The sequence below is a fragment of the Sphingomonas sp. Leaf23 genome (assembly GCF_001421585.1).
GTDB lineage: Bacteria > Pseudomonadota > Alphaproteobacteria > Sphingomonadales > Sphingomonadaceae > Sphingomonas.
Genome location: NZ_LMKR01000006.1, coordinates 57,672 through 113,955, shown reverse-complemented (window position 1 = coordinate 113,955; position 56,284 = coordinate 57,672). Strand labels below are relative to the sequence as shown.

The following is a 56,284-nucleotide window of genomic DNA, read 5'->3' as shown; positions in this document are numbered from 1 at the left end:
CCGGAACGCCGTTGTCCGACCCCGCCGCACCTTCCCACCACATGTACCCAATTAAGAATGGTTAAGTTTACCCCCTAACGATTGAGCAGTCGTTCGAATCTATCGAGCGGGCATCCTTGTTCACCCTCCTGCGCTGGGTCGCGCATCTCGCCGCCTTTGGGCGCATGTCGGACGTGATCGACCGGGTGGAGGACGCGGCATGTTCCGCGATGCGCACCTTCGCCAAGGACCCTCACAGCGGGGAACGACCGCCGGTGCCGCTTCCCGCCGGTGCGCGGCCGGTGCTGCCGGACGGAATTGGATACGTGACGTACATCGATTTCGATCGCCTCGTCGCACAGGCCCGGCAGCGCGACATCACCGTGCACGTCGCGGCGATCCCCGGCACGATGGTGCACAAGGGTCGGCCGCTGTTCCACGTCGTGGGTGGCGATGACCTTGAACGGGACAGCGATCTTGTAAAAGCCTTCACGATCGAGCGGCATCGCGATTTCGACCATGACCCCCGGCTCGGCCTGATCGCGCTGGGCGAGATCGCGGGGCGGGCGCTCGCCCCTGCCACCAACGATCCCGGCACAGCGGTGGAGGTGTTGAACGCCCTCTTTCGCACCCTGACCCAACTGCCCGCGCATGGCGCGGTGCCGGACGGTGATCTGCCGCCCATTCATATGGTGCGCCCCTCCATTGAGGAAATGGTTCGCGCCGGCTTCGCGCCGATCGTCCGGGAGGGTGCCGGTGAGGAGGAAGTGGCGATACGCGCGTTCAAGATATTGTTCGCGCTAGGGGAAACGCTGCCCCACGCCGGGGAGGTCACACGAGCGCTCACCGATGAATTGGCGGAGAATGTCGCGCGGGTGATGCTCGATACAGCGGCCGCGGCCAAGACGTTGGCCGTTCGTGGAGATAACTTTTAGCGGTCGTGCCGAAATATTATCCCGAAGGGAACGCCAAGACCGTCCCGCGCGCCGTTCGTTTGCGGGAAAGCGACGGTATTTAAAGGTTGGAGCATAAGAACCAAAACCCGGCCAGACCCGTTCATCCGGGATGACCATCTCAACAGAGCCCTACGCCCTGATCGTGGATGACGACCCGATCATCCTTATGGACCTTGATGGCATCCTCGCAGACGCAGGGTTCCGTTGTTACGAGGCCGATAACGGCGATGCCGCGATCGTGATGCTGCCCGAGTATGCGGCGAACATCACGCTACTGTTTTCCGATGTCGAAATGCCGGGCGATGCGAACGGCTTCGCACTTGCCCGTCATGTCGCGAAAAACTACCCGTGGATTGAAATCGTAATCGCGAGCGGTCGGATCAAGCCGGAGGGCGGAGATATGCCCGATCGCGCTACGTTTCTGAGCAAACCGTTCAGTGCGCAGATGGTGCATAACCACCTCCGCAATACGCTACCTGACGGGAAAAAGCCCGAGCCGCTTAAGCACAAGGTTTAAGCGGGCAATCGATGCTTCCGGTACCGTGAACGTTTACGGATGCTGGCTCATATGACCGGACACGCCCGCCTGAGCATTTCACATTTCGTTTTCATTCCACTACATCGAAGGTCCAGCCTGCCGGGGGCAGGGTTTGTCGAACATCGAAGTCGAGGAAGCGGCGGCTGGAATGGCCATGGGAGCAGATACTGATGCGGCCGGGAGCGTTCGCGACGCGGCACGCATGATCGACCTGATTGCTGCTTTCGATTGGAAGGCGACGCCGTTGGGTGCGAGAGCGGCCTGGCCGGCGACGCTCCGCATCACTGTCGACACGATGCTTGCTTCACTGCACCCCATGTGTGTGATCTGGGGACCGGAGCGCATCCTCCTCTACAATGACGGCTACGCGCCGATCCTAGGCGGGCGCCATCCTGACGCATTAGGGCGTCCCACGGCCGGTGTATGGCCCGAACTGTGGAGCGATCTCGGACCGCTGATCGATCGCGTGTTTGCCGGCGAGAGCGTGGCCTTCCGCAATCAGCCGTTTGCGATGACGCGCAACGGTTACATCGAAGACACGTGGTACGACTTCGCTTACTCGCCCGTGCGGGACGAAGCTGGCGAGATAGCAGGCCTGCTGAACGTCACCTCGGATTCAACGTCGCGGGTAATGGCAAAGCGCGACCGTGACGCTGCGACCGTGAAGCTGTCAGACAATGAGGCCAAGTGGCGAGGCTTGTTTGAAACGCTGGAAGAGGGCTTCATCCTCGGCGAAGTCGTGCGCGACGAGGGCGGTCGCATCATCGACTGGCGCTACGATGAGGTGAATAACGCCTGGTATGATCTGGTGGACGTCGAGCGCGGCTGTGCGATCGGGCGGACCATTCGCGAGGTGTTCCCCGGTATCGAGGACGAATGGGTGATGGAGTTCGCCCGTGTCGTCGAGACGGGCAAGGCTGTTCGATTCACCCGGCAGGTGGGCAACCTTCAGCGCTGGTATGACGGTGTGTGCCAACCGGCGGGCGGTGATCGGTTCACCGTTCTTTTCCTGGAGGTAACCGACCGCATCAAATCGGACGAACGACGCGAGGCGTTGGCCGAGCTCGGGCGCGCCTTGACGGCACTGACTGATACGGATGCGATGGCGCGGGCATCAATGGCGATCATCGGGCGAACCCTCGATGTATGTCGTGTCGGTTACGGAACGATTGCGGGCGACGGTGAGACGCTGGCCGTTGCCGAGGATTGGACAGCGAAGGGCTATGACAGCCTTGCCGGGTCGCACTGCCTCAAGGATTTCGGCGGCTACGCAGACGACCTTCGCGAAGGCCGCACCGTTGTCATTCCCGATGTGCGCCTTGATCCGCGCACGTCCGCTAATCCAGCACCGCTTGAAAGCGTGGCGGTGCGGAGTCTGGTCAACCGCCCGATGGTTGAAAAAGGTCGGACGGTCGCGGTCCTCTACGTCAACGACGACGAGCCGCGAGAATGGACTCCGGAAGAGCTGGCGTTCATCGCCGATGCCGGTAACCGCACGCGCACCGCCCTTGAACGACGCAGGGCCGAGGAGCAGGCGAAGGAAACCGCCAGCTTCCTGCAAAGCGTGCTGGCCGCATCGACTGATTGCATCAAGGTGCTCGAACTCGACGGCACCCTGTCCTTCATGAGCGAGGGGGGCATGAAGGTGATGGAAATCAGCGACTTCAACGCCGTGCGGGGCTGCCCATGGCCGAGTTTCCTGCGGGAGGATGGCTCGCAATATGCTAAAGATGCCATCGAGGCGGCGAAGCGAGGGGAAACGACCCATTTCGAGGTGCCCGCCGATACCTATCTGGGGACCGCCAAATATTGGTCGGTGTCGGTATCGCCGATTCCCGGCCCGGATGGCGAGGTTGCCCGCATCCTCTCGGTGTCGCGTGACCACACCGAACTACACAAGGGGCAAGAGCAGCAGCGGCTGCTCAACGAAGAGCTGGCGCATCGCATCAAGAACACCATGAGCGTCGTGCAGGCGATTGCACACCAGACGCTGAACAAGGTTGGGGACCAAGAGGCGGTTAGCTCGTTCGGCAAGCGATTGGCCGCGCTTGCCTCGGCGCATGATGTGCTGACCAGGGACCAATGGTCTACCGCGCGGTTGGGTGACGTTGCCAAGGGAGCGTTGGCGACCTTCGGCGAGGATCGGTTCCTGCTGTCCGGTTCTGACGTGACGATCGGGCCGCGGGCAACGCTGTCGCTGACCCTCATGCTGCATGAGCTGGCGACAAACGCCGCCAAATACGGGGCGCTGACAGTGCCCGGCGGCAAGGTGTCGGTGACCTGGGCTGTTCGCCGCAACGGCGACGAGGACATGCTTGATCTGAGCTGGACGGAGCGTGGCGGACCGCCAGCGACAGAGCCAACCCGCAAGGGTTTCGGATCGCGGCTTATTCGTATGGGTCTGAACGGCTCCGGGGGCGTTACGCTTCGGTATGAGCCAGAGGGCCTTACGGTGGAGGCCACTGCACCATTGTATCAGGGTCAAGAGGCGTAGCGCGTAAGTACATCACATGGGACAGTCTCAACCCCTTACACGATGGCCGGTGCTCGTAGTCGAGGACGAGCCGATCTTGCGGCTCGACGCGATCAGCATGATCGAGAACGCCGGCTTCGAAGCAGTTGAAGCCTTGAGCAGCGCCGACGCCATCCGGTTGCTCGAGGAGCGCCTCGACATTCGTCTGGTCTACATGGACCTCGACATGCCGCGCAGCCGCAAGGGCATCGAGATCGCAGCCGCAATCCGTAAGCGCTGGCCTCCGATCGAGATCATCCTGACCGCCGCCTATCTCACGCGAGAAAGTGTTCAGCTTCCTGACCGGGCCGAGTTCTTTCCCAAGCCAGTCGATCGCGACGAGATCGTGGGTGCGATGCGTCGTTTGATGGAACACCAGAGTCCGGCAGCAGGTGCCGAACCTGCTTAAATCACAAATTGTCGTAAACAATTTTGAAATTGGAGCAGTGTTGGCTGTCCCAAACAATGACCATAAACTCGATGCGTAGACCGCTAGCCGTCGAATGGTGGCGATATGATCGGCAAACCCTACGTGCGAAGGCAAAGCCGCTAACTAGCCTGCTGATGCAGGAACTTGTCGGCACCTATGACGATGGCGGCAGGACGGTCATGTTGACCTCGGAGGGCGGCATTGAAGGGCGGCATCCTGACATATCGGCGTGACTGTTGGTTGCTCCTCGTCGCTTCAGATCATACGCTGCGGCCCTTTTCAGCTACACACCCGACGACCTACGCTATTTCACACCGCTTCGCGATACTGCAGGCTGAGTGACTCGGTTCGAGTTTCGCGCTAGCGGCGAGGGGCAGGGGAAGCGCACCCCGGCCGCTTCGGATCCTGATCTTGTTCGCGGTGTAAGCAGTCCGCAACACGATCAAGACGACCCGCCCGCCGCAGCGTACGGTCGACGAACCGTTCGCCTTCCGATCCAATTTGAACTGCGAACGCATCGATCCCAGCTGGCACCATCAGATGACACGCGCCGGTCGTGATAAGCTGGACCTGCCGCGACAGGCGGTTGTCGTCGATCAAGAAGTAGTGTGCCTGTCCGATGGCGTTCCTTTTTGCAGCAACGCAGTGTCGACTGCTTCGACGGGGACCATCGCTCCGGGACCGATCAACAGCGTCGAGCCGTCGAACTCGTCGCGGAAGTCAGCAGGGAGCATAGCTGCTATCCGGGTCAATGCGCCCCCGCCTTGTGAGCTTTTTAAAAGGTCCTGATCCCAAGTGCGTGCGTTGCCATTCCAATCAGCCGGGTGCGACGCCAAAGCTCTCACATGCGCTAACCGGGTTACTGTTTGTCGGAACCCGGCTCCGCCATTTTCCGATGCCGTTCGGCAAGCACCGATCCGGGTACGACGTTGGCGAGCACGCCTTGGATCTTGGTAGTCCAGCCTGAGAAGACGGACGGTTTCCCGCGCATCATCGCTTTCCAGCCATCGCTCGCCACGTCTTCGGCGGAACGCTTGTTCGGATCGCTGCCGACCTGCGTGTCGAGCAGGTCGCCCCGCGCAAAGAATTCGGTATCGACCGGGCCCGGCATGAGCGTGCTGATCGTGACCCCGTCCGCTTCCTTGAGTTCGTTGCGGAGCGCCTCGGTAAAACTGTCGATGAACGCCTTGGTGCCGTTATAGACGGCCTGGAACGCGCCAGGAATGTAGCCCGCGACCGAGCCCACGACGAGTATCTTGCCGTCGTTGCGCGCAACCATGTCAGGCAGCGCGCGCTGTAGCAGGTAGATCGTGCCGGTGATGTTGGTCTCCACCACGTGTCGCCAGTCCTCGACCTTCTGGTCGAGGAAGCCATGGCCGAGCCCGCGGCCTGCGTTGGCGCACAACACGTCGACGCGGCGGCCGTTTGTGGCGGCCAATACCGTGTTGACGCCTTCGATCGTGGCCAAGTCCGCCTGGATCGCCTGCACGCTGGTGCCGAACTGCTGAAAATCGCGCGCGGCGTCGTGGATCAGCGGCTCGTCCGCGACGACGAGAATGTCGTAGCCGTCCTTTGCGGCGAGCGTCGCGAGTTCGAATCCAATGCCGGTCGATGCACCGGTGATGATGGCAAACCTGTCAGCCATGGCGTCTCTCCTGTTCAGCCGTTCAGGCCGGGCTTCAACACGATCTTGGTGTAGTCGTTCTGTTCGTCATGGAACTTCTGATAGCCGAGCGGGGCATCTTCGAGGTCCATGCGGTGCGAAATCAGGAAGATCGTGTCGATCTTCTCCTCGAGGATCGCCTGCAGCAGGCCGGGCAGGTAATGCTGGACGTGGGTCTGTCCGGTCCTGAGCGTCAGGCCCTTCTCCATGAACGCGCCGAGCGGCCATTTGTCGACGAACCCACCATAGACGGCGGGCATCGAGACGCGCCCGCCCTTGCGACATGCGATGATCGCCTGGCGGTTGGCATGGGCGCGGTCGGTGCCGAGGAAGGTCGACACCTTCAACTGGTCGATAACGTTGTCGACATACAGGCCGTGCGATTCCAGACCGACCGAATCGATCACCGCATCGGGACCGATCCCACCGGTCATCAGCATCAACGCGTCGTATATATCCGTCTGCTCAAAGTTCAGCGTCTCGGCACCAAATCGGCGCGCCAGTTCCAGTCGGCGTGGAAAGTGATCGATCGCGATCACGCGCTCGGCTCCCATGAGGAACGCAGATTGTACGGCGAACAGCCCGACGGGACCGCAACCCCAGACAGCTACCGTGTCGCCGGGCTCGATGTCGGCATTCTCCGCTGCCATCCAACCGGTCGGCAGGATGTCGGACAGAAACAGCACCTTGTCGTCCTCGATACCATCGGGGATGACGATCGGGCCGACGTCGCTGAAGGGGACACGGACATATTCCGCCTGGCCGCCCGCATAGCCACCAGTCATGTGGCTATAGCCGAACAGGCCGGCCATCGGGTGGCCGTAGAGCTCCTGCGCAATGTCCTGATTGTCGGCCGGCAGCCCGTTGTCGCACGCGGAATACTGGTGCTTGCCGCAATGGTAGCAGGAGCCGCACGCGATGGTGAACGGTACGACGACCCGTTGCCCCTTCTTCAACGTGGACTTCGCACCGACCTCGACCACTTCCCCCATGAACTCATGGCCCAGGATGTCGCCCGCCTTCATCGTCGGGATGTAGCCGTCATAGAGGTGCAGGTCGGATCCGCAGATCGCGGTCGACGTCACCTTGATGATGCAGTCGCGGGGGTTGACGATGCCGGGATCGTCGACGGTATCGACCCGCACGTCATGCTTGCCGTGCCACGCCAATGCTCTCACAATCCCATCTCCTCGAACTGCTTGCGGTTCATCGCGGGGGTCGCAATCTCGCCCGCTTCCATCAACTGCTTGAAACGGCGCAGGTCGCGACGCGCCTGGATCGCGGGTTCGCGTTGGAACATCTTGGCGATTAGTTTTCCGACCACGCCGGCGGGCGGATCGTAGAGAATGGTGGCAGTAACGATGGTGCCGCGCGCGCCGGCATCGCGGAACTCCACCCTCCCTGAGTTCGGCACGTCGGCGCCTTCCTCGCTCGCCCAGGCGATGAGCGCATTCGGCTCATCCGCAGTCAGGCGCGCGGTCCATTCGACCGTCGTGCCGCCGGGCGCCTTCACTTCCCAATGGGAAGTCGTGTCGTCGGACACGCGCACACGGACGACATTCTCCATGAACGAGGGCAGGTTCGAAAAATCGCGGAAATAGGCGTATATCTCCGCCACCGGCCGGTTGATCGTGACGGCGCGGGCGAGCGCGCTGCTCCCGACGGCGTCGGGAATGGTCGCCCTGGTCATCGCGTCGGCGTTCTTCTTTGCGGCCACTACAGGCCCATCGTCGCGGCTATCGGTCACACCGGCCTCCGTGTTGAACGAGTTCGACCAAGCGCGCGGGCTTTGCGATCGTTCCGAGGGGGCGGCGATTGCTGATCTATATCAATATGTTAGTTGTTGCCGGTCCATTCTTCGGCTGCCCTCGGCAACTATAGCTGACGGCACGCCAGCACGATCCAGCGGCCGGTTCGGCGGACCACCCGGACCTGCCAGCGCCGTTTCGTCGCGCGCAGAAAGGCGCGCTGCACCTGCCCGGCGTGCTGCGCAAAATCCGGATAGTCGACCCGGTGATGCGCAAGAACCAGCATGGCCCCGGGACGCAGCGCGCCGGCAAGGACGCGGGCGGTACGCGCCATGTCGTTGGCACTCAGATAGTAGAGCATTTCCGCCACGACCGCGACGTCGTAGCCTTTCCGTGGCAAGCGATTGGGAACGACCAGCTTGATGGCACGGGCCCGGTTTCTACCGGACAGGGCATTGCCGACCAGCATGGTGCCGCTGTCCGTCGCCTCGGTCGCATCGAGGCGCAGCGCACGGGGCGCGATCGCCACCGAGTTCGACCCGTTGCCGGCTGCAATCTCCAACACGCGCCCGCACGGCCCCGGTCCCATGGCGTGCAAGATGGCACGACGCTTCACCGCCTCATCCCGGTTGGAGAAGGTCGACCATGGGTCGGCATCGCCAGCAAACCGGCGGTCGAACTCGGCCAGCGTGATCGGCTTCATCGCGGCAACTCGACGAACATTTCGCGCGGGCGGGTGAAGGCCGCGATCTGCTGCCGGGTCATCGCAAAGCCATCGGGATCGTCGGTGATCTGTCCCGTCTGCGTACGATAGCCGCGCACCGCATGGCGCTTGGCCAACCGCTCCTGCGCTGTCAGCGACAATTTTCTCGCCCCAATAGGGCGCTGTCCGGTGGGCCAGACTGGATAGGCGATCTTGCGCAGTCCGGGACGGCGCAGGGCCGCCACGCAAGCGGCGACCGTGCGATGATCCGGGTGATCGTCCCCCTCAAACGGAACCGCTATCAGCGTCATATGGACGTGGCCGATCGCACGCGAAAGCCCCCGCCGCGCGGCGGCTGCGCGGGTATGCAGGTTCCCGTCCGGCAGGCCGAGAAACGCCACCGCAGCCGCCGCCACCCCAATCCGGTGCAGCGCGCGCCGGCTCTCGCACCGCCGTTCTGCGACCAGCCTTCCGCGTGGCCACCGCAGGCTGGACGGGTGCGACGCCGCGCCATCGGTCACCACAACCACCCGTACCGCTACGCCGCGGCGTCGCAGCCGGCGGATCAGCGTATAGGCACCGATCACTTCGTCATCGGAGTGCGGCGCGACGACCAGCAGGCGCTTCGGGGACCCCACACGCAACATCACAGGCGGACGTTCAGCAACCCGCCCGCCACCGCTGCGCCCACGCGCATGCGCTGCGCATCGGGCGCGGGCTGCCGCAGGTACATGGACAGATCGGTGATCGCGGCGGCCAGCGGGTGCGCGTCGAACAACGATGCGACGCCCACCGCCTGTTGCGCGAGTTCGATCGCCCGCCCCCCGGCGGCATAGACCGCGACCCGTGCCGCCGCGACCAGCGGCAGGCGGGCGTCGTCGTTCGCGAACCAACCGGCCGCTGCCGTGCGGACCGCGCCGGCAGCGGTTTCGACAAGGCAATATAATTCCGCGAGGCGACCCGCCTGATGCGGATCGTCGGCGCGCCCGGCCGCGACGAGGTGCGCGGTGGTGTGGTTCAGCACCGCTGCGATCCCGCCGGCCTGCACCGCGGCAAACCGCAGCGCGCCACCGCTGAACCACGGTTCGCGCACATAATCCCCGGGCACGCCGATCAGGTCGTCGGCCGCAATCGGCGCGTCCCGCCACCGCACGACATGGCTGTCCGATCGCTGCATCCCGGCCACCTGCCAGACCGATCGGTCGATCGCCGGCGGGGTGCGGGCCAGATCGAGCAGCAGCAACTGACGCCCGCCCGGCACATCGACGCCGACCAGCGCGTGGCTGAGCAGCCCGGCACCGCTCGCAAAGCTCTTGCCGCCGTGCAGGCGCAGGTCGCTAAGGCGAAGCGGTTCGCCGGTCAGGTCGGCATTCCACACTCCGAATGCCGCACCATGCGCCACCGCCGCGACGACCCGTGCGGCCTGATCCGCCGCCCCGTAGCGCAGTACGATCTGGATCGCATCGACATGCCCCTCGAACAGCCGGCCGAGCGGCAAGTCGCTCCGCCCGGTTTCATACAGCAGCCGCAGCAGCCGCAGCAGCGCATCGTGATCAGCCGGATCGCCGAGCGCAGGCAACAGAGTCGATCGCGCCGCGATGGCGCGCCGCAGGTCGGTCATGCCGCACGCCGCGCGGCAGACAGGGCGGATAATGCCGCTTCTGCAACGGTCAGGTCGACCTGCCGCATCCCGGCCGGCGGCACCGGAACGATCCGCATCGCAAAGGCTTCGGCATTCGGACAATCGCGCGCGACACCGATCACATGGTCGGTCGTCAGCCCGATCGTTGCCGCGAACGGCCCCAGGTTGCCGGCGGCAAAGGCGCTGCGCGCGGCGGCGTGGCGGTGATATTGCCAAGCCATGTCAGCGGGATGGGCGACTTCGACGGCCGTGCCCGTCCGATCGAGGGCTCTAAGGCTTCCAGCCAGCCCGTCTGTGACCCGTCCCGACCGACGATCGGAGGTATGGACGATCCCGGCCGCGTCGCGCCGCACCCGCATTCCCGCCCGCGCGGCATCGTCGACCAGGCGCGCGTCCTCCCCGGCCGGCAGCGGACGAAAGCCGCCGAGCCGGGCATATTCGTCCACCGACAGCGCAAGATTGGCCCCGCTGGTAAACGGATGGGTCGCCGCGGCTTCCCAAGCCACCGGATCGACCATCCGCCGCATGGCGTGCAGCCGGTCGTAATACGCCTCGATCCGGTCCTGCAGCGCGTGCGGCCGGATGACGGTCCGCACGACCTTGCCCGCCACGACCTCGGCATTGCGGCAACCGGCGACCATTGCCTGCACCCATTGCGGGTCGGGCACGCTGTCGGCATCGGTGCTGAGCAGCAGTCCCGCCCCGTCCAGTGCGACCATGCCTAGCAGCATCGCGGCGTGGCGCGCGCGCCCGGCATTCGCGTCGGATTGCTCCATCCGCTCGATCGCCACCGGCACCGAAGCGCGACGGGCATGGTCGTGCGCCACCGCGGCGCTCGTGTCGTGACAGCTGTCGAGCAGCAGGCACAACCGCAGGTCGACGTCCGTTCGGTCGAGGCGCTCCATCGCGGCAAACAGCTCGGGCAGCGACGACGCCTCGTTCCGGGCGGGCACGCAGATCGCGATGCGCGTCGGGCTGGCCTGTGACATCAACGCGATCCTCTATGCATCGCGCAATACTAGTCGGATCGATGGGCAGCGCCATTGATGCAGATCAATTAAATGTCCCGCAGCAGAAAGACAGGAAGATATTCTACCAATATTAATCGGGATCTGTGGCAAACAAATTAATCGTATACCTACGTGCCGTGTTCGCAAATCGGATGTTTCAGGACATTGACAGAACGATTATTTTCAATTTCGATTGGTAATATCTTCAATTTGCTGGAAAATCGTGTTGATCCAGATCATGTCCGTACCCGAAGTCTGATCGGAGACGTTCGCTCCTTCGAATCTCTAGGAGTTACCATGACTAAACCCTTCGCACGCAACGCCGGCAATGGCGGCGAGACGCATCAGGTGACCGACACCGATCATCCGGTGCTGACCACTAACCACGGCACGCCGATCAGCGACAACCAGAACCAACTAAAGGCTGGTGCGCGCGGGCCCGTGCTGATTGAGGACGAAGTCTTCCGCGAGAAGATGAACCATTTCGACCATGAGCGCATCCCGGAGCGGATCGTCCATGCGCGCGGCAGCGCGGCGCACGGCTATTTCGAATGCACCGATAGCCTAGCCGACATCACCGTCGCCGACCTGTTCCAGAAAAAGGGACAGCGGACTGAGGTGTTCACCCGCTTCTCGACGGTCGCCGGCGGCTCGGGATCGGTCGATACCCCGCGCGACGTGCGCGGCTTCGCCGTCAAATTCTACACCCGCGAGGGCAATTGGGATTTGGTCGGTAACAATATCCCGGTCTTCTTCATCCAGGACGCGATCAAGTTCCCCGACCTGATCCACGCTGCCAAGATGGAGGCCGATCGCGGCTATCCGCAGGCGGCGACTGCGCACGATACCTTCTGGGACTTCATCTCGTTGATGCCGGAATCGACGCACATGGTGATGTGGGCGATGTCGGACCGCACCCTGCCGCGCACCTTCGCCAACATGGAGGGGTTCGGGGTCCATACCTTCCGCTTCATCAATGCCGAGGGCAAGTCGACCTTCGTCAAGTTCCACTGGAAGCCCAAGGCGGGCCTTGCCTCGACCGTCTGGGACGAGACGGTGAAGATCGCCGGTGCCGACCCCGATTTTCAGCGCCGCGACCTGTTCGAACGGATCGACCGCGGCGATTTCCCGGAATGGGAACTGGGCGTGCAGCTGTTCGACGAGGATTTCGCGAACTCGTTGCCGTACGACGTGCTCGACGCGACCAAGATCATCCCGGAGGAAGTGTTGCCGGTGCGCATCGTCGGGCGGATGGTGCTCGACCGCTACCCAGACAATTTCTTCGCCGAAACCGAACAGGCGGCCTTCGTGCCAAGCCATGTCGTACCCGGCATCGGTTTCTCGAACGACCCGCTGCTGCAGGGCCGGCTGTTCAGCTATACCGACACCCAGCTGTCGCGTCTCGGCTCGGTCAATTTCCACCAGCTGCCGATCAACGCGGCGAAGGGCCGCGCCGAAGCCGCCGGGTGTCCATTCCTGAACCAACAGCGCGACGGCCACATGCAAATGGCAGTACCCAAGGGCCGCGCCAATTACGAGCCCAACAGCTTGGCAAAGGTTGGCGAAGAGGCTGGCGCGCGCGAGGATCCGGACAAGGGCTACAAGACCTACCCCTCGGAGGAGCAGGGCCAGAAGCTGCGCATCCGCCCGGAAAGCTTCGCCGACCATTACAGCCAGGCACGGCTGTTCTTCCGTTCGATGGACCCGGCGGAACAGGCGCATATCGCCTCGGCTTTGGTGTTCGAGCTGTCGAAGGTCAGCCTCGAGCATATCCGCATCGCGATGCTCGCCAATCTGCGCAACGTCGACGAGGAGCTCGCCACCCGCGTCGCCGACGGCCTTGCCATGGACTTGCCCGACGCGTCGCCGACCGCCGCGCCGGTGCAGGACATGGACGTGTCGCCCGCGCTGCGCATCATCCGGGGACCGCGCGAACTGCACACGCTGGAGGGGCGCAATGTCGGCATTCTGATCGCCGATGGCAGCGATGCGGGTGACCTCAAGTCGCTAAAGGACGCGATCAAGGCGGCGGGCGGCAATGCGATGACCATCGCGCCCAAGGTCGGCAAGGTCCCGCTGTCCGACGGATCGACAATCGCCGCCGATGCGCAGCTGTTCGGCCAGCCCTCGGTCACGGTCGATGCCTGCGTGGTACTCTTGTCTGCGGACGCCGCCAAGAAGCTCACCAGGGAAGGCGCCGCCGTCCAGTGGGTGATGGACGCGTTCGGGCACCTGAAGGCGATCGGCCACAATGCAGAGGCCAAGCCGCTGCTCGACAAGGCCGGCGTCGAGGCGGATGAGGGCGTCACCGACCTCACCAGCTTCGTCGAGGCCGCCAAGCAGCGCTACTGGGACCGCGAACCCAACGTTCGTACGCTGGCGTAATGCCTAGGGCGGTTGCCTGAGTGGACACAAGCAGGCAGCCGTGGCCTCGGCTGGGAGGACTGGGGCTCCGCGTTCAGCGCCACGAAAGTGCTGGACGCGAAAGGTCGTGAAGGAAGTGGCGACGAACCTGACCGGCTGCAACCGGCCAGGTGTTGGTCAAAATTCGTCGTCGGTGCGATCACTCGGGAATGTCCGACCTTGACGAAGGTCGCCGTTCGAGGCGGCCATCTGGAATGGCCGGTAAGTCCCAAAACTCGCCTTTCTTGGTATCATTCCGTCACATGAATGAACGGCCGAAACCGGGTAGCCGACAATACCAGCCAGCGTCCACTTGTGGGTCTATCACCCAGCGCCGAGTCCTCGGACGATCACCTGCGCCAGATTTTCTAGATATCGGCGATCTGCTTGCTGCCCAAGCACCGCGATCCGCCAGTATAGCGGGGCCGCCAGCAGGTCGGCGGCGAGCGACTGGTCGACCGTGTCAGGAAGATCGCCGCGCGCGACCGCGCGGGCAACAATGCCGTACGCATGTATCCGGCGTGCCTCCTGGAACGGTCGTACCGCTGCGGAGAGCGCGACGTTACGCTCAAGCTCAGCATGAATGTCCGAGACGATGCGGCGAATGTTCGGGTGGCGCAACACTCGACGAATGGCGAACAATAGTGCCAGCACGTCCGCCTCGAACGAGTCTTGGTCCTCGATCTCAGTGATCCTAAGGCCTACCTGCGGCAACAGGTCTGCCGCCATCGCCGCCTTGTCCGGCCAGCGCCGATACAGCGCCGCCTTGCCCGACCCGGCCACGCGCGCGACCCGCTCAAGGCTGAGATCGGCATAGCCGACCCGCGCCCATTCCGCGAAGAACGCTCGCGTTAACGCATCGGTGACGTCGGCCCGCTGCACGGCTGCCCCCGAAAGCTGCCGCGGCCCTAAGTCGACGGAACGCTTGCGTTCCAACCGTGATCTCCTACATCGATGAGACGACAGCGTCTCGACGCACAGGAGATACGGGATGACGGACAGGGTGCAAGACTTTTCGGCGATGCTGCGTGATGCGCTTGGCGACAGCCTGGCCACCGATACGACGAGCTTCGTCGACATGCTGGCCAAGGACGCGTTGATGGAGTTTCCGTTTGCGCCGCCCGGCTTGCCGCGCCGGATCGAGGGGCGGGGCGCAGTCGCCGACCACCTGGCCAAGCTCGCCCGCCTCATCGCATTCGATCGGATCGGCCCTGCGCAGGTGATCGCGCGAGACGGCGAGACAACCGTGCTGGCGTTCGAGGCCACGGGGACCGGGGTCGAGACGGGAGCTCCATATGATCAGCGCTACCTATCGGTCATTACGACCGTCGGCGGACAGATTGTACGCTATCTCGACTATTGGGATCCTTTGGTGGTCGCGCGTGCGCTTTTGGGGGATGATGCAGCGAACGCGATCACGATGGATGGAGTGTATGGTGGTTGAGCGCGTCCTGGTCACCGGCTCGACTGGCACCACTGGCAGGCTGCTTGCGAACCTTCTGCGCGGTAGGGGCGCTGAGGTCGCTGCAGCGACGAGGCGGGTAGAGCAGGCGGGGCAGGTGCGGTTCGACTGGTCCGACCCTGCCAGCTTCACACCGGCGTTGGACGGGGTGGACGCCGCCTATGTGGTTGCGCCGACCGACCGCGTCGGTCAGCTGCCTGTCATGCGTCCGTTTTTTGAACTCGCTGCCGAGCGGCTACCAGGCGCGATCGTGCTGCTTTCCGCCGCGTCGCTGCCGCCGGGCGGACCGATGATGGGGGCGGCACACGCTTGGCTGCGCGATCATGCGCCACGCTGGGCCGTGCTCCGGCCAAGCTGGTTCATGCAGAACTTCACTGGGCAGTATCTGCCGTCGATTATCGGTGAGGGGCGCCTTTATTCCGCGACCGGCGATGGCCGCGTGCCGTTCATTGACGCCGCCGACATCGCGGCGGTCGCAGCGGCGGCGTTGCTGACGCCGGAAGCCTTATCGGGGGAGCTGGTGCTGACCGGCCCCGAGGCATTGACCTATGATCAGGCGGCGTCGGCCATCGCCAAGGCGATCGGCCGGCCGGTACAGCACTACCGGCTCAGCGTCGAGGCGCTGGCCCAACGCTATCGTTCGTTCGGCTTACCCGCGGACTATGCCGACCTGCTCGCCGGGATGGACGGGGCGATCGCAAAAGGCTCGGAGGACCGGATCACAACCACTGTCGACGATGTCACCGGCCGATCGCCGACCTCATTGGGGGCGTTCCTTGCCGAAAACCGGAAAAGCTTTATAAGCAAAACAAGCTAAACGGATGTTCAGGTCTAAGTAACCGGGCGGTAGCGGCGAACGTCTGGTTCTGGGTCGACTTACTGAATTCAACAGCCAGCCACTCGCTCTCAGGCAGATGCCGCGTCGAGGCGGAAGTCATTGAGCATAATCATGCCCAATGCTGTCTCAAGCTCGTCAGTCGATGCACAATTTCCTCTATCTCGTTAGGGTTTAGAGGGACGGTATCGATTGAATTGTGAATGCCGATCCCCTCAACCAGCGCGTCCAACGCGCGGGCGGTCAGGGGATCGAAAAAGCGTTCGAGCGCATTGCGGCTGTTCTGCATCCATCGTTGCATGACGACCGCGACCGGGGGATTGCGGGCTGCGTAAGCATATAGCTCGTAGCTGAGCAGTAGGGTGGCGGGCGTCGCCCATATGGATTCAGCAATGATCGATACGACAGCTGCCTTGGCGGTTTCGCGATCCTTAGCTCGTGCCAAACGATCTCCAAAGGCAGCCGACGATTGCTCCGCCAACTGCAGGAACGCCGTCCGGATCAAGGTGTCCAGCGTATCGAAATAGTAGGTGACGGATCCCAGCGGAACCGCTGCGGCAGTGGCGATGCGACGGTGGGTGGTTCCGGCTACCCCCTGTTGGGCGATCACTACCAGTGTCGCATCGACGATCCGCTGTCGTCGATCCGTTTCGTTCCGCCCCTTTCCAATGCCAGTCACGTCGACCCCTTTGCAGAGCATGTGTACGTTTGTACATATCCGCGTATCGTAGCCTAGATGAGGGGAGAAGGTCATGCGGGATGCAAGGATTTCACGCCGAGCCGTCATCGGCGGCGCGGTGGCCTTCACCCTGGCGCCGAACACCGTCGCGAATGCGGAGACCAGGATGGAGATGTTCGGACATAATGACGGTCGTTGGCTGAACCCGCCGCGGGTGTGGGAGTGGGAGGGTAATGGCGATCTGACGATGGTCACTGATCGCGCTACCGATTTCTGGCGCGAGACTCATTATGGTTTCACGCGCGATTCGGGGCATTTCCTGGGTTTCGCGACGCCGGATGCCTTTACGGCACAATTGCGAGTTCGTGGTGCGTACGAGAAGTTGTACGATCAGGCCGGCATCATGGTGCGGATCGACGAGCGTCGCTGGATCAAGGCGGGCATCGAATTGTCCGATGGGCGCGCGATGCTCAGCAGCGTGCTTACCGATGAGCGTTCGGACTGGGCGACCAGTCCTTATGCCGACGACCCGAAAGACTTCTGGATGCGGGTTACCGTCGCCAAAGGCGTATTGCGACTGCAGGTTTCGACTGACGGAGAAACGTGGCCGCTGGTACGTCTTGCGCCGTTTCCCGTGGCTTCATCCTATCTGGTGGGACCAATGGCGTGCACGCCGGAGCGCGAAGGTTTGCGTGTCCGCTTCTCCGACCTGCGGATCACGGCCCCGCTGGGCAAAGACCTGCACGATCTGACGTGACGATGCCTCCGCAGAGCGGGCCGCGCATCGCGTCGGACGGGACAAAGGCACATTTTCAGGTTCTCGACGGGCTGCGGGGTATCGCAGCCCTGCTCGTCGTCGCGTTTCATATCCAGGGCATTACTGTACTGTTCGATTCCCAGCGTCTGTTGTTGCCGCACGCCTATCTGGCAGTCGACTTCTTCTTCGCGCTGTCGGGTTTCGTGGTCGGCTATGCCTATGACGATCGCTGGTCCACGATGACGACCCGGCAGTTTCTGACGCGTCGGCTGATCCGGCTGCATCCGCTGGTACTGCTCGGCGCGGTGCTCGGACTGCTGAGCTATATCGGCGATCCGTTTGCTGGCAATCGGCAGGACGCGCCGGCGATGCTGATCTTCGCAGCGTTTGCCGCAGCGTTACTGGCACTACCCTCCGCGCCGTTGCCCAACCGGCTGGGGGACAGTCATCCGCTCAACGCTCCCGCCTGGACGCTGCTGCAGGAGTATATCGCTAACTTGGCCTACGCACTGGTGTTGCGACGGCTCAAAACCCCGTGGTTGGCGGGTGCGACAATTGTGGCTGGGCTGGCCTCGGTGGCCACTGCCATGTCTCTCGGATCATACGATACCGGGTGGGGGCTACATAATTTTTGGGGAGCGCCGGTACGGCTTGCGTATCCGTTCTTGGCCGGTCTGTTATTGTTTCGTCTGCACCACCGTCTGCCGCGCTGGCGTGTCGGGTTCCTGCCTTTGAGTGTCATCTTGCTGCTAACCTTTGCAGCCCCCGCAATGCCAACCGACGGCGTAATCAAGCTGAACGGGCTGTATCAGGCGTTCTGCGTCATCATCCTGTTTCCGGCGATCATCGTGGCAGGCCGACATTCGCGGGGTGGACCGACCATGACGCACCTGTGCCGGACTGCCGGACAGATTTCCTATCCGCTCTACATCACGCATTATCCGTTCGTGTATCCGTACATGAACTGGATGGCGACCGGCGATGGGCCGGGTGCCGTTACAGGCCCCGTCGCGATCGGGTTGTATGTCTTCACGATCGTATTAGCCGTGGCTGCCTATCGCATCTGGGACCGCCCGTTGCGGTTCGCGCTACGGCGGTGGATCAAACCGGCAGAAGCAGCCGACCACAGCTGAACGAATGGCAAGTTGAAGGAACCGCTGAACAAACACTCAATGACTGCTTATGTGAAGGAAATCAGGCACCGGCAGGTGTATGATATCCTCCAAAGCAGGAAGCCGCGGGCCACGGGCGCTGGTCTATGGGGAAAGCGGTTTTCCGGTGGCTGGCCGGTCGGTGTGATGTCGGGCGGGATTAACGGTGTGAGGCCGCGACGCGGCACTCGGCAAGAGCGTGCGGCATGGATGTCGGCCAGGACAGGCGGTCGGGGCAAGCGTCGATGTGACTGGCGGTTTCGCCGGCGCGAGTGGGATGAACGCCGTAAGCGCGGGAGCCGCGTGGCGGGATGAAGGCAGGCCGTGCCGGGTCATGGCGTCGTGGTCCCGGTCGCGCTGGTGTCATGCGGCGGTGCGCGGGGTTGTCGCCAGCGCTCGAAGGTTTCGATGACCAGCATGCGCCCGCCGCAGCACGGGCATGGCGGACGGACGTCGTCGGGTTCGACCGTCGACGTGGCATCGATTGGTGGTGGCGCAACACCGAGCAGTTCGCGGGCCCGTTCGAGATGTGCCTTGCGAGTGGCGCCGGCGAGCAGGCCATAGTGGCGAATACGATGGAAGCCCTTGGGCAGGACGTGGAGCAGGAAGCGGCGGATGAACTCGTCGGGGCTGAGCGTCATGACCTGCTGGCGGTCAGCACCACCCCGGCGGTAATCCTTGTAGCGGAAGGTGACGCCGGTCTGGTCGAAGCGCAGGAGCCGGCTGTTCGAGATGGCGACGCGGTGAGTGTAGCGCGAGAGATAGGCGAGCACCGTCTCGGGGCCGGCGAACGGCGGCTTGGCATAGACCACCCAGCGCTTCTTTCTGACCGGGGCCAGGTGCCGCAGGAACGTCCGCCGGTCGGCAAGATGCGCGAGGCTGCCGTGGAAGCCGAGCCGCCCGGCGTCGTACAGCGCCATCAGCCGGGTCAGGAACAGGCGGCGGAACAGCTTGCCGAGGACGCGCACCGGCAGCAGGAACGCCGGCCGTGACGAGATCCAGCGACGGCCGTCCCGCGACAACCCGCCGCCTGGGACAATCATATGGATGTGCGGGTGGTGGGTCATCGCCGAGCCCCAGGTGTGAAGCACTGCGGTCATGCCGATGCGTGCGCCGAGATGCTTCGGGTCGGTGGCGATGGTCGTCATCGTCTCGCACGCCGCCTGGAACAGCAGCCCGTAGACCGCCGCCTTGTTCTGCCACGCTACATCGGCAACCTCGGCGGGCAGCGTGAAGACGACGTGGAAATAGCCGACCGGCAGCAGGTCGGCCTCGCGTTCGGCGAGCCAGGTGCGTGCGGCCGCCCCCTGGCAGCGCGGGCAATGCCGGTTGCGACAGCTGTTATACGCAACCCGCCAATGCCCGCAGTCGGTGCAGGCCTCGACGTGTCCGCCCATGACGGCGGTTCGGCAGGTCTCTATCGCCGACATGACCTTCAACTGGTCGAGGCTGAGGTGCCCGGCGCGGGTCATCCGGTATGCAGGACCGGCAGCGCGGAAGATGTCGGCCACCTCGAGCGAGGCGCGCACTCGGGCGTCACCCGGCGGGCGTCCTGCCCTCCATCAGCGCCATCAACTGGTCGAGCGGGCCGGTGACGGCGCGGATCGTACGGGTCGCGACCTTGGTGTAGAGCGCAGTCGTCTCAAGCTTGCTGTGCCCGAGCAGGACCTGGATGACGCGGATATCGACGTCCTGCTCCAGTAGGTGGGTGGCGAAGCTGTGCCGCAGCGTATGCGGGCTGACCCGCTTGCGGATGCCCGCCGCCTCGGCCGCCTCGTGGACCGCACGGTGTAGTTGCCGTGTCGAGATCGGGTCGGTGTAGCTGCGGCCTGGGAACAGCCACCCGTGCGGCAAGAGGACGCTGCGCCGCTTGCCCTCGCGCCACCAGATCCTGAGGAGCTCGAGCAACTGCGGCGACAGCATCGCGTTGCGGTCCTTGCGGCCTTTCCCCTCCTCGATGCGGATGAGCATGCGCTTGCTGTCGATGTCGTCGGCCTTGAGATGCGCAACCTCGGACACGCGCAGGCCGGCGCCGTACGCCACGCCGAGTGCCGCGCGGTACTTGATGCCCGGTGCCGCCTCGAGCAGCCGCGCGACCTCATCGACGCTCAGCACGTCGGGCAGCTTCCGGGGCCGCGGCGCCAGCACCAGCTTGCGCGACAGGTCCGGCCGGTCGAGCGTCACACCGAACAGGAAGCGCAACGCCGATACCGTGGCGCCGATGACGGACTCGCTGACGCCGTGCTCGCGTTGATGGACCTGGAAGCGACGCACGTCCTCGGCCGTCGCGGTGTCCGGCGAGCGCTTGATGAACGCCGCGAAGGCTCGGACGTGGCGGACATAGTCGTGCTGCGTCCGAGCCCGCATCGAACGCATCGCCATGTCGTCGAGCATCCGCTGACGCAGTGGGGTAACGCTCGGTTCGACAAGTGCAGTAGCCATGATGGAGTTCCTCTTGTTGAAGGATCTCCATCGTCTGCCCCCGCTGCCGCAGGGCCAAACCTCAGTGCTGACGCGCTACTTCACCGCGAACAACACTGCCGCGCAGCGGCTTCGTGCTATGGGAAGCGCGCACGGTGGCCTGAGTGTTGCCGCATGGGTCACCTGCGTCAGTAGGGCGGGGCTACCCGGACGCGTTGCTCACGGGCCGCCTCGGTCCACCACGCCAGATCATCGGCGAATCGGGGGAAAGCCTTGGTAAGAGCCGTACCGCCATCACCGGACGGGCTTCCCGTGACGTCGAGTGTGCTACCGATCGCGCCGACTGTCAGAGTGATCGAGATCACGACCATCCCCATCTCCGTGAGCGTGCCGTGCCAAGCGCCCGGCGGAATAGCTGGCGATCGCAGCGGGGCGCCAAAACCATTCCTCAAGGAAATGATCGGTCAGCTTCTTGAGGCCGGGCTGCGGGCCCCAATTATACTTCCCGGTCACGAAGACTAAGGCGTCGTTGCCGGTGCGCTTCGGATGTCGCGAAACGGTCATAGTTCCCGAGCAGGGGTCGATCCGAAGCGAGCCGGCGCGCAGAACGCGGATCGGCCGCCAGGGGGATATGTTTACCATGAATTACCGCAAACTTGCAGCGTTGCTGCTGGTTGGTACCGCAACCGTTTCCAGCGTTCCGTTTGCCAAGGCCCAGACCGCGCCAGCGACGGCGGTCGCGGATACGGGCGATGCGGGCGATGAGATAATCGTGACCGCGAACCGGCGATCTGAGAACGCCGTCGATGTACCGGTCGCGGTGTCGGTCATCAGACCCGAGGCGCTCCGCGATTATCAGGCGGCCGGGGCCGATACGCTGCTGTCGCTATCCGGCCGCGTGCCCGGCTTGTACGTGGAATCGACCACGGGGCGCATCTTTCCGCGTTTCTACATCCGCGGGCTCGGCAATATCGACTTCTATCTCGGCGCGTCGCAGCCCGTGTCGATCATCCAGGACGACGTCGTGAAGGAGCATGTCGTCCTGAAGTCGAATCCGGCGTTCGACGTCGCCCAGGTCGAGGTGCTGAAGGGTCCGCAAGGGTCGCTGTTCGGCCGCAACACCACCGCCGGTATCATCAAGTTCGACAGCGTGCAGCCGACCGAGACGTGGCAGGGCCGCGGTTCGCTGAGCTATGGCACGTTCAACAGCATCAACGCCGATATGGGTGTCGGCGGTCCGTTGACGCGCGACGGCAGCGTCAGCATCCGCGTGTCGGGCCTGTACCAGCATCGCGCCGACTGGATCAGCAACACCTATACCGGCCCGTCCGACGACGGCACCGTCCCTGGTCGGAACGTGATGGGCGGATTCGACGAGAAGGACGTGCGCGTTCAGATCCTCGCCCGGCCCAGCGACCGGGCCAGCCTGCGCCTGTCGGGGCATATCCGCGACTATGACGGCACGGCCTCGATCTTCTATCGCGGGTCGATCAGGGTGGGTACGAACGCCGTTCCCGCCAGCTTCGATCGCCGCGTCGTGGCCTATGACGAGGCGCGCAACAATCCGCAGGCGTACAAGAACGAGGGCCTGTCGCTGAAGGCCGATTACGACTTCGGCGGCGCTACGCTGACGTCCATCACTGCCTGGGAACACGCGGCGGGGTTCAGCCGCGGCGATACCGATGGCGGTGCGGCGGCGAATTTCGGCGGCGTCGCGCCCAACATCTGCGCGGCAGGCTGCGGCCAGTCGCGGGGCCGGCTGCGCGGACTGGACCAGTGGACGCAGGAAGTGCGCCTCGCCAGCCCGGATACCGGGCGTTTCAAGTGGCAGGTCGGCGGCATCTATTTTGATGCGCGCGACCGGACCGAATTCGCCCAGCGCTCCTTCTTCCTGACCAGCAACGCGCTGGGCACGACGCCGAACCCGCGCAATTATATCCTGCTGCGCAACGTCAACACCAGCTGGGCCGCGTTCGGCCAGGCTAGTTATGCGTTGACCGACGCGTTGACGCTGACCGGCGGCGTGCGGATCACCAACGACATCCGCACCACCAATCTGCTGCTCAACCCGAATTTCACGACGCTGACCGTTCCGGCGACCGCGCCCACCGCGTCCTATGCCTGCGGCGCGGCGACGCGTTGCCGTCTCTCCGACACCCAGCCCAGCTGGGATGTCAGCCTGCTCTATAAGCTGGCGCCTGACGTCAGCGTCTATGCGCGCCATGCCCGGGGGTTCCGCGGCCCCACGGTGCAGGGCCGGTCGGCCGTCTTCGCTTCGGCCTATTCTACCGCCGGGTCGGAAAAGAACACCAGCTACGAAGGCGGCATCAAAGCCGTGTTCGCCGATGGCCGGATCAACGTGAACGTCGCCGGCTTCTACTACGAGGTCGACAACATCCAGCTGAACGGCAACGACAGCAACGGCAATGGCGTGCTGTTCAACGGCGGCAAGGGCAAGGGTTACGGTAGCGAGTTCGAAATCGACGCGCGGCCGATCGACAATTTGCGCATCGGGGCCGGGCTCAGCCTCCTCCATACCGCGATCAACGCCCCCAACGTGTTCGCCCAAGCCGGTGCCGCCGGCGGCGTGTTGTCGGAAACCGTGCTGAATCCTACGGTGCGGATCGGCAACAATTATTACGCCAACATCAACGGCAATCCCTTTCCCAATGCGCCGGACTATAATGTCAACATCAACGCGCGGTATGACCTGCCGATCGCTGGCGACAGCAAGCTGTTCATCGCGAGCGATTTCACGATGCAGGGCAAGACGAACTTCGTCCTCTATCGCTCGGTCGAATACAACGCCGATGGCAACTTCGAGCTGGGTGGCCGGATCGGCTATGCTTTCGGCGCGTACGAAATCGCCGGTTTCGTCCGCAACCTGACGAACCGCACCAATCTGATCGGCGTGATCGACACGTCGAATTATCGTGCGGGAATCTATAACGACCCACGCGTCTTCGGTATCATGTTGAGCGGTTCGTTCCGCTGAAATAGTGGCTGGAGACGACATCTCCGATCGTCTTCAGCCTCTCCGTATTGGACCGCGCCACGCTTTTATCGGACGATCGTAAAGCCTTACGTCTGCCAAGGTGAACGAACGGCCTGTTTCAGTCGGCGGCTCGAGCGGGATAGACGACGGGTTCTGGGTCGGCTCAGACCTCAGTGCGTTCGGCCAGTTCTAGAGCGTCCTCCACGTCGACGCCCACGTAGCGGAGCGTGCGGTCGATCTTGGCAATGCGATTGGCGCCTGGGCGGGCGGCATCGAGTGCTGCCGGCCGCTCCTGCGAGGGTTGAGGGTTCAAATTCGAAGCGCGGCGATCAATGCATCGCGGGCGAGTGCAACGCGGGGGTGCCGCAGCGATGATCGTGCCCAGACGAGGTAGAAGGTGTTGCACGGCACCCTGATCGGGGCAGGTATCTCGACGAGCGTGCAAGCGGCACGCTCGGCGTGGGTAAGGTAACCGGGCAGGACCGTCCAGCCAAGGCCGGCGCACAACCCGGATCGCAATACGCGCAAGTCAGGTGCGGTCAGGGCAGGCTGACGGGCGAGTTCGATGCGGTTGGCTTCCAGCCAAGCGCGCAGCAGCGGGCGATCGAGGTCGTACGCCAAATGCGGTATGCGGTCGAGGGCTGCGGAAAGGGGTTGGCCTGCCATCCGCTCGGCCACCGCCGGCGCGGCGACGGCGCGCAGATCCTCCTCGCCCAGTTCTTGAAAGGCAAGCCGGGGCTCGTCCGGTTGCGACGCCGTCACGGCCAGATGTACCTTGTCTTCCAGCAGCAGGCGATAGAGCGCGTCGCGCCCACCGATGTGGAGACGCAGATCCAGGCCCATGTCCAGCAACGGTGCCAGCCTGGGCGTGATCATCTCGCCCAGGAGATCCGATGGCGCCGCGATATGCACCGTGCCGGACATCCGCGAGGATCGCGCCCGCGCCGTGGCAAGGGCCGCTTCCGCGGTGTCGAGGCTGCTGCCGATCGATGCGGCAAGGTCGTCGGCGATCGCCGTCGCCCGCACGCCGCGGGAATGACGATCGAACAGGGGGTGGCCGAGCTGTGCCTCGAGCGAGGCGATGTGCTGTGATGCGGCGGGCTGGGTGATGCCGATCGCGCGGGCGGCCTCGCTCAACGACCGGCGCCGATAGACTTCGACAAAGGTGCGCAACTGCGACAGCGACATTTGGTTTCCATAACCTGTTTTATGGCCGATCGCCATTCCGCTTGGATTTGCTGATGCCCGCAAGGGCCTATCTGATGTGGCGTACGGACTTGACGGGTGCCTGGTCGCCGCCACCGGATCGCCCCACCGCGACCGGCGCGATGCCCACGATGACCGGTGCCCGCGTTCGCGATGTTTACGAAACAGGAGATTTGACGATGACCGGTATTCTCATGGTGATCACGTCCGCCGACCGCATGACCCCGGGGACCGAACCGACCGGTGTTTGGCTGGAAGAGCTGACCACCCCCTATTACGTCTTCCGCGATGGCGGGGCCGACGTAACACTGGCCTCGATCAAGGGCGGTGCGGTGCCGGTCGACCAGCGCAGCGTCAATGCGGACGGCGAGAACGACGCCTCCGTCGAACGCTATCTGAAGGACGAGGCGCTGAAGGCCGCGGTCGCGGATACGCCGGTATTCACCGACATCGATCCCAACGGCTATGACGCGCTGTTCCTGCCTGGCGGCCACGGCACCATGTTCGATTATCCCGGAAGCGCAGAATTGGCGCGGCTGGTGGAGCGGTTCGACCGCGCGGGCAAGATCGTTGCCGCCGTCTGCCATGGCCCGGCGGGTCTTGTGTCGGCCAGGAAGGCGGACGGCACGCCCTTCGTCGCCGGCCGGCGTGTCGCCGGCTTCACCGACAGCGAGGAACGCGCGGTCGGACTGGACCAGGCCGTACCCTTCCTGCTCGAAACCCGCCTCAAGGAACTCGGCGGCCAGCATGAGGCAGGCCCGGACTTCGCCCCCTTCGCCCTGCGCGACGGCAATCTCGTGACCGGCCAGAACCCGGCGAGCGCGACCCGTACGGCGGAACTCGTGATGGACGCCCTCAAGGAAAAGGCGGCGTGATCGTGCGGAATTTTCAAACCTTGCTGTGTGTCGCTCATTCTGCGGCGGCGCTGCCCACCATGGGAGACGCGTGATGGCCCTGCTGTTCGAACCACTGACGGTCGGCGGGCTGAGCCTCGCCAACCGCATCGTCATCGCGCCGATGTGCCAATATTCTGCCAAAGACGGTGCGATGACCGACTGGCACCAGATGCATCTGGGCCAGCTGGCCATGGCGGGGGCAGGCGCCCTGACGATCGAAGCCTCCGCGGTCAGCCCGGAAGGGCGGATCACGTACGGCGACGTCGGTCTGTACGACGACCGTACCGAAGAGGCGATGCGGCTCGTGATCGACAGCGTGCGCCGCTGGTCGGACATGCCGCTCGTCGTCCAGCTGGCGCACGCTGGCCGGAAGGCAAGCTGCGCCAAGCCGTGGCACGGGGGTGCGCAGATCGCGCCGGATGCCGAGAATGGCTGGCAAACGGTTGCGCCGAGCGGGATGCCCTATGCCGCGACCGATCACGCGCCCGTCGCCCTGGACGAAGCGGGACTGGCGCGGATTCGCGATGCCTTCGCCGACGCTGCCCGCCGGGCAGCGCGGCTTGGGCTCGACGCGATCCAAATCCATGCCGCGCACGGCTATCTGCTCCACGAATTCCTCTCGCCGCTCTCCAATCATCGTGATGACGCCTATGGCGGCAGCCTTGCCAACCGTATGCGGTTCCCGCTCGAGGTCTTCGATGCCGTGCGCGAAGCGTTTCCCGCCGACCGGCCTGTCACTGTCCGCGTGTCGGGGACGGATTGGGTCGAGGGCGGTTGGACGGCGGAGGAAACTGCGCAGTTCGCCGAAGCGCTGGAACGGCGCGGCTGTGCCGCCATCCATGTGTCGAGCGGCGGTCTCGATCCGCGCCAGCAGATTCCGATCGGTCCCGGCTATCAGGTGCCGCTGGCACGGACGGTCAAGGACGCGGTCACGATGCCCGTCATCGCGGTCGGCCTGATCACCGATCCGCAGCAGGCCGAACAGATTTTGCAGGGCGGGCATGCGGACGCCATCGCCATCGCGCGCACTGCCTTGTGGGATCCGCGTTGGCCCTGGCACGCTGCCGCCGCGCTTGGCGCTTCGGTCAAGGCGCCGCCGCAATATCTCCGGTCCGAGCCGCATGAGGCGGGCCGTGTCCTCAAGGAGATGACGCGATGAAACGCATCGCCACACTGCTCCTCGCCGCCGCTGCCGTCGCCTCGATCACGGTCAGCGCGACCGCCCGCGACACCGCGCGACCAACCCGGATCGAGCGCGTCGCTGCGTTCGATGGCGCGATGCCGACCGGCGTGACCGTCGCGCCCAACGGCCGTATCTTCGTCAACTTTCCGCAATGGGGCGATCAGTCGCCTTTCACGGTTGCCGAGCTGGTCGATGGCAAGGCGGTGCCCTATCCCGACGCCGCGACCAATCGGCCCGATCCGGCCGATCCGGCCGGCCACTTCATCTCGGTGCAGAGCGTCGTCGCCGACGGCGCCAACCGCCTGTGGGTGCTCGACACGGCCGCACCGAACTTCGCGCCGCCCCAGGCCGGGGGTGCAAAGCTTGTAGCCATCGACCTCGCGACCAATCGGGTGGTCAAGACGATCGTCCTGCCGTCCAGCGTCGTGCTGCCGACGACCTATCTCAACGACGTCCGCTTCGATTTGCGACAGGGGGCACAGGGCGTCGCCTACATCACCGACAGCAGCAACGCCGGCGTGGGCGGCATCATCGTCGTCGACCTCGCCAGTGGTCGGGCAATCCGCCGTCTGTCGGGCCATGCAACGACCAATCCTGAGCCGGGCTTCACGCCGACCGTCGATGGCGAGGTGCTGATGAACCGCCCGGCCAACGGGCCTGCGACGCCGATCGCCATCGCCAGTGACGCCATCGCCCTGAGCGCCGATGGCAAAACGCTGTATTACGGCCCCCTCTCGGGCCGCACCCTGCATGCCGTGCCCACGGCGCTGCTGCGGGATCCTTCGGTTTCGGAGGACACGCTCGGCCGTGCGGTACGCAGCTTGGGGCGCAAGGGGGCGTCCGATGGCATTGCCGAGGACGACAGGGGTCGCGTCTTCGCCGGCGACTATGAGCACAATGCAATCCGCATGCTCGATCGCGGCGCCTGGTCGACGCTGGTCAGTGATCCGCGGATCAGCTGGCCCGATACCCTGTCGATTGGCTCCGATGGCTATCTTTACTTCACCGCGAACCAGCTGCATCGCCAGCCCGGCTTTCATGGCGGACGCGACCTGCGTCGCAAGCCGTATGCGTTGCTACGGATCAAGGTCGGTAGCCGCCCGGTGCTCCTGACGCGTCACTGACACCGCACAACCGCCCGTCGGCCCGCGATCGTGATTGGTGTCGGCGCCGTATCGGGGGCCGACACGATCTTCACTGTTGCCACCATCTGCAACGTTTCACGCTCGGTAACACAACGCAGCATCGTGAGATTGCGGTCTGAACCAAGGCGGGGACCAATACATCCGAAATGGCCGCCGTCCCGGAACGCCGCTGTTCGAGCCCGCCGCGCCTTCCCGCCACATGTACGTTTGCGGGAAAGCTGTATCGGCTGCTTCCGCGACCATAAGATCCACCTCCTTCGTGGAGGATTGTGAGACGGGGTTCTGACACCCGCGATCCCACCGAAAAGGGGCGATCGGAGGTGGTTCGACAACCGGACATGCCTGTTGAAAAAGACCGGTGTGGGCGCTGCGTTACGGACAGCAGGTGAGCGCCACCTGAGGGTCGGTTGGTGAGATGCTGGCCGGTTCTCAATAGTTCTAGACGGCTTTGACACTTCGCTCAGGGCACGCGAGAGGGTGTCGGTCCCATTTGCAAATGCCGGTCTTTACCGGTGGATGCCTCTCTCCGTTGCATCGACGCTCCACAACGCTTTTGATGCGAATGCGAGCAGGCAGACCAGCGTGCCCGCGCCGCCCAGCAGGACGAACAGCCAGCGAACGCCGATGATGTCGCCTAGCGGGGCCGAAGCGAGCAGGCCGACCGGGGCGGCCAGACCCATCAGCGTCCCGAGCAGCGCCAACACCCGTCCCTGCAGCCGGTTGGGCACCGTGGTCTGGATGAGCGTGGTGAACGGCGCATCCCCCATGATGAAGGTCACTCCGCTGACCGCCCAGAACATGGTCGCCAGCCAGAATAACCCAGGCGGCATCAGGGCAGTCGCAGCGAGTGTCGCGCAGGACAAGGTGAAGCCCCACAATATCCATCGCACCAGGTGCTTCGGCACGATCGTCGCAACGATCACCCCGCCTGCGATCATCCCGGCACCGCCGATACTTTCAAGGATCGCGACCTGTTGGGGGCCACCACCAAAATGCTGCTTCACCAAGAGCGGCAACAGGGTGAAGGTCGGCATGATGACCAACACCACCGCGGTCAGCAGCGCGTAGATGCGCAGCAGAAGGGGGCTTTGCCGAACCACCGCAACGCCTTCGCGAAATTCCGGCCAAAGGCCTGCGTTGCCGCTGTCACCGCGTTGTTGCGGGACCGCGAAGATCAGCAGCGGCGTGATGCCCAGGACGGCGGTTCCCACGTCGATCCACAACGCCATGCCGATCGGCACCACCGCGATCGCCAGGGCGCCCAGCGGCGCGGCAGCGACGGTGACGATCCCCATCAGCGTCTGATTCAGCCCTGCTGCGCGGGGGAGGAAGCCGCGCGGCACCAGCATCGCGGTGCTCGCCGACGATGCCGGCATCTGGAATGCACCCGCTGCGCTTCGGACGAACATGGCGACATAGACGTGCCACAGCGCAACCTGCCCGGTCAGGAACAACACGATCAGGATCACGATGCAGGCAGCCGCGATCAGGTCGGCGACGATCATCAATAACCGCCGACTGTAGCGATCGGCGAACGTTCCGCCGAGGGGGCCCAGCAACGCCTGGGGCAGCAGAGCCGCGAGTCCGGCGGTCGTCAGCGCGCCGAGATCCCCGGTCGTATCCGTGATCCACCAGATAAGGACGAACTGCGTCATTGCCGTCCCAATCATCGACAGCGCTTGACCGCCGAAGATCGACCAGTAGCGCCATTTCCAGCCAAGCCCCGGATCGATGCTCGATCCTGTCGCGGCCGGGTCGATGTTCGGAGCCGACGTCATAGCATTCGCGCAAGGACGTCGGCGTCGCGGCCACGATCAAGGAAGCGGTGCTTGAGCGCCCCCAGAACATGAAGCGCGATCAACACGAGCAGCGTGTAAGCCAGCGTCTTGTGCGCCCATGCGAAGATAGCGAAGGCGTGATCGTTCTTGGGGAGCAGTTCAGGCAGCTCAAGACCGAAGAAGGGCACGCCGTCGCTCTGCGAGAACGAGCTGGACATGCCGTAGCCCATCAGCGGCACGACCATGGCCAGCGCCAGCATCGCATATTGCACGATGGTCGACAGCGTCGTTTCCCATCTCGCCAGACCACCGGGATGTGGCGGCACGCCGGATCGATGGCGAACGAACAGGGCGATCGCCCCGGTCATGAAGGCCAGCACGCCGAATTCCTTGTGGACGGGATACATCCATTCGAATTTGGCGGCGATGCTGTCGGGCAGCGCGGTCATCGCCCATCCCAGCGCGATAAGCGCAAGGATCAATGTCGCGCGCATCCAGTGCAGCAGACGCATCGGCAACGGGTAACGGTCGGAACGCTGGTTCATTGTTGTTTCCCGGCTTGGGTATCGCCACCCAGCGCGCGGTACATCGCGGCGGCAGCGGTCAGTTGATCGCGACGGACGGTCAGCACCATCTGCCGCGCGGCATAGGCGGCGCGTTGCGCGTCGAGAAGTTCGAGCCGGCCTGTCTGGCCAGCACGATAGGCAAGGCTGGACAGCGACACGCGGCGCTCCGCTGCTGCCGCCACCCAGCGCTGCTCGGTCAGTTGCGTCGCATAGGTCGCCTGCGCGGCAAGGCCGTCTGCGACCTCTCGAAACCCGGTCTGGATCGCCTTTTCATAGGTTGCGACAGCGGTGGAGGTGCGCAGCCGGGCGAGATCGAGATTGCCGCGCAGCTCGCCACCGCGAAAGATCGGGACGCTGACCGCCGGCGCGTAGGACCATGATCTGTTGACGCCGCGGAACAACGTGTCGAGCGCGAGGCTTGCGAACCCGAAGGCCGCCGTCAGCGACACGCGCGGAAAGAAGGCCGCGCGCGCCGCGCCGATATCGGCATTGGCGGCGCGCAGATCCTGCTCCGCCTGGCCGATGTCGGGGCGACGCAGCAACAGGTCGGACGGCGCACCCGCTGCAAGAGCGGTGCGGATCGGCTGTTCGATCAACGGGACCGGGGCCGGCAGGTCGATCGGGAGGGACGCGCCGACCGCAAGCACGAGCGCATTGGTCCCTTGCGCGCGTTCGCGTTCGCGCTGGGCCAGATCGGCCTGCGCCTGGCGCACCAGCCCCTCGGCCTGCGCCAGATCGACGCCGCTCGCCTGCCCGGCATCGTGACGGCGACGGGTGATGTCGAGCGAGGTGCGCCAGTCGGCCAGCGTTGCCGCGGTCAGCGCAAGCTGCTCGTCGGCAAGACGCTCGTTCCAATAGGCGTCGGCGACCGCGCCGATCACCGTCAGCCGCACCGCGCGGCGCGCCTCCACCGTGGCGAGCCAGCGGTGAAACGCCGCTTCGTTCAGTGCACGCAGGCGACCGAACAGGTCGATCTCAAAGCTGGTCAGCGCCGCCTGCGCCGTGAACTGCCCGAACGTGTATCCGCCGGGCGTGCTTCCCGTTCCCGCACCGGGCGTCAGGCCGATGCCGGCGCCCGCCACGCCAGCGGGCTGGCGCTGCCGCGTATAGCCGCCGTCGACGTTGACCGCGGGCAGCGACTGCGCGCGCTGCACCCGCACCTGCGCGCGCGCCATCTCGGCATTCAGCGCGGCGATACGCAGATCGCGGCTTTCGTCCAGCGACAGCGCGATCAGCCGTTGCAGCCGCGCATCGCCAAACATGCCCCGCCATTCCGGCAGCGCCTTGCTCCCATGCGCAGAGGGATAGGCATCTGCGACGGGGGGCGTCGGCAGCGCCAGCTTCGGCGTCATCGAACAGCCTGCGGTGGTCGCCATCATCACGGCGAGGATCAGCGAACGCATCGTCATGCCGCCTTGCCCGCCCGCCGCGCGCGCCAGCGTTCGGCCATGCCCACCACGACCACGAAGAAGGTCGGCACGAACACCAGCGCCAACAGCGTGCCCGTAATCATCCCGCCGAACACGCCGGTGCCGATCGCGTGCTGCGTTTCCGCGCTTGCGCCGCCCGCCAGCATCAGCGGCATCACCCCGAGCGTGAAGGCAAGGCTGGTCATGACGATCGGGCGCAGCCGTACGCGCGCAGCGGCGATCGCCGCCTCGAACAGACTGCTGCCGGCCTCGCGATATTGCCTGGCGAACTCGACGATCAGGATCGCGTTCTTGGCGCTCAGCCCGATGATGGTGACGAGCCCGACCTTGAAGAACACGTCGTTCGACAGGTCGCGCAGCAGCACGGCCGCTACCGCGCCGATCAACCCGAGCGGGACGACCAGCAATACCGCCAACGGGATCGACCAGCTCTCGTAGAGCGCGGCCAGCACCAGGAACACGACCAGCATCGACAAGGCCAGCAGCACCGGTGCCTGGGCGCCTGCGTTGCGCTCCTGCAGCGACTGCCCGGTCCATTCGATCGCGAAACTGGTGGGCAGGTCTGCTGCAAGCCTCTCCATCTCGCGCATGGCATCGCCGCTGGACGTACCGGGAGCAGCGGTGCCGGTAATGCTGACGGAGGGATAGCCGTTGTAGCTGGCGAGCTGGAGCGGGCTGTTGCTCCACACCGGCGTGACCAGTTCGGCGAGTGGTACCGTGCCGCCGGCTGCATTCCTGACCCGCAGACGCATCACGTCGTCGAGGTTCATGCGGTGCGCAGGCTCGGCCTGCACGATCACCTGTTGCAAGCGCCCCTGATTGGGGAAGTCGTTGACGTAGCTGCTGCCGAGCGCCGTGCCGATCATGTCGCTGATCGCGGTGAACGACACACCGAGCGCACGCGCCTTTGCCCGGTCGATGTCGAGCCGCACGCTGGTACCGGCCGGCAGCCCCTCGGCGTAGACGCCGCTTAGCCTGGCGCTGCGGGCCGCATGCGCGATGAGCAGGTCGCGTGCGGCGAACAACGCCTGGCGGCCCTTGCCTGCACGATCTTCCAGTCGCAGCGCGAAACCGGACGAGGTGCCCAGTTCGTCGATTGCCGGGGGCATGATGCTCATCACCTGACCTTCGTGGATGGCACCTGCCATCGCTGTCTCTGCGGCCGCCACTTCCTTGGCCACGTTCGTGCCGCGCCGATCGCCCCAATCCTTCAGCATCGTGAAGACCATCGCCGCATTCGGCCCCGAGCCCGAAAAGCCGAAGCCGAGGATCGCTTCGGTCGTATCGATCCCCGGGCGGGTGGCGGCATGGCGCTCATAGGCCTGCACCGCGTCCAGCGTGCGCGTCGCGGTGGCATCGGCGGGCAGCTGGAAACTGGTCATGAAATAGCCCTGATCCTCCTCCGGCATGAACGAGGACGGGAGAGTGGCGAAGGCGAGCCCGAGCATCCCGACGATCGCGATGAAGGCGAGCATCATCCGCCCGCTGGCCTGCAGTAGCCGCGCGACCCAGCCCTGATAGCGCTGCGTCAACCGGTCGAACCGATCGTCGAACCATGTGAAGAAGCGGTTCCTGCGGGGCGCGTCCTCCAGCGGCTTTAGCAACGTCGCGCACAACGCCGGGGTGAGCGTCAGCGCCAGGAGCGCGGAAAACAGGATCGATACCGCCATCGCCATCGAGAACTGGCGATAGATCGTACCGACCGATCCGGTCGCCATCGCCATCGGGATGAAGACGGCCGACAGCACCAGCGTGATGCCGATGATCGCGGGCGTGATCTCGTCCATCGCCTTGCGCGTGGCGTCCCTCGGCGACAGCTGCTCCTCGTGCATCAGTCGCTCGACATTCTCGACGACGACGATCGCATCGTCGACGATGATGCCGATCGCCAGCACCATGCCAAACATCGTCAGCACGTTGATCGAATAGCCGGTCGCCAGCATGACCGCGATCGTGCCGAGCAGCGCGATCGGCGCGACGATCGCGGGGATCAGCGTATAGCGGACCTTCTGCAGGAAAAGGTACATGACGAGAAAGACCAGCACCATCGCTTCGGCCAGCGTGTGCAGCACCTTCTCGATCGAAATGCGCACGAACGGGGCGGTGTCGAACGGGGCGGTCCAGCTCACTCCCTGCGGCAGTGCGCGGGACAACTCGGTCATCCGTTCGCGTACGGCCCCTGACGCAGCGACGGCGTTGGCGCCGGGCGTGAGCTGGATGCCGACCGACGCCGCGACCTTGCCGTTCTCGCGGGTGGCGTTGCCGAAGCTCTGACGGCCAAGCTCGATCCGGGCGACCTTGTCGAGGGTCACGCTCGATCCGTCGGTATCCGCTTTAAGAATTATGGCCGCGAAATCCTCGGGGGTTTTCAGCTGGCCATCGGCCGTCAGCGGCACCAGCACGCGCTGGCCCGCGGTCGTCGGTTCGGCGCCCAGCGCACCGGGTGCGATCTGGACGTTCTGCTCGGCAATCGCGGCGGTCACGTCGGTCGCGGTCAGCCCGAACCCGGCGAGCTTTGCCGGGTCGATCCAGATCCGCATCGCGCGCTCGGCCGAGAAATTCTGGACGCGGCCGACACCGGGCACTCGCTTCAGCTCATCGACGATGTTGCGCGTCATGTAATCGGAAAGCTCGACCTCGTCCTGCCGTCCGTCCGACAACAGGCTGACGATCATCAGAAAGCCTGACGAGGCGGATTCGACGGTCACGCCGGTCTGGCGCACCACCTGCGGCAGACGCGGCTCGATCGTCTTGAGCCGGTTCTGCACATCGACCTGCGCCAGCTCCGGGTCGGTGCCGGGGCGGAAGGTCGCCGTGATCGTCGCAGACCCCGACGTGTCGGCCGAGCTTTCGAAATACAGCAGGTTCTTCACGCTCGAAAGCTCGCGCTGAACCAGCGAGACGACGCTGTCGTTCAGCGTCTGCGGTGTTGCACCGGGGTAGCTGGCATAGATGCTGACGGTCGGCGGTGCGACACTGGGAAAGCGGGCAACCGGCATCTGCGGAATGGCGATGACGCCCATCAGCACGATCGCGATCGCGATGACCCAGGCGAACACCGGGCGGTCGATGAAGAAGCGGGGCATCGTTCAGCCCACCGTCCGGTCGCGCCACGGACGTTGCCCGACCGGGGTGTCGGGGCGAATGCGGTCCTGCCCCTCGACGATCACCACGTCACCCGCCTTCAGCCCGGTACTGACGACGTAATGGCCGCCCGTCAGCGCACCCAGGGTCACCGGGCGAACATGTACCCGGTCCTGCCCGTCGACGACACTGACCTGCGCCTGTCCGTTGCCGGCCCGCGTCACGGCTTGTTGCGACACCATCAGCGCGGCGGGCAGCGCGGCACGGGGCAGCCGCGCCCGGACGAACATGCCGGGCAGCAGCCGTTCGCCCGGATTGGGCACCTCGACGCGGACGAGCGCATCGCCGGTGTTCGGATCGACCGCGATGCCGGAAAACAGGATGCGTCCCCGCAACGGCGGCTGACCGGCCGCTGCGACGATCTCGGCGGTACTCGCGCCGGCACCCTGCTCGCGCAGCTCCGCATATCGCCCGGCGGGCTGACGCACGTCGACATAAACCCGGTCGATCTGGTGGATCGTCGCCAGAGGGTTCGTATCGGCCGCGGCGACCAGCGCCCCCTCCGTCACATTGGTCGCCCCGAGGCGCCCGGCGATCGGCGCGGTGATGCGGGAGAAGCCGACATCGATCTGGCGACGCCGCAGCGTGGCGCGTGCTTCCGCCAGTTCCGCCGACGCCTGCTCGCGCGCCGCGACCGCATCATCATAGGTCTGGCGGCTGATCGCGTCCGCCTCCACCAGCGGCTTCAGGCGATCGGCCTGCGTCCGGGTGCGCGCATAGGCGGCGGCGGCCCTGGCGACCGTCGCGCGCGCGGTGTCGGCATCGGCGCGGAACGGCGCGGGGCTGATCTGGAACAGCACCTGCCCGGCGTGGACGGTCGCGCCCTGCTCGAACAGGCGGCGTTGCACGATCCCGCCGACCTGCGGCCTGATCTCCGCCGTACGGAACGCGACGACGCGGCCCGGCAATTCATCCACCGCTGTCACCGCCCGTGGCGCCATCCGGATCGTCAGCACCTCGATCTCGCTGGCCGATTCCGCAGGCGCTTGCGCGGAGCAGGCACCCAGCATGACGGCCATCAGAGAGCCGAGGCAGGCGGTCGTCGGACGGTGGCTGTTCTTCATGGCGTCGCTCATCGGCGCGCTTGGTTGCCGTCCCGTCGAGATTGTGTGGAGACTATATGGAGGCGTGCTGGCGGCCGTGCGGAAAGTCGGGCTAGGATGAAGGCATGCCGAAGCCTGCCATCCCATGAGCCCGCTTGCCCTGATTGCGGAGGACGACCGCGACATCGCCGATATCGTCCGTGCCTATCTCGAGCGCGAGGGGTTCCGCACGGTGCAGGCAAACGATGGACGCACCGCGCTCGACCTGCATTCGGCGCTAAAGCCGGACATCGTGCTCCTCGACATTTCGATGCCGCTGATGGACGGATGGGAGGTACTGGCGGAGATCCGACGCCGCGGTAACACGCCGGTCGTGATCGCGACCGCGCTCGATCAGGATATCGACAAGCTGCAGGCGCTTCGCGTCGGCGCGGACGATTATGTGGTAAAGCCGTTCAATCCGGTCGAGGTGGTGGCTCGGGTCAAGGCGGTGCTGCGGCGCACGGGCGGAGATAATGGCAGCGGCGTGCTGCGGGTCGGCCCGGTCGAGATCGAAACCGGCGCGCATATGGTCCGCACCGCGGCAGGCGAGGTGGCGTTGACGCTGACCGAGTTTCGACTGCTGACGCACATGGCGCGCGTACCTAGCCGGGTGTTCAGCCGCAGCGAACTGCTCGATGCCTGTTTGCCTGGCTCCGACGCGCTCGATCGCACCGTCGATAGCCATGTCAGCAAACTGCGCCGCAAGCTGGAACAGGCAGGCGCCCCGGATATGCCGGAGGGTGTGCGCGGCGTGGGCTATCGCTTGTGGTCGCGCGGATGAGCCGGCAGATCAGCCTTACCCGGCAATTGTCGATTGCGATGGCGGGGCTGGCATTCGTCGCCGTCGTGGTCAGCACCATGGTCTTTTATATCGTCTATGCCGTGCTTGAGCAGTGGCGGTTCCTTCCCCCCATGCCCTCCAGCGCAGCTGACACCACCGGGCTCGATCTCGGCATCACGCTCGCTGCCGCCGGGATCGGAATCATTCTCGCCCTGGTCATCGCGATCCGGCTTGCGCGCCGGATCGTTCGACCGTTGGGCGCAGTGGGGGATGCGGCGCGTCGGATCGCGTCCGGTGACCTTGGCACGAGGATCGACGCCGTTCCCGGCTCGCATGGCGAAGCCGCAACGCTGATCGCCGACTTCAACGCAATGGCGGGTCGCTTGCAACGCATGTCCGACGATGTGAAGGTCTGGAACGCGCAGATCGCGCATGAGCTGCGCACGCCACTGACCGTCTTGCGCGGCCGGCTCCAGGGGGCCAGGGATGGCGTATTCGCCCTCGATGATGCGCTGATCACCGGGCTGATGAAGCAGGTGGATGGCCTGACCCGGTTGGTCGAGGACCTTCGCAGTGTGAGCCTGGCCGATAGCGGGCGGCTCGAAATGGTAATGGCGGACGTCGATCTGGCTGCCGAACTGACCGAGTTGCAGCCCCTCCTGCTGTCGATGCTCGCACCTGACGGATTTGATCTGCAACTGGCCCTCGAGCCCGGTGTGGTACGGGCGGATGCCGCCCGCATCCGACAGGCCGTATTTGCGCTGGTCGACAATGCGCGTCGCCATGCCGATCCGTGCACCGTGCGGATCACGATCGGGTTCGCGCCGGAAGCGGCAACGATCTGCGTAGCCGACAAAGGGCCTGGCCTGCCGCCGGGCTTTGCCGGCGATGCCTTTCGCCAGTTCACCCGCGGTACCCGTCAACTTGGGGGGTCTGGGCTCGGACTGGCGGTGGTGCGTGGCATCGCGCAGGCGCATGGGGGTGACGTGGCCTACCGACCGTCGCCCGACGATTTCGCATTTTGCGTCAGCCTGCCGCGGAGCAGGCTGAAGGAGCGCTGAGTTGGCATCGGCCGAAGCTGAACGGGTGTGATGCAGCGGTCAGCGCCCCCCGCCAACCTGCCACGTCACGCCGCGACAAGTTCGATGTTGGGGTGATCGCCGATGATCTCGAGGACGATATCGAAATAGTTCTGCCCGGCGCCTTGCTCGAGGGCGTCCAGCTGATCGGCGATCCTGTCGACGTTGAACGTGTCGGGCCGTTTGAGCTTTTCCGCCAGGAACGTGCGTGTCGCGGCAAGGCCGAGCGCCGATCTGCTGACGTCCATGTCCCGCCAGATCAGTTTGACCGGCTCACGCCCGTCGATCGCGCCATACCCCCCGTACAGCAGGTCGTTCAACGCATCGAGGCTTTCGCCGAGCGACCAGCTTTCGTCCGCCATGAAGACGCGATTGATCTCGGCATAGAATGTCGGAATATCGACGATGGCACGACCGAGGATCTCCAATGTCTTGGTCACGTCGGGTCAGCCCGCCGCCATGCCCTCGACCGCGCGAAGCGGAGTCTGCTCGAAGGTGGCGGGCTGTCCGACGGCCCCGAAAACCTCTGCCGTCAGCGGCAAAGAGATCGCGCCGGCGCCAATGTTCAGCGTGATCCGGGCGACGTGAATGCTTCGACTGCGAGGGAAGACGGGTCCGGCAATCCAGCGGATCTCGGCCACTGCGCGATGGCCGGCTGCAAGCCGAAGCGGCACCATTGCCGGACCCGGGTGCATCCCGCGGGGTGCCTGGCGGACCACCGGAAGAATGCGATTTCGCGCATCGCGCAGCTGTATCCGGGGCAGGGTGGTCAGCAGGCAATCCTGACCCATGTTGCGGACCGATAATCCGGTTCCCGCGTGCGACATGCCATTGAAATCCCCGTCGCGGGCGTCGAGCGACAGGCGAAGCTGACCTGCCTGGCAGGGTGGCGGCAGCGGGGACGACGCGGTGAGCAGCAGTACAGCGAGGATCGGCATGTCCCATCTCCGGCAAAGATAGGGCCGGGCGTTACGAACAGCGCCGGAACGGCGATGTCGGTGATGCCCGGCCTTTAGGTCAGTAGCGGCAATAGCCCTCGTCACGGGACACCATGAGGCAATCCGTCTTGCCGGCGAGGGCGCTGCGATTGATCGCATTGCCCTTGCTCGGACGGAGGGTTTCGGTGACCCCATTGCGTCGGAAGCTCAGGCCCGCGGGCGTGACCTTGCCGATGAATTTGCCGCGCATATTCGCGTCGAGCCCCCATTGATTGTCGATCACGAAGCCGGTGTCCTGGTGACTGATCTTCAGATACGTGCCTTCGCCGCCCCGCCAGCGGCCGACGAATGCGGCAGGGGGCAGCAGGCGCGTCGGCGTGCTCGCCTGCGGCAGCCTTGCCCCAAGCGTCGTCGCCCGTGCCTTGGCGACCTTGATCCAGCATTGTGCAATGGCAAGCGATGCCATCGATCCGCCGCTATTGCCGCGGGGAAGGCAGTCGCGATCCCGTGACTTCAACCAGGCGCGCTGCTCGGCCAGCAGCTTCTGTTGCGCCGCCGGTTGCAATCGGCCGAGCAGGGAAGCGTAGCGGGCGGTCATCTGCGCATTGGCAACGCGCAGGTCGTGTGCCGCACAGCGCTGCATATCCAACGTCGACATGCACCGGGCGGGCGGGGGGTCGCGAAACGCCGGATTGTTCATGAAGGCGCCAGCGGTCTGCGCGCCCGCGGGCATGGCACCAACGGCACCGGCGACGACTGCGGAAAAGCACAGTATCAGCTTCACGTTCTTGTCCTCTCGATCCGGCCTGCGCCGGGTGTGACGTGCCGAATGTGAATGTGCGATGACAGGCACAGACAAGCAGCAACGCCCCTCGACGTGGCTGGCTCCGAAACGGACGGGAATCGTAGCTTTTGCCACACCGCGCAGGCCCCGCTTCACCTGTTCGATTTCCCCGAAGCAGGATATGAGGCGTTGGGACGCAAGGAAAACAGGTGCACGGAAATTCCGCTTCAGGCCATCAGGATGGCTCCGAAACAGCGTCTCGGTTGATCGCCGCCAGTGCAGAGATGGCGAGCGCCCGCACGATTGAATCCATCGTGGACGTCTTGCGACGGACTGCCCGGGCCATCCTTCAGGCGGACGGGATCGCGGTGGTCATCCGCGACGGCGACCAATGTCATTATGTCGCAGAAGATGCGATCGGCCCGCTGTGGCGCGGGCACCGCTTCCCTGCGGACGACTGCGTGTCCGGTGCGGCGATGCGGGGCGGCAGGACGATCGCCATCGCGGATGTCCGGGAGGACCCGCGGGTGCCGCAGGACCTGTATCGCACTACCTTCGTGCGCAGCCTCGCCATCGTGCCGATCGGCAAGCCGGAGCCGGTCGCGGCGCTGGGGGCGTATTGGGCCGAGGCCGGGCCGGCGAGCGATCCGACCACCGCACGATTGGAGGGTCTGGCCAAGCTCGCGACGATCGCGATCGAGAATGTCCGCCTGATCGATGCCCGTGACCGCGCGGCAGCGCTGGCCGCCGCCCAGAGCGACATCCTCGCGCGGGTCGTTCGCCATGAACCGTTGGCGACGACGCTCGATGCGGTCATCGAGACGGTCGAGCGGCTGTCGACGTCCGGGGTGCTGGGTTCGATCCTCCTCCTCAGCGAAGACCAGCAGACCCTGCTTCACGGCGCCGCGCCAAGTTTGCCCGCTGCCTATAACGAAGCGATCGACGGGATTGCGGTCGGGCCATCGGTCGGATCGTGCGGCAGTGCGATCCATCGTGGCAAGCCGGTGCATGTCAGCGATATCGCCCATGATCCGCTGTGGACCGACTATCGCGATCTGGCGCTGGCGCACGGCCTGCGCGCCTGTTGGTCCACGCCGATCCATTCGGCATCGGGGGCGGTGCTGGGCACGTTCGCTATGTATCACCGCGACCCGCGCGAGCCGGTGCCCGCCGATCTCGAGATCGTGGACTTCGTGGTGCAGACCGCGGGCCTCGTCATCGAACGGGCCAGGGCGGAGCAGACGGCGCGGGACATCCGGATCGCCAAGAAGGCACACGAACGCGAGCTGCACTTCGCGCTGAAGGCGGGGCGTTTCGGCGCATGGCATCTCGACCTCGCCACCGGAGAGCTGACGTCGTCCGAGACATGCCGCACGAACTTCGGGCGTGATCCGGACGCGGCGTTTTCCTATGCCGAGCTTCGCGAGGCGGTGCATCCCGACGATCGGGCACGCATGCAGGCGGCGGTCGCACAGTCGGTCGCGACCGGCGGCGACTATGACATCGAATATCGCGCCATCACCCCTGCCGGCGACGTGCGCTGGGTGCAGATCCGGGCACAGCCATCCTATGCGGACGATGGTTCGCCCGTATCGATGACCGGCGTGTCGCTCGACATTACCGCGCGTCGTGCCGCCGAGGAGCGCCTGCGCGAGCTGAACGAAACGCTGGAGGCGCAGGTGGCGGCGCGTACCGCCGAGCTGCGCTTCCACCACGACATCATCGAGGCGACCGTCTCGCCGATCTGCGCGTTCGATCATGACTATCGGCTGATCGCGTTCAACAAGGCGCATAGCGACGAGTTCTTCCGCATCTTCGGGCATCGCGTGCAGATCGGCGAGGTTTTCCCCGACCTGTTCCTGCCGGACCAGGCGCCGATCATGCGTGGTTTCATGGCGCGGGCGCTGGCAGGCGAAAGCTATGTGATCGTCGAGGAGTTCGGCGATCCCGACCTCGCCAAGCCCTATTGGGAGGTGATCTACACGCCGCTGCGCGACGAGGCGGGCAACGTCGTGGGCGCGTTCCACCTGGCGAACGACATCACGCAGCGCCTGCGCGCGGAGGCAGAGCTGCGCACGACGCAGGACGCGCTGCGACAGGCGCAGAAGATGGAGGCGATGGGCCAGCTCACCGGCGGCGTGGCGCACGACTTCAACAATCTGCTGACCCCGATCGTCGGCAGTCTGGACATGCTCCAGCGCAAGGGCGTCGGCACCGAACGCGAACAGCGCCTGATCGCCGGAGCGATGCAGTCGGCGGAGCGCGCCCGCACGCTGGTGCAGCGGTTGCTGGCATTCGCACGTCGGCAACCGCTCCAGGCGAAGCCGGTCGATATCGCCGCCCTCGTCACGGGTCTGGGCGACCTCATCGCCAGCACGACGGGACCGCAGATCAAGGTCGTGGTGTCGGCCAATGCCGACTTGCCGCCCGCGCTTGCCGATCCGAACCAGCTTGAGATGGCGCTGCTGAACCTCAGCGTGAATGCACGCGATGCCATGCCCCATGGTGGTACGCTGCGCATCTCGGCAACGGCCGACCGGATCGACCAGCGGTCACCAACCGGGCCGACACCGGGCGACTATGTTCGTCTGTCCGTGGCCGATACGGGCACCGGGATGGATGACGCCACGGCCGCGCGTGCGGTCGAGCCGTTCTTTTCGACCAAGGGCGTCGGGCAGGGAACCGGCCTCGGTCTGTCGATGGTGCATGGCCTGGCATCCCAGCTCGGCGGAGCGCTTGTCATCAACAGCCATGTCGGCGTGGGTACGAACATGGAGCTTTGGCTGCCGCAGACCACGGCGGCCGTCGCCCGGGCAGAACCTGCCGATACCGCTGGTGTCGCGTCTTTCAGCGGGCGTGCGCTGCTGGTCGATGACGAGGAACTGGTCCGGCTCAGCACCGCCGACATGCTGGTCGACCTTGGGTACGAGGTCATCGAGGCGGCGTCCGCCGAACAGGCATTGCAACTGCTCGCCCATGAACAGATCGATCTGCTCGTCACGGATCACCTGATGCCCGGCATGACCGGCGTCGATCTGGTCCGGGAGGTTCGACGCCGAACCCCTGCCATGCCGGTCCTGCTCGTGTCCGGCTTCGCCGAGGTCGACGGTCTGGATGCGGCGCTCCCCCGGCTCGTCAAACCGTTCCGAAAGGACGAACTGGCTGGCATGGTCGAGCGGGTATCGCAGCGCTTGCCGGATAGCCGCTTGGCGGCGATCACGATAAGAACCACCGGTACTCCAACCGAAGGGTCATCATGAAGATCAGCGCACGCAATCAGATTTCCGGCGCCATCGTCTCGATCACGCCGGTGACCGTCATCATCAAGGACAGCGACGTGATGATCGGCAAGTAAATGAAGCTCGGCTCCTTCTGGCTCAAGATCCAGATCGCGTGCGGCGATGCGCTGGCGATGGGGCCGGGCAAGGCCGACCTGCTGGCGGCGATCATCGCCGAAGGCTCGATCAGCGGCGCAGGCCGCGCGCTTGGCATGAGCTATCGCCGCGCCTGGCTGCTGGTCGACGAAATGAACCGCTGCTTCGATCCGCCGCTGGTCGAAACGCTGAAGGGCGGCGGGCGGGAGCGCGGGGCGAAGGTCAGTGCGGCCGGCCTCGCGGTGCTCGAAGCCTATCGCGAGATGGAGCGCGAGGCCGCAGCCATCGCCGAACGCCCGGCCTATGCCCGCCTGCGTACCTATCTTCGCGACGCGCCGGTCACGAACGACTGAGCGCGGACCCGATCGGGCACCGGCGGCAACTCTCTATATACGCTTGGATACACACTCGATATACGCCCGAACATAAAGCGGCCACAGGGACCGCGATCAGGGGTATTCATCGATGTCGAAGCGGTTCGCAGTGCTTCTCTGCGCCACAGCCATGCCTGCGTTCAGCGCCCCGGCCATCGCTCAGACCGCCACGACGGAGGTGCCGCCGTCAGCTTCCGACGATGCGGCCGACGCCGGCCTTCCCGACGTCATCGTCACGGCGCGACGCCGGGCGGAGGATGCGCAGCGTGTCCCCGCAGCCTTGTCGGTGGTGGGCGGCGAGCTGATCGATCAGAGCTATACGGTCAATACGCAGGGGCTGACGACGCTGATCCCGACGCTGAACTACAGTTCGGCCAATCCGCGCAACACCGCCTTTACCATCCGCGGGCTGGGGTCGAGCGTCGTTGCGGTCAGCCAGGCCAATGACGGGCTGGAGCCGGGCGTCGGCTTCTATGTCGATCAGGTCTATCACGCGCGCCCCGCGACCGCGGCGTTCGACTTCGCCGATATCGAACAGGTCGAAGAGTTGCGCGGGCCGCAGGGCACGCTGTTCGGCAAGAATACCACGGCGGGCGCGCTCAACATCACCACCCGCGCGCCGACCTTCACCCGCGAAGGTTTCGCCGAGCTGTCCTATGGCGGCTATAACTTCGTGCAGGCGAAGGGCTGGGCGTCGGGGCCGATCACCGACACCATCGCCTATCGCATCTCGGGCGTGTCGACCCGGCGCGACGGCGTGCTCGACAACATCCGCACCGGCCGCGCCGCGAACACGATCGGCACGCAGGCGGTGCGCGGGCAGTTGCTGTTCAAGCCCGATGAGCGCGTTCAGATGCGCGTCATCGCCGACTTCACCAATTTCCAGGCCTATTGCTGCGGGCAGGTGTATCTGCGCACCGGCACGTCCTTGCGCGCCGCCAACCGCCAGTTCGGCGGGCCGAACGGTCTGGCCGCGCAGTTCGGGTATGCCCCGCCCAGCACCAATGTCTACGACCGCAAGACCGACATCGACGGCCCGCTCGGCGTCGACACCAACGAGGGCGGGGTCAGCGCGATCACCAACTGGAACCTCGGCCCGGTCACGCTGACATCGGTCAGCGCGTGGCGCTTCTGGAACTGGGATGCCGAGAACGATCGCGACTATACCGGTATCCCGGTCCAGCTGTCGCAGCACATCCCCTCGCGGCAGGACCAATACAGCCAGGAACTGCGCCTCGCCTCGAACGGTATGGGGCCGCTATCCTATGTTGTCGGCCTCTATGGCTTTCGCCAGCGGCTGCGAGCAATTGCACTTCCGCAATCACATGAATGAACTCGGTCGCCATCTCAATCCAATATCATGGAATGTCCGCCTCCCCCCGATGGGCGGCACTGGGTTGACGGGGCGCGACTGTGCATGGCGCCCAAAATCGAGAAATGCCAAAATCGAGAAATGAATGCATGGCAGAAGCTAAGTGTCTGGAAAGACCGGATGTGAGTCACCTGGATATGGCGGGCACATTGATGACGATCTTACCGACATGTTCGCCCTTGGTGAGATCGCGCAGCGCTGCCTTTGCGTCTTCGAACGCATAGGTTCGGGAGATGACGGGGTGAAGCCCGTGCAGCGTGATCGCAGCGTTCATCGCCTCGAACATCTCGCGAGAGCCGACGTTCATGCCACGCAGGATGGCAGAGGTTTTCAGCAGCGCCATCGGATCGATCCTCTCGCCGGGCATGCCTCCCAACAGGCTGACAACGCCACCCGGACGGACACTCGCGACGGAGCGCGCCGTGGTGCCCTTGCCGCCAATGTCAATGACATGGTCTACGCCACGTCCACCGGTCAGCCGACGTGCTTCCAGCTGCCAGTCCGGATGTGTCCGGTAATTGATCGTATCGTCAGCGCCAAGCACGCGAGCCTGCTCCAGCTTCGCATCGCTGGATGAGGTCGAGATAACATGCGCCCCGGCGGCACGGGCGAACTGAATGGCGAAGGTCGCGACACCGCCTGTACCAAGCGTCAGGACGGTTTCGCCGGGCAGGAGCGGCTTGAGCCCGAACAGGGCATTCCATGCCGTCACACCGGCGACCGGGAGTGTCGCGGCCTCGGCAAAATCAAGATGCTCGGGAATAGCGACCAGCCCGTTCTGGTCGACCACGACCATTTGCGCGAGCATCCCGTCCAGCAAACCGCAACGCTGCGTCTCGAAGCTGTCGTGCGGCTGCCTGCCACCGATCCAGCTTTCGACAAAGGTACCGACGACACGCTCGCCGACCTTCCACCGGGTGACACCAGACCCGGTTGCGATGACGACGCCTGCGCCATCGGAGCACGGGATGATGTGCGGACCGGCGACGGGGAAGCCATAGCTTTTCGTCGCGAGCAACACGTCGCGGAAGTTGAGGCTGACGGCATGCACTGCGATCAGAACCTGGGTATCGCGAAGCGTCGGCACCGGTCGTTCGACCGCGCGCCAGCTATCGACGTTGTCCCGTTCCCCGATCTCGTATGCGAGCATGGTGTTTCTCCTTCGATCCCGATCATCTAGCGATCGTCAGGCGATCGAATTAGACGGACAATACTGGACAGGCTGGTGAACAAGATCGAACAATGACACAGCATTTGCAGGAGATCGCAGCCTTCGTAGCGGTGGCGGATCGGCTGAGTTTCCAGCGGGCTGCGATCGATCGCGGCGTTACGCGCTCGACGCTCAGTCACGCCGTCAAGACACTTGAAGCGCGGCTTGGCGTTCGGCTCCTCAACCGAACGACGCGTAGCGTCGCGTTGACGGAAGCGGGGCAGGCGTTTCATGCCCGTGCAAAGCGGGCGCTGGGCGAGATCGATCAGGCGATCGAAGCAGTAGATGATTTCCGTAGCCGTCCGATGGGCACGCTTCGCCTGACGGTGCCCCGCTCGGTAAGCCCGAGCATCATCGGGACGGTTACCGCGCTTGTCGCAACCCATCCCAACTTGTCGATCGAAATCGATGCCAATGACCGGCTCGTGGATATCGTGGCGGAATGCTTCGATGCCGGCATCCGCTTCGGGGTCAGCATGCAGCAGGATATGATTGCCGTCCGGTTGGACCGCGCCTTCCATTTTGCCGTTCTTGGTGCGCCTGCCTATCTGGCAGAACACGGTCCGCCGATCATACCCACCGATCTGCTTCGACATCGCTGCATCCGCTACCGGTTGCCGAGCGGTATCCTCGACCCTTGGGTTTTCGAGCGTGGGCGGGAGATCAGCAGGATCGACGTGACCGGGCCGCTGATCTTCAACGATCAGAATTTGATGATGGAGGCGGCGCTTCATGGCGCCGGCTTGGCCTTCGTTTTCGAGGAGGGGGCACGTAGCCACCTCGACAGCGGGCGGCTTGTACGGTGTCTGCCAGAGTACACGCTGCAGTTCAGCGAACTCTATCTCTATTATTCCGGCCGCCGCCACGTATCTACGGCGCTAAGAGCGCTGATAGACACTTTGAAGGCGTAATATTGTTGCCGTTAAAATCTTGAAGATCGGACACCGGGGATAGGAGAGGGCGGCAGCGACATCCGACACAGCTTCATCCAACCTGACGCTACCTTGAAGTCGTATGACGCCGCTGTCTTATGTCATCGGCCGCAACGTGAACCGTGTGATCTCGGACGGCACGCCCAACCGGAGCGCGAAGCCGGGCCACAAGCCGGTGCCGTTGCTGACGTAGAGCGTCATGCCGCCGACTTCGTACCGTCCCGACACGAACCCTGCATTGGCCCGAGCGACGATCCGGTCGAGCCCCGCGATCATGCCGCCATGGGTGTGTCCGGACAATTGCAGCGCGACGCCGCGCGCGGCGGCATTGCGTGCCTTTCGAGGTTGATGGTCGAGGAGCAGGACAGGCGCATTGGCGGGCGCACCCCGCAACGCGAGGGCAAGGTCGGGTCCGGGCGCACCGACGCTCGGTGCCGACAGGTCGGTGACACCGGCGACGACCAACTGGTCGCCGCCGCGTTCGATCACCGCATGCGCATTGGGCAACATGCGGAAACCCATGCCCGAGAGGTGCCGCATCCACGCGCCGTAATCGAAGAAATATTCGTGGTTGCCCGGGATGGCATAGACCCCGTTCGGTGCACGCAGCTGCTGCAGTGGCGCGATGTCATGGCGACGCATTTCAACCGACCCATCGATGAAGTCGCCGGTCACCACGATCAGGTCGGCGCCGGAGGCATTGGTGCGCTCGACGACTGCCTGCGCCCAATCGGCCGTGAAGAGGCGGCTGATATGAAGATCGGTAAGCTGAACGACCTGATATCCATCGAAGGATGGCGGTAGGTCGCGGATCGCCACCGTCACGTCCTTGATCGGGGGAACGCGAAGCGCATTGACCACCCCGATCCCGGCCAGCACCGCGGCCACGCCGGCAATGGTGTAGCGCAGCGCGTCCGGTTCCCGGATCGCCTCCCGCCGCACCAGCATGGTCAGCACTGCCCCCAGGTCGATCACCACTTGGAGCACCGCAAGCAGCAGCAGCGCGCCGAACGCCCAGTTGAAGAGGATCACGACCAGACGCGGGAACTCGGGCGCGAAGACCGAGCCCGACGACAATCGGCTCCAGAAATGGAACTGCGAGGCCACGAGTATCAGGATGCCCGCGGGGATCTTGGCCCAGAGCGGCAACGGCAAGGGCCAGAGCCAGCGGGCCAGGACGATCAGCGCCGGTATGGCAAAGATGACATTGAAGATGGGATGCGCTCCGGCTTGTGCAGGCAATGTCGTCTGTAAACGAGGCGCGCGCCCTACGTGTCCGCCCTATGCTACGGGGGAGGGGCCCTGGAGATGATTTCGACGCGGCCCGCCGTCGTAACAACAGGGGCGCGCGTCGAAGTTTCATCGGTGCCTTCTACCCAGGCTGGCCGACCACCGCTTTTAAGCGGTTGCACCGCCGTCGATGTTGAGCGTCGTGCCGGTGATATAGCTCGCATCCGGCCCGGCCAGGAACGCGACCGCGCCTGCAATCTCCTCGACCTTGCCATAGCGACCGAGTGGGATCGCCTGGAGCACCTGTCCCGCGAATTCGCTGTCGGCAGGGTTCAGGTCGGTGTCGATCGGCCCCGGCTGCACGGTGTTGACCAGGATGTTGCGCGGGGCGAGGTCCTTGGCCCATCCGCGCGCCAGCGCCGCTACCGCTGCCTTGGTCGCGCTGTAGACGGTGGTCGCGGGGAAGGCCATTTCGCCCGAGATACTGCCGATCAGGATGATCCGGCCACCGTCGCGAAGGTGCGGCAAGGCCGCGCGGGTGCCGACGTGCAGGCCCTTCACATTGACGCCGAACTGACGGTCGTACGTCTCGTCGGTATCCTCGGTGACCGTGGAGAATTCGGCCACGCCGGCATTGTGGACCAGGATGTCGATACCGCCCAGCGCAGCGGCAGCCTGTTCGACGCCGGCACGCTGCGACGCGGGATCGGCAGCGTTTGCCTGGAAGGCGAAGGCGGTGCCGCCCGCGCTCTCGATCGCCGACACGGTAGCGTCGGCGGCGGCCTTGTTGCCGGCATAGGTGATCGCCACGGTCGCGCCATCGGCCGCCAACCGCCTGGCGATGGCCGAACCGATACCGCGCGATCCGCCGGTGACGAGCGCTGTCCTGCCCTGAATCGACATACTCATTCTCCAAAAAATGCTGGCCCGCGATCACGCCGTCGTGCGCTGTCGGCAGGCGGTAAATGGGATGACGTTTCAACAGTTCAATAATGCCGAACTATTAAATTGAAGGTAGCGCCCTATATCGGTTCGATGGCCCGCTTCACGCACCCACGACTGGAGGACGTTCCGCTCGATCTGGCGCTGCACGCGCTGGCCGATCCCAATCGGCTGACCATGGTGGCGCGGCTCGCCGCGACCGAGCGGCTGAGCTGTACCGATGCCGCACCGTGCGACTCCATTCCAAAGAGCACGCTGTCCAACCATCTGAAGCTGCTGCGCGCGGCGGGGCTGATCGAGACGACGCAGGCCGGGCGTGAAATGATCAACACGCTGCGCCGCGCCGAATTCGACCAGCGGTTTCCGGGGCTCCTCGACGCGGTGCTTGCCAATCGGCCGGCCTGATTACCGGCCGATCGCGTCGAGTTCGGCCACCATGGCTTCGGGCAGTCTCAGCGAGGCTGCGGCGAGGTTCTCGTGGAGGTGCGCGACCGACGAGGTGCCGGGGATCAGCAGGATGTTGGGCGATCGCTGCAGCAGCCACGCCAGCGCCACCTGCATCGGCGTTGCCGCAAGCCGCGCCGCGACGTCGGAGAGTGTCGCCGACTGAAGCGGGCTGAACCCGCCGAGCGGGAAGAAGGGTACATAGGCGATGCCCTCCGCCGCCAACGCATCGATGAAGCCATCGTCGTCGCGGTGGGCGAGGTTGTATTGGTTCTGCACGCAGACGATCGTGGCGATATCGCGGGCTTCATCGAACTGCGTCGGCGTCACGTTGCTGAGGCCGATATGCCGCACCAGACCCTGTCGCTGGAGATCGGCGACGACCTTCAATGGCGCGGCCAGCGATCCTTCCGCCGGCCCGTGGGCATCGAACATCAGGCGCAGGTTGACGACGTCGAGCGTCTCCAGTCCGAGGTTCGTCAGATTGTCCTCGACCGCACGAGCCAGCTCGTCCGGCGCGAACGCGGGGAGCCACGATGCATCGTCACCGCGCCGCGCGCCGATTTTGGTCACGATCAGCAGGTCGTCGGGGTAGGGGTACAGCGCCTCGCGGATCAGCCGGTTGGTGACGTGCGGGCCGTAGAAGTCGCTCGTGTCGAGGTGGTCGACCCCGGCCTCGACCGCGGCGCGAAGCACGGCCAGCGCCGCATCCTGGTCGCGCGGCGGGCCGAACACACCGGGGCCGGCGAGTTGCATCGCGCCATAGCCGAGGCGCTTCACCTTGCGTCCGGCGAAGGAATAGGTGCCTGCCTGATCGATCGTCATCATCGGTTCTCCTGTGCTGACCCCCAGATACGGCTTGCGGATCATGGCGATAAGCCGGAGTGATCCGCACGGGTTGTACGGAAAACCGAACGATGAAGGCTGACCTTGCCGATCTCAATGCGTTTCTGGCGGTCGCGCAGGCGCGGGGGTTCCGCGATGCTGCGCGCACCGTCGGGTCGAGCGCCTCGACGCTCAGTGAAGCGGTACGGCGGTTGGAGGCGCGGTTGGGTGTCCGGCTGCTCCATCGCACCACCCGCAGCGTCGTGCCGACCGAGGCGGGGACCCGGCTGATCGAACGTCTGGCACCAGCGCTGGGTGAGGTGGAGGCGGCGCTCGACGTCGTGAACCTGTTTCGCGATCGGCCGGCGGGGACGCTCAAGCTCAACGTACCGGTCAGCGCGGCGCGGTTGGTGCTGCCGGCGATCCTCCCCGGCTTCCTCGCCGCCTATCCGGATATTCTGGTCGAGATCGTCGCCGAGGACGGCTTCGTCGACATGGTGGCATCGGGCTGCGATGCGGGCATCCGCTATGACGAACGACTGGAGCAGGACATGATTGCGGTCCCGATCGGCCCGCGCGTCCAGCGCTTCGCGACGGCGGCGGCACCGGCCTATCTCGACGCACGCGGACGCCCCGACCATCCCCGCGACCTGCTCGACCATGCCGGTCTGCGTGGCCGGTTCAGCAGCGGCGCGCTCACCAGCCCGTGGGAGTTCGAGCGCGACGGCGAGATCGTACGGATCGAGCCGCAAGGGCCGTTGATCGCCGGTGTCGCCGGCGCGGTGGACCTGCTGGTCGATGTGGCGGTGGCGGGCGGTGGGATCATTCACCTGTTCGAGGACTGGCTCGCGCCGGCGTTGGAGCGCGGCGCGCTCGAACCGGTACTGCCCGACTGGTGGCAGTCCTTCCCCGGCCCGTTCCTCTATTATTCCGGCCGCCGCCTCGTGCCGCCGCCGCTGCGCGCGTTCCTCGACTTCATTCGCGGCTAGAGCGGTTTCCGACCAGGTCGAAAACCGCTCTAGAGCATCGCGAGCGGCTCGGGTCCGCGTGGCGGCGGGAACAGGTCGTCGAGGCGTCGTAGCTCGGCGTCGGACAGGGTGAGGTCCAACGCCGCCCGGTTGTCCCGCACATGGGCGATGGACCCGGCCTTGGGAATCGGGAGGATACCGTCCCGCGTCAGCAACCAGGCAAGAGCGACTTGCGCGGGTGTGGCGTCGCGCTCGGCAGCCATTTGGGTGAGCGCGGAATGGGTCACCAGGCGGCCCTGCTCGACCGGGCTGTAGGCCATGACCGGCATGCGATGCTGCGCGAGCCATGGCAGCAGGTCATATTCCGGACCACGCCGGGTCAAGTTGTAGAGAATCTGGTCGGTCTGGCATCCTTCGCCGCCACTGCCGACGAGTTCGGCCATATCGTCAACGTCGAGGTTGCTGACACCCCAGCGCAGGATCTTGCCCGCCTCGACCAGTCGCTCCATCGCCTCGACCGTTTCGGCCAGCGGCACGTTGCCGCGCCAGTGCAGCAGGTACAGGTCGAGCCGGTCGGTCTCCAGTCGGTCGAGGCTCGCTTCGCAAGCTCGCGGCAACCGGTCGCGCGAGGCATTCTGGGGATAGGCCTTGCTGACGAGGAACACGTCGTCGCGTACGCCCGCAATCGCCTCGCCGACCAGGCGTTCGGACTCGCCATCGGCATACATCTCGGCCGTGTCGATCAGGGTCAGGCCGAGCGACAGCCCCTCGCGCAGCGCGGCGATTTCGTCCGGCCGGCGGGTGGGATCTTCCGCCATCATCCAGGTGCCTTGGCCAAGCGCGGGAACGGTCGTCCCGTCCGGAAAGCGGATCATCTTCATGTGGCGGTCAACGTTCGACCCAGTGCATCGGGCCAATCTATGATTATCGACCTACGATACCGACCCGCAGGACTGTTCCGCCGGACGCAGGATATGGTGCCGTCCGGGTCAGCTGATCGTGACGCCCTTCCAAAAGGCGATGCGTCCGCGGATGTTTTCCGCTTCGGGCTTGGGATCGGGATAATACCAGGCGGCATCGGGATTGTCGGCGCCCGCGACGTGCAGGCTGTAATACTGCGCCGTTCCCTTCCACGGGCAGATGGTCGTCGTGCTGCTCGGTCGCAGGAGCGCGGCGTCCACACTCTCCACGGGGAAATAATGATTGCCCTCGACGATCACCGTATCGTCGCTATGGGCGATCCGTACGCCGTTCCATCGTGCTTCCACCATCCTGCGTCTCCTTGCACGGACAGACGTCGGCATCCGGTCGACGTCCGTCAAGGTCGGTTCGCAGGGGCGGGCGGAGATGCCGACCGATCCTGGCGCCAACACGCTTGGCAAGCGATCGGGCAATGCCAACTGCGACCGATCCTGCTAACGGACGGTGATGCTCAATACCCGCATGAAGCGCCTCGCCACCAGGACGGAACTCGAACTACGGCGCCTCGCTGCCATCGAGGCGGCGGTGGCGGCATTGGGCGATGAGGATCTGCTCGACTTCGCCGACATCTTCGCTGGCGGTGATCCGACGCCCTTGCGCGCCATGGCGGAGGAACAGATGCGCCGGCGCGGTATCCGCCTGTGAGGAAAATGCCGTCCCGCTTCCGGCGACTCGAGGGCGCGCTGGCGGAACTTCCGGTCGAAGCGCCGATGCTCCTGACCGAACTCGACGGTTTCCTTACCGGGCTGATCGTCTGTCCCGAACCGATCCCCGTCGATGAATGGATGACGGTCATATGGGGCGTCGAGGCCGATGGCGTCCCGCCCTTCGAGGACCCGTTCGACGTGCAATGGTTCGTCAAGGCGGTCGCGGCGCGGCGCGACGCGATCGTGCGCGACCTGTCGCGTGGCAAGTTGCAGCCGATCCTCGACGTCGACGAGCGGGATGGCGACGTTCTGTGGGAATATTGGGTCGACGGCTTTTCCGACACGATCGCGCTACGCCCGGAGGCGTGGGACGCGGCGGCCGCCGATCCCGAATGGGCCGATCCATGGCACCGCCTTGTGGCGTTGATCGCAATCGCGAGAGGCGAAAGCGATCTCGATAGCGTCGAGGTGAACGCCTTCCAGGACCGGGCGGTGGCCGAGCTGACGGACACGGTTCAGCGCCTGTATGCGGCCCGCGCGGGTGTCGGCGAGGCGAGGGCGACCGCCGTCGTGACGGCGAAGACCGGCCGCAACGATCCATGCCCTTGCGGATCGGGCAAGAAGCACAAGCATTGCTGCGCCTGACTGTTCGGGAACATGGACGCCGTAGGGCGCGGGCCGGGCGGGGCTTCGAACGACGTTTCGCCATTCGGGTTTGCGTCCGTGCGCATCTGCTGTGCTAAAGACCCGGCTATGTCGAAATCCCACGTAAATGCCGGAACCGTCACGGTCGATGGTGTCGCCTATGACTGGCACCTGCACAGCGAACCCCACCAGTCGGATGACGAGGGATGGAAGGGCATGACGATTGCGCTTCTGCAGCAGGACGCCAAACGCGAAGCGCTGGTTGAGTTTCCCCCACCGAAACGGCTGCTGAAAGGTTTGCCGCGTGGTCGGCTCCAGCTCGATGACGCGACGATCGCGCGCTCCGTGCGCTCCGCGCTGTCGGCCGGTTGGGAACCAACGTCGCGCGGCAGGCCGGTCGTGATCATGGTCGACGCCGAAGGTAATTGAGCCGCGCGGCGACTCTACGTCGCAATTGCCATGTCAGCGGGCGCGACTGCTGTCCAGCGAAGCAACCTGACACAGGCGAAGATCGCGCACCAGGAAATCGACGAAGGACCGCACCCGCACCGCCAGCCTGTCGTGCGGCACGAAAAGGGCGTGGATGTCCTCGCCGTCGCCGGGATTGAACGCAGGTAATATTTCCACCAGGCGGCCCGAAGCGAGGTCCTCCGCAATGTGGAAGCGGCCAAGGCGAGCGATGCCGCCGCCCGCGAGCGTCATCAGCCGCACCGCTTCGCCGGAGCTGCCGAGAAAGGGACCTGTCGGGGTCCGCTGCACCGTCCTTCCGTCGATACGGAACGGCCAGCTGTCGACGGATCGGCGGAAGTTGAAGCGCAGGCAGTCGTGATGCTCCAGATCATGCGGATGCGTTGGCTCGCCTCGCTCCTTAAGGTAGGCCGGGCTGGCTACGACGGCCATCGTGCTTCGTCCAAGCTTGCGCGCCCGCAAGTCGGTATCACGCAACGGGCCGACCCGGATGGCCACGTCGGCCTGTTCCTCGACCAATCCGACAAGCGCGTCCGTCATGGTCAGGTCGACCGTCACCGCCGGGTTTGCGCGGAGATACGTGGGGAGGATTGGCAGCAGGCAATGCGTGCCGAACGGAACCGATGCATTGACCCGCAGCAGGCCTCGCGGCGAACGATCTACGTCGAAACTGCGCTCAACCGAGTCGATCTCTGCAACCAGCCCTTCGACGCGCTCTCGGTAGGCTCGGCCCTCCGCTGTCAAGGCGAGTGCGCGGGTCGTTCGGGATGCCAGTTGCACGCCCAACCGCTGCTCCAGACGTGCCATCGAACGGCTCACGGCCGAGGGCGTAAGCCGCAGCGCGCGTGCCGCCGCAACGAAGCTGCCATGCTCCGCCACGGCCAGGAAGATCATCATCTCACCCAGTCGATTGTCCATGCCGATTAATGATCCCAATGCACTTCTGCGATGATGACGTCCGATCTAATCAGTAATCGTCGGAGCGCATAGGTATGGCGGCGTACACGAGGGAGATGACGCATGGACCTGCAACTTGATGGCAAGACAGCTATCGTCACCGGCTCGACCGCCGGTATCGGCCTGGCGATCGCCGAGCGGCTCGCACTGGAAGGGGTCGCGGTTACGATCTGCGGCCGGGATCGCGCGAAATTAGACGCGGCAGCACAGCGGGTGAGCAAGGCGGGGCGAGTTTCAACGGTACTCGCAGACCCGGCAACGTCAGCCGGTGCGATGGCGCTGATAAAGGCAGTGCCCGACGCAGACATTCTGGTGAACAACCTCGGCATCTACGAGGCGAAGCCGTTCACGGAGATCAGCGACGATGATTGGCATCACATTTTCGAGGTCAATGTCGTGAGCGGAGCGCGGTTGGCTCGCCATTACTTTCCCCGCATGCTGGCGCGAGAATGGGGGCGGATCCTCTTCATTGCGAGTGAGAGTGCGCTCGTGGTGCCGAGTGAAATGGTCCATTACGGTATGACCAAGACCGCACAGCTCGCGATCGCACGCGGGTTGGCCGAACAGACGCGCGGTACCGGGGTGACCGTCAATTCGGTTCTACCCGGGCCTACGCGCTCCGAGGGTATCGTCGAGTTTATCCGCTCGGTCGTGGACAACAAGGACGCGCCGGAGGCTGAGCGCGAAGCTGAGTTCTTCGCCAAGATGCGGCCGCTATCACTCATCCGCCGGCTGATTGAGGCCGAGGAGATTGCCGCGCAGGTGGCACTGCTCGCAAGCCCCCTTGGAGCGATCACCAACGGAGCAGCGGTGCGGGTCGAAGGCGGTATCATACCGACGATTGCGTAGGCGGAAGGCGAGCTCTCCTCGCGCAGCCTCTGAATGAAGATGAACGAGTGGCGAAAGCCGGGATGCACGCGAGGTGGCGCTAATGACCTGCCATCGGTCCATTACGCCAGGCCGCTCGTATGCCGTCGCCAGAGACATGCGGCTTCCGTGCCTTGACGTCGCGCGAG

At 64.9% G+C, this 56,284-nt stretch carries 55 protein-coding genes and 1 pseudogene (1 of these 56 running past the window's edge); 25 read left to right on the top strand and 31 right to left on the bottom strand.

All coding sequences use genetic code 11. From position 1 onward, the window contains the following. The first annotated feature begins 116 nt into the window (after positions 1-116). From ASE67_RS16495 to ASE67_RS16480, 4 genes are all read left to right on the top strand, one after another. Entirely contained in the window at positions 117-914 is a 798-nt protein-coding gene (locus ASE67_RS16495; RefSeq protein ID WP_268795380.1) for a DUF2254 family protein, read from the top strand. Positions 915-1,077: 163 nt separating this feature from the next. After that, a complete protein-coding gene (locus ASE67_RS16490) occupies positions 1,078-1,452 on the top strand; it encodes a response regulator (protein WP_235511967.1) in 375 nt (124 codons plus the stop codon). A 223-nt stretch (positions 1,453-1,675) separates the two neighbouring features. Continuing rightward, on the top strand, positions 1,676-3,967 hold the full coding sequence (locus ASE67_RS17875; RefSeq protein ID WP_082457209.1) for a PAS domain-containing sensor histidine kinase: 2,292 nt from the start codon (positions 1,676-1,678) through the stop codon (positions 3,965-3,967). Positions 3,968-4,016: 49 nt separating this feature from the next. Continuing rightward, complete coding sequence (locus ASE67_RS16480) at positions 4,017-4,394, top strand: response regulator (RefSeq protein ID WP_235511966.1); 378 nt, start codon at positions 4,017-4,019, stop codon at positions 4,392-4,394. An 880-nt stretch (positions 4,395-5,274) separates the two neighbouring features. On the opposite strand, the gene ASE67_RS16475 is transcribed toward ASE67_RS16480, so the two are convergent. From ASE67_RS16475 to ASE67_RS17870, 7 genes are all read right to left on the bottom strand, one after another. Then, positions 5,275-6,060: an SDR family NAD(P)-dependent oxidoreductase gene (locus ASE67_RS16475; protein ID WP_055763831.1), complete on the bottom strand. Its 786-nt coding sequence runs from the start codon at positions 6,058-6,060 to the stop codon at positions 5,275-5,277. 14 nt (positions 6,061-6,074) lie between these two features. After that, positions 6,075-7,256 carry a zinc-dependent alcohol dehydrogenase gene (locus tag ASE67_RS16470; protein WP_055763828.1) on the bottom strand — a complete coding sequence of 394 codons (1,182 nt, stop codon included), beginning with the start codon at positions 7,254-7,256 and terminating at the stop codon, positions 6,075-6,077. Beyond that, positions 7,253-7,768, bottom strand: coding sequence for an SRPBCC family protein (locus tag ASE67_RS16465; protein WP_156347809.1), 516 nt, complete (start codon positions 7,766-7,768; stop codon positions 7,253-7,255). Before ASE67_RS16465 ends, ASE67_RS16470 begins: the two co-directional genes overlap by 4 nt. Before the next feature lie 185 nt (positions 7,769-7,953). Then, positions 7,954-8,529 carry a class I SAM-dependent methyltransferase gene (locus ASE67_RS16460; RefSeq protein WP_055763824.1) on the bottom strand — a complete coding sequence of 192 codons (576 nt, stop codon included), beginning with the start codon at positions 8,527-8,529 and terminating at the stop codon, positions 7,954-7,956. Further along, positions 8,526-9,176 (bottom strand): PIG-L deacetylase family protein, encoded by a 651-nt coding sequence (locus ASE67_RS16455; protein ID WP_055763822.1) that lies wholly within the window; start codon positions 9,174-9,176, stop codon positions 8,526-8,528. The genes ASE67_RS16460 and ASE67_RS16455 overlap by 4 nt, the downstream gene beginning before the upstream one ends. Next, entirely contained in the window at positions 9,176-10,150 is a 975-nt protein-coding gene (locus ASE67_RS16450) for a hypothetical protein (RefSeq protein WP_055763820.1), read from the bottom strand. Before ASE67_RS16450 ends, ASE67_RS16455 begins: the two co-directional genes overlap by 1 nt. Beyond that, entirely contained in the window at positions 10,147-11,160 is a 1,014-nt protein-coding gene (locus ASE67_RS17870; protein WP_082457208.1) for a glycosyltransferase, read from the bottom strand. Before ASE67_RS17870 ends, ASE67_RS16450 begins: the two co-directional genes overlap by 4 nt. A gap of 318 nt (positions 11,161-11,478) precedes the next feature. Between ASE67_RS17870 and ASE67_RS16440 the strand changes: the two genes are divergently transcribed. Beyond that, complete coding sequence (locus ASE67_RS16440; protein ID WP_055763818.1) at positions 11,479-13,566, top strand: catalase; 2,088 nt, start codon at positions 11,479-11,481, stop codon at positions 13,564-13,566. 342 nt (positions 13,567-13,908) lie between these two features. Here ASE67_RS16440 and ASE67_RS16435 read toward each other — a convergent pair whose 3' ends face one another. After that, on the bottom strand, positions 13,909-14,520 hold the full coding sequence (locus ASE67_RS16435; RefSeq protein ID WP_055763816.1) for a TetR/AcrR family transcriptional regulator: 612 nt from the start codon (positions 14,518-14,520) through the stop codon (positions 13,909-13,911). Between the two features lie 55 nt (positions 14,521-14,575). Between ASE67_RS16435 and ASE67_RS16430 the strand changes: the two genes are divergently transcribed. Further along, entirely contained in the window at positions 14,576-15,028 is a 453-nt protein-coding gene (locus ASE67_RS16430) for a nuclear transport factor 2 family protein (protein ID WP_235511965.1), read from the top strand. Next, positions 15,018-15,863 (top strand): NmrA family NAD(P)-binding protein, encoded by an 846-nt coding sequence (locus ASE67_RS16425; protein ID WP_235511964.1) that lies wholly within the window; start codon positions 15,018-15,020, stop codon positions 15,861-15,863. The genes ASE67_RS16430 and ASE67_RS16425 overlap by 11 nt, the downstream gene beginning before the upstream one ends. A gap of 130 nt (positions 15,864-15,993) precedes the next feature. Here the strand turns inward: ASE67_RS16425 and ASE67_RS16420 are convergent, their stop codons facing one another. After that, positions 15,994-16,560, bottom strand: a complete 567-nt coding sequence (locus ASE67_RS16420; protein WP_200909392.1) for a TetR/AcrR family transcriptional regulator — start codon at positions 16,558-16,560, stop codon at positions 15,994-15,996. A 73-nt stretch (positions 16,561-16,633) separates the two neighbouring features. Between ASE67_RS16420 and ASE67_RS16415 the strand changes: the two genes are divergently transcribed. Both ASE67_RS16415 and ASE67_RS16410 read left to right on the top strand, forming a co-directional pair. Then, positions 16,634-17,317, top strand: a complete 684-nt coding sequence (locus ASE67_RS16415; RefSeq protein WP_082457207.1) for a DUF1349 domain-containing protein — start codon at positions 16,634-16,636, stop codon at positions 17,315-17,317. Between the two features lie 2 nt (positions 17,318-17,319). Beyond that, positions 17,320-18,450 carry an acyltransferase family protein gene (locus tag ASE67_RS16410; protein ID WP_055763809.1) on the top strand — a complete coding sequence of 377 codons (1,131 nt, stop codon included), beginning with the start codon at positions 17,320-17,322 and terminating at the stop codon, positions 18,448-18,450. Positions 18,451-18,800: 350 nt separating this feature from the next. Here the strand turns inward: ASE67_RS16410 and ASE67_RS16405 are convergent, their stop codons facing one another. The 4 genes from ASE67_RS16405 to ASE67_RS18805 form a co-directional block, all read right to left on the bottom strand. Then, the gene (locus ASE67_RS16405) at positions 18,801-19,997 is read right to left on the bottom strand and encodes an IS91 family transposase (protein ID WP_055763807.1); all 1,197 of its coding nucleotides are present in this window, start codon (positions 19,995-19,997) and stop codon (positions 18,801-18,803) included. A 7-nt stretch (positions 19,998-20,004) separates the two neighbouring features. Further along, the gene (locus tag ASE67_RS16400; protein ID WP_055763804.1) at positions 20,005-20,910 is read right to left on the bottom strand and encodes a tyrosine-type recombinase/integrase; all 906 of its coding nucleotides are present in this window, start codon (positions 20,908-20,910) and stop codon (positions 20,005-20,007) included. Positions 20,911-21,077: 167 nt separating this feature from the next. Further along, on the bottom strand, positions 21,078-21,260 hold the full coding sequence (locus ASE67_RS18660; protein ID WP_235511963.1) for a hypothetical protein: 183 nt from the start codon (positions 21,258-21,260) through the stop codon (positions 21,078-21,080). Further along, on the bottom strand, positions 21,217-21,453 hold the full coding sequence (locus ASE67_RS18805) for an NAD(P)H-dependent oxidoreductase (protein WP_327196685.1): 237 nt from the start codon (positions 21,451-21,453) through the stop codon (positions 21,217-21,219). The genes ASE67_RS18660 and ASE67_RS18805 overlap by 44 nt, the downstream gene beginning before the upstream one ends. 76 nt (positions 21,454-21,529) lie before the next feature. On the opposite strand from ASE67_RS18805, the gene ASE67_RS16390 reads away from it, so the two are divergent. Next, positions 21,530-23,884: a TonB-dependent receptor gene (locus ASE67_RS16390; RefSeq protein ID WP_055764006.1), complete on the top strand. Its 2,355-nt coding sequence runs from the start codon at positions 21,530-21,532 to the stop codon at positions 23,882-23,884. A 163-nt stretch (positions 23,885-24,047) separates the two neighbouring features. Here ASE67_RS16390 and ASE67_RS18295 read toward each other — a convergent pair whose 3' ends face one another. Together ASE67_RS18295 and ASE67_RS16385 are read right to left on the bottom strand one after the other, a co-directional pair. Continuing rightward, the gene (locus ASE67_RS18295) at positions 24,048-24,197 is read right to left on the bottom strand and encodes a hypothetical protein (RefSeq protein WP_156348666.1); all 150 of its coding nucleotides are present in this window, start codon (positions 24,195-24,197) and stop codon (positions 24,048-24,050) included. Then, the gene (locus ASE67_RS16385) at positions 24,194-25,108 is read right to left on the bottom strand and encodes a LysR family transcriptional regulator (protein WP_235511962.1); all 915 of its coding nucleotides are present in this window, start codon (positions 25,106-25,108) and stop codon (positions 24,194-24,196) included. The genes ASE67_RS18295 and ASE67_RS16385 overlap by 4 nt, the downstream gene beginning before the upstream one ends. A 5-nt stretch (positions 25,109-25,113) precedes the next feature. Here ASE67_RS16385 and ASE67_RS16380 point away from each other — a divergent pair, with 5 nt between their 5' ends. The 3 genes from ASE67_RS16380 (at position 25,114) to ASE67_RS16370 (ending at position 28,293) form a co-directional block, all read left to right on the top strand. Continuing rightward, complete coding sequence (locus tag ASE67_RS16380) at positions 25,114-25,965, top strand: type 1 glutamine amidotransferase domain-containing protein (protein ID WP_235511961.1); 852 nt, start codon at positions 25,114-25,116, stop codon at positions 25,963-25,965. Between the two features lie 73 nt (positions 25,966-26,038). Next, positions 26,039-27,145 (top strand): NADH:flavin oxidoreductase/NADH oxidase, encoded by a 1,107-nt coding sequence (locus ASE67_RS16375; RefSeq protein WP_055763800.1) that lies wholly within the window; start codon positions 26,039-26,041, stop codon positions 27,143-27,145. Beyond that, complete coding sequence (locus ASE67_RS16370) at positions 27,142-28,293, top strand: L-dopachrome tautomerase-related protein (RefSeq protein WP_055763798.1); 1,152 nt, start codon at positions 27,142-27,144, stop codon at positions 28,291-28,293. Before ASE67_RS16375 ends, ASE67_RS16370 begins: the two co-directional genes overlap by 4 nt. A 527-nt stretch (positions 28,294-28,820) precedes the next feature. Here the strand turns inward: ASE67_RS16370 and ASE67_RS16365 are convergent. Genes ASE67_RS16365 through ASE67_RS16345 form a run of 5 tightly spaced genes read right to left on the bottom strand, consistent with a single transcriptional unit; the run spans position 28,821 to position 36,308 of the window. After that, a complete protein-coding gene (locus ASE67_RS16365; protein ID WP_082457206.1) occupies positions 28,821-30,092 on the bottom strand; it encodes an MFS transporter in 1,272 nt (423 codons plus the stop codon). Continuing rightward, positions 30,089-30,637 carry a cytochrome b gene (locus ASE67_RS16360; protein ID WP_055763795.1) on the bottom strand — a complete coding sequence of 183 codons (549 nt, stop codon included), beginning with the start codon at positions 30,635-30,637 and terminating at the stop codon, positions 30,089-30,091. The genes ASE67_RS16365 and ASE67_RS16360 overlap by 4 nt, the downstream gene beginning before the upstream one ends. Continuing rightward, entirely contained in the window at positions 30,634-32,067 is a 1,434-nt protein-coding gene (locus ASE67_RS16355; RefSeq protein ID WP_235511960.1) for an efflux transporter outer membrane subunit, read from the bottom strand. The genes ASE67_RS16360 and ASE67_RS16355 overlap by 4 nt, the downstream gene beginning before the upstream one ends. Beyond that, positions 32,064-35,174 (bottom strand): multidrug efflux RND transporter permease subunit, encoded by a 3,111-nt coding sequence (locus ASE67_RS16350; protein ID WP_055763794.1) that lies wholly within the window; start codon positions 35,172-35,174, stop codon positions 32,064-32,066. Before ASE67_RS16350 ends, ASE67_RS16355 begins: the two co-directional genes overlap by 4 nt. A 3-nt stretch (positions 35,175-35,177) precedes the next feature. After that, a complete protein-coding gene (locus ASE67_RS16345) occupies positions 35,178-36,308 on the bottom strand; it encodes an efflux RND transporter periplasmic adaptor subunit (protein ID WP_235511959.1) in 1,131 nt (376 codons plus the stop codon). 112 nt (positions 36,309-36,420) lie between these two features. Between ASE67_RS16345 and ASE67_RS16340 the strand changes: the two genes are divergently transcribed. Continuing rightward, on the top strand, positions 36,421-37,098 hold the full coding sequence (locus ASE67_RS16340) for a response regulator (protein ID WP_055763792.1): 678 nt from the start codon (positions 36,421-36,423) through the stop codon (positions 37,096-37,098). After that, positions 37,095-38,159: an ATP-binding protein gene (locus tag ASE67_RS16335; protein WP_082457225.1), complete on the top strand. Its 1,065-nt coding sequence runs from the start codon at positions 37,095-37,097 to the stop codon at positions 38,157-38,159. Before ASE67_RS16340 ends, ASE67_RS16335 begins: the two co-directional genes overlap by 4 nt. Positions 38,160-38,224: 65 nt before the next feature. Here ASE67_RS16335 and ASE67_RS16330 read toward each other — a convergent pair whose 3' ends face one another. The 3 genes from ASE67_RS16330 to ASE67_RS16320 form a co-directional block, all read right to left on the bottom strand. Then, on the bottom strand, positions 38,225-38,617 hold the full coding sequence (locus ASE67_RS16330; RefSeq protein WP_055763788.1) for a barstar family protein: 393 nt from the start codon (positions 38,615-38,617) through the stop codon (positions 38,225-38,227). 6 nt (positions 38,618-38,623) lie between these two features. Then, entirely contained in the window at positions 38,624-39,115 is a 492-nt protein-coding gene (locus ASE67_RS16325) for a DUF4232 domain-containing protein (RefSeq protein ID WP_055763786.1), read from the bottom strand. Between the two features lie 79 nt (positions 39,116-39,194). After that, positions 39,195-39,899: a lysozyme inhibitor LprI family protein gene (locus ASE67_RS16320; protein WP_156348665.1), complete on the bottom strand. Its 705-nt coding sequence runs from the start codon at positions 39,897-39,899 to the stop codon at positions 39,195-39,197. 284 nt (positions 39,900-40,183) lie between these two features. Between ASE67_RS16320 and ASE67_RS16315 the strand changes: the two genes are divergently transcribed. From ASE67_RS16315 to ASE67_RS16305, 3 genes and pseudogenes are all read left to right on the top strand, one after another. Continuing rightward, a complete protein-coding gene (locus ASE67_RS16315) occupies positions 40,184-43,159 on the top strand; it encodes a GAF domain-containing protein (RefSeq protein ID WP_268795381.1) in 2,976 nt (991 codons plus the stop codon). A gap of 95 nt (positions 43,160-43,254) precedes the next feature. Then, the gene (locus ASE67_RS16310) at positions 43,255-43,626 is read left to right on the top strand and encodes a winged helix-turn-helix domain-containing protein (RefSeq protein ID WP_055763782.1); all 372 of its coding nucleotides are present in this window, start codon (positions 43,255-43,257) and stop codon (positions 43,624-43,626) included. Positions 43,627-43,738: 112 nt separating this feature from the next. Then, positions 43,739-44,947: pseudogene (locus ASE67_RS16305) on the top strand (TonB-dependent receptor); the annotation flags it as partial. 199 nt (positions 44,948-45,146) lie between these two features. Here the strand turns inward: ASE67_RS16305 and ASE67_RS16300 are convergent. Next, positions 45,147-46,169: a zinc-dependent alcohol dehydrogenase family protein gene (locus ASE67_RS16300; protein ID WP_055763780.1), complete on the bottom strand. Its 1,023-nt coding sequence runs from the start codon at positions 46,167-46,169 to the stop codon at positions 45,147-45,149. Positions 46,170-46,261: 92 nt separating this feature from the next. Between ASE67_RS16300 and ASE67_RS16295 the strand changes: the two genes are divergently transcribed. Continuing rightward, positions 46,262-47,140 carry a LysR substrate-binding domain-containing protein gene (locus tag ASE67_RS16295; RefSeq protein WP_055763778.1) on the top strand — a complete coding sequence of 293 codons (879 nt, stop codon included), beginning with the start codon at positions 46,262-46,264 and terminating at the stop codon, positions 47,138-47,140. 117 nt (positions 47,141-47,257) lie between these two features. Here the strand turns inward: ASE67_RS16295 and ASE67_RS16290 are convergent, their stop codons facing one another. Both ASE67_RS16290 and ASE67_RS16285 read right to left on the bottom strand, forming a co-directional pair. Continuing rightward, the gene (locus ASE67_RS16290; RefSeq protein WP_235511958.1) at positions 47,258-48,268 is read right to left on the bottom strand and encodes a metallophosphoesterase; all 1,011 of its coding nucleotides are present in this window, start codon (positions 48,266-48,268) and stop codon (positions 47,258-47,260) included. 291 nt (positions 48,269-48,559) lie between these two features. Further along, complete coding sequence (locus ASE67_RS16285; RefSeq protein ID WP_055763774.1) at positions 48,560-49,294, bottom strand: 3-oxoacyl-ACP reductase family protein; 735 nt, start codon at positions 49,292-49,294, stop codon at positions 48,560-48,562. A gap of 132 nt (positions 49,295-49,426) precedes the next feature. Between ASE67_RS16285 and ASE67_RS16280 the strand changes: the two genes are divergently transcribed. Then, positions 49,427-49,738, top strand: coding sequence for an ArsR/SmtB family transcription factor (locus tag ASE67_RS16280; protein WP_055763996.1), 312 nt, complete (start codon positions 49,427-49,429; stop codon positions 49,736-49,738). On the opposite strand, the gene ASE67_RS16275 is transcribed toward ASE67_RS16280, so the two are convergent. Continuing rightward, on the bottom strand, positions 49,739-50,605 hold the full coding sequence (locus ASE67_RS16275) for an aldo/keto reductase family oxidoreductase (protein WP_055763993.1): 867 nt from the start codon (positions 50,603-50,605) through the stop codon (positions 49,739-49,741). 89 nt (positions 50,606-50,694) lie between these two features. On the opposite strand from ASE67_RS16275, the gene ASE67_RS16270 reads away from it, so the two are divergent. After that, the gene (locus ASE67_RS16270) at positions 50,695-51,591 is read left to right on the top strand and encodes a LysR family transcriptional regulator (RefSeq protein WP_055763772.1); all 897 of its coding nucleotides are present in this window, start codon (positions 50,695-50,697) and stop codon (positions 51,589-51,591) included. A 29-nt stretch (positions 51,592-51,620) separates the two neighbouring features. Here the strand turns inward: ASE67_RS16270 and ASE67_RS16265 are convergent, their stop codons facing one another. Next, positions 51,621-52,451: an aldo/keto reductase gene (locus ASE67_RS16265; protein ID WP_055763769.1), complete on the bottom strand. Its 831-nt coding sequence runs from the start codon at positions 52,449-52,451 to the stop codon at positions 51,621-51,623. Positions 52,452-52,559: 108 nt separating this feature from the next. Beyond that, a complete protein-coding gene (locus ASE67_RS16260) occupies positions 52,560-52,841 on the bottom strand; it encodes a DUF427 domain-containing protein (protein WP_055763767.1) in 282 nt (93 codons plus the stop codon). Between the two features lie 157 nt (positions 52,842-52,998). Between ASE67_RS16260 and ASE67_RS16255 the strand changes: the two genes are divergently transcribed. From ASE67_RS16255 to ASE67_RS16245, 3 genes are all read left to right on the top strand, one after another. Beyond that, complete coding sequence (locus tag ASE67_RS16255; protein ID WP_235511957.1) at positions 52,999-53,196, top strand: hypothetical protein; 198 nt, start codon at positions 52,999-53,001, stop codon at positions 53,194-53,196. Between the two features lie 5 nt (positions 53,197-53,201). Continuing rightward, positions 53,202-53,843 carry a UPF0149 family protein gene (locus ASE67_RS16250; RefSeq protein ID WP_235511956.1) on the top strand — a complete coding sequence of 214 codons (642 nt, stop codon included), beginning with the start codon at positions 53,202-53,204 and terminating at the stop codon, positions 53,841-53,843. Positions 53,844-53,951: 108 nt separating this feature from the next. Further along, positions 53,952-54,272 (top strand): hypothetical protein, encoded by a 321-nt coding sequence (locus ASE67_RS16245; RefSeq protein ID WP_055763763.1) that lies wholly within the window; start codon positions 53,952-53,954, stop codon positions 54,270-54,272. 33 nt (positions 54,273-54,305) lie between these two features. Here the strand turns inward: ASE67_RS16245 and ASE67_RS16240 are convergent, their stop codons facing one another. Further along, positions 54,306-55,229: a LysR family transcriptional regulator gene (locus ASE67_RS16240; protein ID WP_055763760.1), complete on the bottom strand. Its 924-nt coding sequence runs from the start codon at positions 55,227-55,229 to the stop codon at positions 54,306-54,308. 102 nt (positions 55,230-55,331) lie between these two features. On the opposite strand from ASE67_RS16240, the gene ASE67_RS16235 reads away from it, so the two are divergent. Next, positions 55,332-56,117 carry an SDR family NAD(P)-dependent oxidoreductase gene (locus ASE67_RS16235; protein ID WP_055763758.1) on the top strand — a complete coding sequence of 262 codons (786 nt, stop codon included), beginning with the start codon at positions 55,332-55,334 and terminating at the stop codon, positions 56,115-56,117. Positions 56,118-56,196: 79 nt separating this feature from the next. Here ASE67_RS16235 and ASE67_RS16230 read toward each other — a convergent pair whose 3' ends face one another. After that, a protein-coding gene (locus tag ASE67_RS16230; RefSeq protein WP_235511955.1) for an AraC family transcriptional regulator crosses the window boundary here: on the bottom strand, positions 56,197-56,284 show its final stretch. The gene runs 932 nt beyond the window's last position; the window shows 88 of its 1,020 coding nt (coding positions 933-1,020); its start codon lies beyond the right edge, outside the window; its stop codon occupies positions 56,197-56,199.

Coding starts and splice junctions, on each gene's coding strand:
- ASE67_RS16390 (WP_055764006.1), top strand. CDS start 21,530: ATGAATTACCGCAAACTTGCAGCGTTGCTGCTGGTTGGTACCGCAACC.
- ASE67_RS16365 (WP_082457206.1), bottom strand. CDS start 30,092: ATGACGTCGGCTCCGAACATCGACCCGGCCGCGACAGGATCGAGCATC.
- ASE67_RS16285 (WP_055763774.1), bottom strand. CDS start 49,294: ATGTCGATTCAGGGCAGGACAGCGCTCGTCACCGGCGGATCGCGCGGT.
- ASE67_RS16325 (WP_055763786.1), bottom strand. CDS start 39,115: ATGCCGATCCTCGCTGTACTGCTGCTCACCGCGTCGTCCCCGCTGCCG.
- ASE67_RS16300 (WP_055763780.1), bottom strand. CDS start 46,169: ATGCTCGCATACGAGATCGGGGAACGGGACAACGTCGATAGCTGGCGC.
- ASE67_RS16355 (WP_235511960.1), bottom strand. CDS start 32,067: ATGACGATGCGTTCGCTGATCCTCGCCGTGATGATGGCGACCACCGCA.
- ASE67_RS16350 (WP_055763794.1), bottom strand. CDS start 35,174: ATGCCCCGCTTCTTCATCGACCGCCCGGTGTTCGCCTGGGTCATCGCG.
- ASE67_RS16430 (WP_235511965.1), top strand. CDS start 14,576: ATGACGGACAGGGTGCAAGACTTTTCGGCGATGCTGCGTGATGCGCTT.
- ASE67_RS16280 (WP_055763996.1), top strand. CDS start 49,427: ATGGCCCGCTTCACGCACCCACGACTGGAGGACGTTCCGCTCGATCTG.
- ASE67_RS16235 (WP_055763758.1), top strand. CDS start 55,332: ATGGACCTGCAACTTGATGGCAAGACAGCTATCGTCACCGGCTCGACC.
- ASE67_RS16370 (WP_055763798.1), top strand. CDS start 27,142: ATGAAACGCATCGCCACACTGCTCCTCGCCGCCGCTGCCGTCGCCTCG.
- ASE67_RS16265 (WP_055763769.1), bottom strand. CDS start 52,451: ATGAAGATGATCCGCTTTCCGGACGGGACGACCGTTCCCGCGCTTGGC.
- ASE67_RS16400 (WP_055763804.1), bottom strand. CDS start 20,910: ATGGCTACTGCACTTGTCGAACCGAGCGTTACCCCACTGCGTCAGCGG.
- ASE67_RS16360 (WP_055763795.1), bottom strand. CDS start 30,637: ATGAACCAGCGTTCCGACCGTTACCCGTTGCCGATGCGTCTGCTGCAC.
- ASE67_RS16275 (WP_055763993.1), bottom strand. CDS start 50,605: ATGATGACGATCGATCAGGCAGGCACCTATTCCTTCGCCGGACGCAAG.
- ASE67_RS16240 (WP_055763760.1), bottom strand. CDS start 55,229: ATGGACAATCGACTGGGTGAGATGATGATCTTCCTGGCCGTGGCGGAG.
- ASE67_RS16425 (WP_235511964.1), top strand. CDS start 15,018: ATGGTGGTTGAGCGCGTCCTGGTCACCGGCTCGACTGGCACCACTGGC.
- ASE67_RS16270 (WP_055763772.1), top strand. CDS start 50,695: ATGAAGGCTGACCTTGCCGATCTCAATGCGTTTCTGGCGGTCGCGCAG.
- ASE67_RS16255 (WP_235511957.1), top strand. CDS start 52,999: ATGCTCAATACCCGCATGAAGCGCCTCGCCACCAGGACGGAACTCGAA.
- ASE67_RS16335 (WP_082457225.1), top strand. CDS start 37,095: ATGAGCCGGCAGATCAGCCTTACCCGGCAATTGTCGATTGCGATGGCG.
- ASE67_RS16340 (WP_055763792.1), top strand. CDS start 36,421: ATGAGCCCGCTTGCCCTGATTGCGGAGGACGACCGCGACATCGCCGAT.
- ASE67_RS16475 (WP_055763831.1), bottom strand. CDS start 6,060: ATGGCTGACAGGTTTGCCATCATCACCGGTGCATCGACCGGCATTGGA.
- ASE67_RS16385 (WP_235511962.1), bottom strand. CDS start 25,108: ATGGCGATCGGCCATAAAACAGGTTATGGAAACCAAATGTCGCTGTCG.
- ASE67_RS16295 (WP_055763778.1), top strand. CDS start 46,262: ATGACACAGCATTTGCAGGAGATCGCAGCCTTCGTAGCGGTGGCGGAT.
- ASE67_RS16410 (WP_055763809.1), top strand. CDS start 17,320: ATGCCTCCGCAGAGCGGGCCGCGCATCGCGTCGGACGGGACAAAGGCA.
- ASE67_RS17870 (WP_082457208.1), bottom strand. CDS start 11,160: ATGTCACAGGCCAGCCCGACGCGCATCGCGATCTGCGTGCCCGCCCGG.
- ASE67_RS16415 (WP_082457207.1), top strand. CDS start 16,634: ATGCGGGATGCAAGGATTTCACGCCGAGCCGTCATCGGCGGCGCGGTG.
- ASE67_RS16465 (WP_156347809.1), bottom strand. CDS start 7,768: ATGACCAGGGCGACCATTCCCGACGCCGTCGGGAGCAGCGCGCTCGCC.
- ASE67_RS16450 (WP_055763820.1), bottom strand. CDS start 10,150: ATGACCGACCTGCGGCGCGCCATCGCGGCGCGATCGACTCTGTTGCCT.
- ASE67_RS16245 (WP_055763763.1), top strand. CDS start 53,952: ATGTCGAAATCCCACGTAAATGCCGGAACCGTCACGGTCGATGGTGTC.
- ASE67_RS16375 (WP_055763800.1), top strand. CDS start 26,039: ATGGCCCTGCTGTTCGAACCACTGACGGTCGGCGGGCTGAGCCTCGCC.
- ASE67_RS18660 (WP_235511963.1), bottom strand. CDS start 21,260: ATGGTCGTGATCTCGATCACTCTGACAGTCGGCGCGATCGGTAGCACA.
- ASE67_RS18805 (WP_327196685.1), bottom strand. CDS start 21,453: ATGACCGTTTCGCGACATCCGAAGCGCACCGGCAACGACGCCTTAGTC.
- ASE67_RS17875 (WP_082457209.1), top strand. CDS start 1,676: ATGATCGACCTGATTGCTGCTTTCGATTGGAAGGCGACGCCGTTGGGT.
- ASE67_RS16260 (WP_055763767.1), bottom strand. CDS start 52,841: ATGGTGGAAGCACGATGGAACGGCGTACGGATCGCCCATAGCGACGAT.
- ASE67_RS16250 (WP_235511956.1), top strand. CDS start 53,202: ATGCCGTCCCGCTTCCGGCGACTCGAGGGCGCGCTGGCGGAACTTCCG.
- ASE67_RS16315 (WP_268795381.1), top strand. CDS start 40,184: ATGGCGAGCGCCCGCACGATTGAATCCATCGTGGACGTCTTGCGACGG.
- ASE67_RS16345 (WP_235511959.1), bottom strand. CDS start 36,308: ATGAGCGACGCCATGAAGAACAGCCACCGTCCGACGACCGCCTGCCTC.
- ASE67_RS16440 (WP_055763818.1), top strand. CDS start 11,479: ATGACTAAACCCTTCGCACGCAACGCCGGCAATGGCGGCGAGACGCAT.
- ASE67_RS16460 (WP_055763824.1), bottom strand. CDS start 8,529: ATGAAGCCGATCACGCTGGCCGAGTTCGACCGCCGGTTTGCTGGCGAT.
- ASE67_RS16310 (WP_055763782.1), top strand. CDS start 43,255: ATGAAGCTCGGCTCCTTCTGGCTCAAGATCCAGATCGCGTGCGGCGAT.
- ASE67_RS16455 (WP_055763822.1), bottom strand. CDS start 9,176: ATGTTGCGTGTGGGGTCCCCGAAGCGCCTGCTGGTCGTCGCGCCGCAC.